The following is a 54,588-nucleotide window of genomic DNA, read 5'->3' as shown; positions in this document are numbered from 1 at the left end:
GTTCGAGTCCCTCAGCCCCTGCCAGGCCTTTCGCGCAGTACCGGTTCTTTTCGCAGCGGTTGCATCACCTGCTGCACGCGGCCATATAGGCGGGCAACGACCCGGAGCACGGCGCTATGCAGAACTACCTCGAATTCGAAAAACCGCTGGCAGAGATCGAAGGCAAGGCGGAGGAACTCCGCGCGCTCGCCAACACCTCCGAAAAGATGGATATCGACAAAGAGGTCACGGCGCTTGACGAGAAAGCGGCCAAGCTGCTCGTCGATCTCTACGAGGATCTGACGCCATGGCAGAAATGCCAGGTCGCACGGCATCCGGACCGGCCCCATTGCAAAGACTACATTGACGAGCTGTTCACCGAGTATACGCCGCTGGCAGGCGATCGAAACTTTGCCGATGACCATGCGGTGATGGGGGGTCTGGCCCGGTTCGACGACACACCGGTGGTCGTGATCGGCCACGAAAAGGGCAATGACACCAAGTCGCGCATCGAACGCAACTTCGGCATGGCCCGCCCCGAGGGGTATCGCAAGGCGATCCGCCTTATGGATATTGCCGATCGCTTCGGTTTGCCTGTCATCACGCTGGTAGATACGCCCGGCGCATATCCCGGCAAGGGCGCCGAAGAACGCGGACAATCGGAGGCCATCGCGCGGTCCACGGAAAAGTGCCTGCAACTGCGCGTTCCGCTCATCTCTGTGATCATCGGCGAGGGCGGCTCCGGCGGGGCCGTCGCGTTTGCCACCGCAAACCGGCTCGCCATGTTGGAGCACTCGATCTATTCGGTCATTTCGCCCGAGGGTTGCGCCTCCATCCTGTGGAAGGATGCCGAGAAAATGAAGGAAGCCGCCGAAGCGCTGCGCCTGACGGCGCAGGACCTGATGACGCTTGGCGTCATCGACCGGATCATCTCGGAACCCGTCGGCGGCGCGCAACGCCACAAGGACGAGGCCATCGCCAATGTCGGGCGCGCGGTTTCTGGTATGCTTGCTGATCTGGTCGGGCGTGACCCGGCACAGCTTGTTCGGGATCGGCGCACGAAATTCCTCTCGATGGGCTCCAAGGGCCTTGCCGCCTGACGGCCGTGACGCACCAACCCGGAGGACGCCTTGACACTCCTGCCGCGCACCCTGATCGCAGCCTGTCTAGCCGGCCTTGGGCTTGCCGCACCCATGCAGGCTGACGAGCGGAACCTCAGCGTGACCGTGACTTACCTGGAACGGATCGCCCTGCCACCGGATGCGGAACTCAGCGTTTCACTTCTGGATACCTCCCTGATGGATGTCGCCGCCGTCCAGCTGAGCCAGCAACGGTTCCGGATGGACAAGGTGCCATTCGAAGTCAGCCTGTCCTATGATCCGGACCTGATCGATGATCGCCACACCTACACGGTGGCGGCGCAGATTACCTCCCGGCGAGAGGTTATCTTTCGGACCACAACCGCCTATCCGGTCCTGACCCGCGACGCCCCGTCAGAGATCGAGATTGTTCTGCAAAAGATGTCGCATGGCGCTGATGCTGCCACCCCCGGTGACGGTGTGGTCGGACTGGCGTGGCAGGTGGTCGAGATTGGCGGTCAGGTCAAGGACGTGGATGATCCTCCGACCATGACCATCGACGCAGAAGGCGGGCTTGGCCTTTACGGGGGCTGTAACCGGTTTCGGGGCAAAGTGACCGTGGCCAACGGGGCGTTCAGCTTGTCCGGGCCGCTTGCAGGGACACGCATGGCCTGCCCTCCGGACCGTATGAAGCTGGATGACGACATGATCCGTGCGCTTGAAGCCAGCACAGGATACGCGCGCACCGGTGAGTTCCTTGTTCTGACCGATGACGCTGGAGACGCGACGCTGCGGTTCCGAGAGCAACGCGGCTGAGAGGCCCGGTCCGGGCACCGGGTTGCGCCCGTGCTCCGACTTGGGGCATCTGAACGTCGTGCACACTCTCACATAGGACACATCACCCATGACTCTTCTCAGAATACTCGCCTGTCTGCTCTGGCTGCTGCCATCCCTTGCCGCGGCCCAGACCGCCGAACGCAATCTCACCGTTGAAATTGATGCAACGGTCGCTGCAATCGACGCGGATACACGCGAAATCACCCTGCGTGACCCGGAAAACGGCGCGACCCAGGTCATCGTCGCTGGCCCCGAAGTCAGGAATTTCGACCAGATCGCCGTCGGAGATACCGTCCGCGCGGTCTACAGCCTCGGCCTCGTCGCGCGGATGGCGCAGCCAGGCGAGAACGACTCCGTTGCCGCACTCGAGGGATCGGCAGTCGAGGGCGAGAAACCCGGGGCGGTTGATGTCGTTGCGGTCACGCGTGTTCTGGAACTCGTGTCCTACGATGCCGAGACCTTCGTTGCGACACTGCGCGACTCCGACGGACATTTGCGCTCGGCTGTCGTCGAAACAGAAGACGGGCGCGCCTTTGCGGCAAACCTCTCTCCGGGCGACAAGGTGGCCCTGACGTTCTCCGAAAGCATGGCCATCGGCATCGTTCGTCAATAACAACCAGGCCCGGTTTTTTTCGGCTTGCCGTGCAATGGCGCCCCCGCGGGCGCCATTATGCGTTGTGTTCAGGTGGCCGCGCCCGGGTGTGCGGGCCCATAGACGGCAGCTTCTGCGCCGGTGATCCGCGCCCACATCTGGTCACCATAGCTGAAATGCCACCACTCTGTCGGGTTGTTCACCAACCCCTCGGCGCTCATAAGATGAAACAGCAACCGCCGGTTCGCACGCGCCTCCAGATCGGAAAAACTCGCATCCTTCGGCGCGGTCTCGAAATGCGCGGTGTTGGAAACCGCTGTCACATCGTCGAAAATCGCACCCATGTGCAGCGGGGCTCCGAACCGATCGCGCAGGGTCAGATCGACCGCACCCCCGGTTGCGTGTGGCGGTGGAGACAGCGGATCAATCACCCCGTCCTGTGCGCCGCGCGCCCAGTATCGCCCAACCTCGGCCCACAGGGCTTCGCCTTCCAGCCCGCGCGTACGCCGCAGGTAGTCCGGCATCCACCGGTCATGGAAAGTGTTCTGAACCGCCACCGGTCGCCACGCGTCATAGACCCATAAAGACAGGCCCAACCCGGCTATCCGCGCCTGCACGCGCGCCAGGCGCTCGGCAACACCCGCGCGCAGCCAAAGTCCCTCAACGCTGCCCGCGATTTGCGCGTAGTAGGGCGGATTGTCTGCGCGGTAATAGTGGTTGGCCCCTGCGATCCCCAGGCCGGTGACTTCAACCAGCGGCTCCGCCTGTGCGGGGCCGTTCAGATCCACGGGGTGCGCCCGGTAGTCGCCCTTGCGCGCGTCGGCCTGTGCGACCGCCACCGCAATTGGCGTTTCCCGCATATGTACCACTGCGTCCCAGGAAAGTGCTCCGTCCATCCCACCACCCTGCGGCGCGTCCCCGCGAGATGCAACATGGCGCTTGACCCGATCGCTCGTGCGCCGCCATATCGCCCCAACCAGATCGGAGGACCGCCCCATGAGCCGCATCGTTTACGTCAACGGAGAGTATGTGCCCGAAGAGGAGGCGAAGATCTCCGTGTTCGACCGGGGCTTCCTGTTTGCCGATGGCGTCTACGAGGTCACGTCCGTCCTCGAAGGCAAGCTGATCGACTTCGAAGGCCATGCCAAGCGGCTGGAACGGTCCTTGTCGGAACTGGAAATGCCCGCGCCCGTGACCATGGACGAGTTGCTGGAGATCCATCGCGAACTCGTGGCCCGTAACGAGGTGACCGAAGGCATGGTATACCTACAGGTCACGCGCGGCGCGGCAGATCGCGATTTCGCCTATCCGGCGGAGGTCAAACCCTCCCTCGTGCTGTTCACCCAGTCGAAATCCATCGCCGACACGCCCGTGGTCCAGACTGGCATCCGCGTGATTTCCATCCCCGATGCGCGCTGGGGCCGCCGCGATATCAAGACGGTCCAGTTGCTCTACCCTTCTATGGGCAAGATGATGGCCAAGGCCGCTGGCGTCGAGGACGCGTGGATGGTCGAAGATGGGGCCGTTACCGAAGGCACCTCCAACAACGCTTATATCGTGACGAGGGACGGTACCATCGTGACCCGTCATCTCGGCACGGAAATCCTGCACGGGATCACGCGGGCCGCCGTCCTGCGGTTCGCGCGCGAAGCCCAGATGAAGGTCGAGGAACGCCCCTTCACGATAGAAGAAGCCCAGAACGCGCAGGAGGCTTTCATCACGTCCGCCTCGACCTTTGTCATGCCGGTGGTCGAGGTGGATGGTGCCCAGGTGGGCGATGGAAAACCCGGTCCCGTCGCCACCCGTCTACGCGAGATCTACCTCGACGAAAGCCGCGCCAAGGCGGTCTGAGCGGGTTCGACCTGACCGGCACGCCTGCGAAGCCGTGACTGCCTTCGGGCTACTTCTTGGGTTTGTCCGCCCCATTGCTGCTCTTGCCAGCGTTGGAGGACGTCCCCCGCAGGCCAATCGCCTTTGAGATTGAGGCCAGGGTCTCGCGCCGGACGACATCGTCGTCAATCTCCGCCGCGATGACATTCGCCAAAAAGATATCATGGCTGCGCACCAGCCGGTCGTGGAAGGCATTCACGTTGGACGAGATCGTCGCCTGAATTCGCAGCACAATGGCCGCGACCACGTTGATCATGATGGCATTCGCAGCCCCGACCGCCGCAACCATGAGTTTGGAGCCTTCTTCGGTCACGTTCGTCCCGATAATTGCCTGGATGGTCCAGACCGTGATCCCGATCCCGGCGACCACGCACAGGATCGCCACGGCTATCGTCACGCGGCTGTTGAAGCGGTTGATGGCGTAATAGCTGCTCAGGTTGCGCTGGTTGGTCAGCAGGAGTTTCCGCGCGCGCGAGATATCCGCCTTTGCCTCCACCGGGATGACATCGTGTTCAAGCTCCAGCCTGTCATGTTCCCGTCGCGCACTGCGCGCCGACCGGAACCGGGTGATGGCCCAACCGAACAGGACCAAACCAACGAGCCCGATGGAGACGACCTCGGCCTCGTAGGCTTCAATGTAGTCCTCGCTGTGGTCGGTATCGCCATGGTAGATGCTCAGGAAGTCTTCGAGCGAAAAGCCGAACCAGACCAGGAAAGTCACGGCAATGGACCCGATCAGGATGCCCGTCACTTCTGAATACCTGGCCCGGTTGCGCACCATCCGCATTCGCTTGAGGGACACGATCTCGCGGCTCAGGTGGCGCAGTCTTTCATTCTGTTCGTCGACCTCTTCATCCTGCTGGCCCAGAAGCCCGTAGAGTTCCGGCCTGTCAAATTCCAGACGTTCCGCCGCCAGGTCCTGGGCCTCGTCCCGTTTTCGCATGAAGAAAAAGATGGTCCCTGCGCCAAGGATAAAGGCCAGGCTAACCACGATATCGTTCAAGCCGGTCGCACCCCCGATAGCCGCGATCAGGATCAAACCCGTTCCGCCGATCAAGGCGCGCCGCCACCATGTCCCTGCCTCTGCCTCCTGGGCTTTCAGATCGTCGGCATGGGTGGTGATAAGCTGGCTCGGTGACTGCATGTCTTAACCTGTGAAACGAATGACATAGATAAGTTCCCGCGTGCGGGGCGCTCCAAGTAGTCTGCGCCCGGCCCGAGAAATCAAGTGTTGTCTTTTCCGCTCAGAGATCTGGCGGCGGCAGCACATGATGCCTCATCGGGTCAGGCATCATTTACCAACAGGCGTCGGGTGCACCTCTAACGGGCGGATCACGCAACGACCGTAGACTTGAGATTCTGTGGTCCTTGTTGTTCACTAAACCGTATTGCTTCAGGATTTTGGATACACTCATGCGTGCTGTTAAGGCATTCGCGGTTGGTTTGATCCTTCTCGTCGTCGCCGTTGCCCTTGGTGCGGTGTTGATCCCGTCTGGACGCCAGCTTGCCGAGAGCCGCTTCGACGACCTGAACTCCGAACTCAGCGGTCTGAATGACGGCAGGATCGGCGCAACCGGTGGGTCGGTCGCGCCAGTGAACCCGAATTTGGGCCAAACGGCGCAATACGCCGGCGGCGGAACGGCCGCGCAAGGCAAGCTGTTCATGGCGCACGTTCCGATTGATCTGGCAGGGCAACTCCGTCCGGGCGACACCATCGACGTCTTCGCCCTTGTGGCCCCGGCCATGGGCGCTCAAGGGTTTCAGGTCATTGCGCACAAGGTCACGCTTGGCGCGTTCGAAGTTTCGGGCGCCGGGCCCAGTCTGTTCAACGGTCTGGTGCGCGTGCCGATCACGTTGCAACCGACCGCGGAACAGGCAGCGCAAATCGGGGTCTACGAATCCCTTGTCGAACTGGGCGTCGCGGTCACCGGAATTCCGGTGCCGCCAGAGCCCACGCCAGAGGCGGGCGGTCTCACCTCGGAGCTTTCGGACATCGCAAACACCCGCTCGGTGACGCTTGGCGGTTGCAAGGAGACCTACACGATTGGCGGCGTCGAGATGGAGATGTTCGTGACCTGCCCCCCGCCGCGGGCGGAGGACACGCCCGAAGGCGCAACGCTGATCTCGCAGCTGAAAGATGCCGACCTGGCCTTCAACCGGCCCGATACAATGACCTTCGGGCAGGAGGTTCTGGTGGAACTGGTGCTGGCCCCGGACGAGGTCGGAAACCTCGGCGCCTTGCCGGACACGGCGGGCCCGCAAGAGCAGGCGGAGGCGATTGGTCTTTCACCCGAACTCGCGGGGCGCACGCGGGTTGTTGAGGATGTGCAGTTTTCCACGCGCATGCAGGCGGAGTTGAGCGGTCTGGACTTCGACATCTCACCTTCGGGGCCGCAGTTGCGCACGGTGTTGCCTGACCGGTCGGTCAAATGGGTGTGGACCGTCAAGCCGACCGCCTTTGGCGAAACCCGGGTGCTGACGCTGGATGTGCAGGCGCTGATTTCGAAAGGGACCGACGACCTGCCCCCGGTGCAGATTCATGTCTTCAGGGAGGAGATTCCGGTCGAAATCTCGCTCTGGAGCCGCCTTGTGATGGTTTCGGAGGACGTGTCCGCCGTTCACGCCATGATCGTTGCCCTGGGGGGCACGATCATGGGGGTCGCCGCGTGGCTCTGGAAAAAGCGTCGCAAGCAGAAGGTCACGGAGGACGAGGAGGATGACGACCCGCTGGAGGTCATCATCACCCACAAGATCGAGGACTGACGCGCCCCATTCAACCTTTGTCGGTCACGTTTTCCTTGAAGGCGGTCTCGAACGCGGCCTGTTTTTCGGGGCTCGCATCGGTCTGGTACTTCGCCTTCCACTCCGACATCGGCATGCCGTAGAACGTCTCGCGCGCTTCGGTCTGGGACATCTCGATGCCTTTCTCGGCGGCGGCCTCCTGGTACCAGCGGCTCAGGCAGTTTCGGCAGAACCCGGCAAGGTTCATCATGTCGATGTTCTGCACGTCCGTGCGCTCTTCCATCAGATGCGCGCGCAACGCGCGGAAGGCAGCGGCTTCCAGTTCGATCCGTGTCTGGTCGTCCATAGTCTCTCTCTCCCTAGTCTGCGGCCATGAGTGCGGCGGCCTGCGTCAGTATACCGGCCAGGCGTAACCCCCAGGCCTCTTGCTGTTCTGGCGTTGAAATGAGGTCGTTTCGCACCTCGATCAAGACATGCGGGCGCCCGGTCTTGACCCCGTGACGGTCCATCGTGTCGCCTGGCAGATGCCCGGAATACGGCTTGTTGTCCCCGACGCACAAGTCATCCTGCGCTTCGAGCACATGCAAAAGCGGCTCTGCCAGACGGGTGTCCTCGGCGTACAGGACGCCGACATGCCAGGGCCGTGGCGGGCGCCCCCTGAGTTGCGGCGTGAACGAATGGATGGAAACCAGCATCGCGTCCGGGTGCTGGTTCAGGACCCGCCACACCGCCCCGTGGTAGGGCCGGTGAAACAGCTCCAGCCGTCTTTCGCGTTCGGTCGGGTCAGCATGGCGGTTGGCGGGAATGATCGTCCCGTCATAAAGCCGCATCAGAAGCGTCGGGTCATCTTCACCCCGGTTCGGATCGATCACTAGCCGCGAAAAGGTCGACAGGATCGCGGGAGCCCGCAGCGCCGTCGCCAGCGCGCGCGTCACCCCTTCGGACCCCGGATCAAAGGCAATATGACGTGCCATGTCGTCGGCAGGCAGGCCCAGGTCGCCCCCTGCCACCTCCGGCGGGACGCGGTTGCGGGCATGGTCGCAGATGATCACCCATCGCGCGTCTTCGGGGCCCGCGACCTCCACGAACGGCGGCACCCGCATGTCTGCTGTCATCTCGATGTCACGTCCGGTATCCATCCCTTGCGCATAGCGGGGTCCGTCGCCGGATGCCAGTGTTCCGCGGGCGTGACCGCCGGGGAACACTGCTGCATGGCAGCATTTTCAGGCTGGAGGCAGCACGGCGCACATGATACCGCTAACATAAGCTGGCTATGGAGCACGTATGAGACGTCATCGCAACCTCAAGATCGTCGCCACGCTGGGGCCATCCTCCAGCGACTATGAAACCATCCGGGCGCTGTTTGACGCCGGCGCGGATGTGTTCCGGCTGAACATGAGCCATGGCAGCCACGACGATGTGCGCGCCCGCCACGAGATCATCCGGCAGGTCGAAAAGGATACCGGTCGTCCGATCTGCATCCTGGCCGATTTGCAGGGACCCAAATTGCGCGTGGGCGAGTTTGCCGAAGGTGGCGAGATGCTGGAGCCCGGCCAGGGCTTCCGCCTCGATCTCAAGGACGAGATGGGCGACGCCACCCGGGTGACGCTCCCGCACAAGGAGATTTTCGATGCGCTCGAACCCGGCGCGCGCCTGTTGGTCAACGATGGCAAGATCGTCCTGAAGGTGACAGCGTGCGGGTCCGACTATGCGGATACCGAGGTCGTGGTCGGGGGGCTGATTTCCAACCGCAAGGGCGTGAACGTCCCCGATGTGGTGCTCCCGCTGGCCGCGCTCAGCGACAAGGATCGGGCTGATCTTGAGTTTGTCTGCACCATCGGGGTCGAATGGCTGGCGCTCAGCTTCGTGCAGCGGCCCGAAGACGTTCAGGAGGCGCGGGAACTGGCCGGTGGCCGGGCTGCGATTCTGTCCAAGATCGAAAAACCGGCAGCCGTGGCTGCCTATGACGCGATCCTCGAGGTGTCCGACGGCATCATGGTGGCGCGCGGGGATCTGGGTGTCGAACTGCCGGTGCAGAAAGTGCCCCCGATCCAGAAGCGTCTTGTACGCGGGGCGCGCGCGCAGGCCAAGCCGGTCATCGTCGCCACGCAGATGCTGGAATCGATGATCACCTCGCCGATGCCCACTCGGGCCGAGGTGTCCGACGTGGCCGCCGCGATCTACGAGGGTGCGGATGCGGTGATGCTCAGTGCGGAGTCCGCCGCAGGTGACTATCCGGTGGACGCCGTGCGCACCATGAACGATGTCGCGGTAGAGGTCGAAACCGATCCGACCTATCGCATGATCATCGAGGCATCCCGCCCCGAGACGCAGTCGACCGTGGCAGACGGCATTGTCTCCGCGGCCCGCCAGATCGCCGAGAAAACCAGCGGTATCACCGCCATCTGCTGTTTTTCCGAATCCGGCACCACTGCGCTCAAGGTCAGCCGCGAGAAACCGCGCGTGCCCATTATCGCGCTGACCTCGCGTCTTGGCACGGCGCGGCGCCTGTGCCTGAGCTGGGGCGCGCATTGTGTCATCACGGCAGAAGTGGACCGGTTCAAGATGGCCGTCGTTGCCGCCGCCCGCGCCGCGCGCACCGAAGGCTTTGCCGAAGAGAGCGACCAGATTATCGTTGTCGCCGGTGTGCCGTTCAACCAGCCCGGCTCCACCAACATCCTGCGGGTTGCCCCGTGCGAGGAACGCCTGATCTTCGCGACCGAGCCCGGCTGAACCGCACCGGCGGCCAGCTTCGGCCGCAAGGGGGCTTGCGAAGATGGGGCGAGTGGCGTACACGCACGCTCTCAAACACCCGTGCCGGCCACAGTGGCATGCCGAGTCGGGTGAACAAGCGTAGACGACAGGAGACGCAAATGCCCAAGATGAAGACGAAGTCGAGCGCCAAGAAGCGCTTCAAAGTGACGGCCAAGGGCCGCGTGAAGGCCGGTCAGGCCGGCAAGCGCCACGGCATGATCAAACGCACCAACAAGTTCCTCCGCAACGCACGTGGCACGACCACGCTGACCGGGCCGGATGAAAAGCTGGTGAAATCTTACATGCCGTATTCGCGTTAAGGAGGTCTGAGAGATGTCCCGCACCAAAGGTGGAACCGTCACCCACGCCCGTCACAAGAAGGTCATCAAAGCCGCCAAGGGCTACTATGGCCGCCGCAAGAACGCCTTCCGCACCGCCACGCAGGCCGTCGACAAGGCGAACCAGTATGCAACCCGCGACCGCAAGCAGCGCAAGCGGCAGTTCCGCGCGCTGTGGATCCAGCGGATCAACGCGGCTGTCCGCAGCCATGATGAGGCGCTGACGTATTCCAAGTTCATCAACGGCCTCGGCTTGGCTGGCATCGAAGTGGACCGCAAGGTGCTCGCCGATCTGGCTGTGCATGAGCCCGAAGCATTCGGCGCGATCGTCGAGAAGGCGAAAGCCGCGCTGGCCTGAGCCAGACACACGCTCGGATCTGACCAAAGGCCGCGCCTCCAGCGCGGTCTTTTCGCGTTGTCCGGGTGGACTACCCACAGGTTGTCCACAGTCGCGCTTAACGTGTGAGGCGCGACTCGGTCGATATTTTGTTGGGAAAGTGGCGGAGCGCCCGTTTGCACCCCCCGATTGTCCACAGATCAACCACAACACGGCGCATGCGCGCGCCGGGTTGCTGAATCCGCATCCAATCGCAGCGCCAAAGCCATGCCGATCTCGGCGCGCTGCGGCCCGGACTGATACCCTTGAAAGGTGTATTTTAACGGGTGGCCGGCATGGCGCGTATCAGTGAACTTCACTACTCCAACATCTATGCCTTTTTCAGCGGTGTCCCTGAATTCGTCGAGGTCGCGCTGCCCAAAGGCACCGATCCTTCGGACTTCACCGTCAGTTTCTACAGCCAGAGCGGAGACCTCATCCTGGAGGTGGCCCTGACCGAACCGGGCGTGCAGGTCTTCTGTGACAGGGATGCGACAGAGGACGTCTATGTCATCCAGTCCTGCGACTTCCCGTTCCAGATCAGCGACCCGGACATCCCGTTTTTCGAGGATTACAACGCCGAAGGCATCGCCCTGACCAACACCGCGAACGGCGAGGTGATCAACTTCTACGATATTGGCTGCGGATCTTCCCCGATCGAAGCGCGCACCGGCGCCGCCGAAGGCGCGCAATCGACGAACCTGCCGACGCCGACGAAACCGATCTTTGCCAACTACTCGCTTCAGTTCAACCAGCCCAACCCGGATCAACTGGTCTACGGCCCATTGACCCTGGGGAATTCCGGCGTGATCTGCTTCACCACCGGGACACTCATCGACACGCCCCACGGGCCTCGCCCCGTCGAAGACCTCGTTGCGGGGGACCTGGTCACAACGCTTGATAACGGGTCGCAACCGCTGGCCTGGGTGGGCGCGCGCACCGTGGTTGCCCAAGGCGACCTTGCCCCGGTTGTCGTCACGAGGGGCGTGCTGGGGGCCTTGCGGGACACCGCCGTCTCGCCCCAGCATCGCATGCTGGTGCGTGTCTGGCAGGCTGAGATGCTCTTCGGCGAGGCGGAGGTGCTTGTGCCGGCCATCGGTCTGGTCAACGGCGAGACGGTCTATCGCAGAACCGGGGGCGAAGTCCGTTATCACCACCTCCTGTTCGACACGCACCAGATCGTACGTGCGGACGGGGCCTGGTCCGAAAGTTTCCACCCCGGTCCGGTCGGGGTCTCTACATTGGCCCGCGCCACCCGCGAAGAGGTCCTGCGCCTGTTCCCGGAACTGCGCTGCAACCCAGACGCATACGGCCCTGCGGCCCGTCCCGGCCTGCGTGTGCGCGAGGCAGCGGTGCTGGCTGAGAACGTAGCGAAACTTCGCGCGGTACCGATTTAGGCGCATCCGCGGGCTTCACCCAAACCGCTTCGGGAGCTATGATTTCCTGATAATCAGAGTGAGGCGCCAGAGCAGTCATGGCCCGAATTAGCGAGTTACACTATTCCAATGCCTATGCAGCCAACTCGGGCGTTGCCGAGTTTGCCGAAGTAGCCTTGGCCCCGTCCGAGGATCCTGCGGACTTTGTGATCGGCTTTTACAATGCTGACGGATCGCTGATCCTTGAAGTCGCGCTCGACGATCCGGGCGTGCAGGTCACCTTTGATGCGGCGGCCAACGAGAACGTCTACACCATCTCGTCCAGCAATTTCGGATTTGTCCTGACCGATCCCGATGGTGGCAGCGCTGGAAACGCCGAAGCCACCGCGTTGACCAATATCGATACCGGCACGGTCGTGAATTTCTATGACATCGGTGGCGGCACGCAGAACATCACCGCGACGCAAGGGGCCGCAGCCGGGGCTGTCTCCACGAACCTTGCCGTGCCCACCGGGCCACAAGCGGCGACTTACTCGCTCCAGTTTAACCAGCCCAACCCGACAACCCTTGTCGCCGTCCCGATCACGCAGGGCAATTCGGGCGTGATCTGTTTCGTGGCCGGCACGCTGATCGAAACGCCGACGGGCCTCAGGCCAGTTGAAGACCTCCGACCAGGGCAGGGTGTCTGCACGCGCGACAGCGGTCCGCAACCGGTCCGCTGGGTTGGCAGACGCCGCGTCCGGGCAGATGCCGCGTTCGCCCCGATCGTGATCGCACAGGGCCAGTTCGGGGCGGATCGCGACACGGCCGTCTCGCCACAGCACCGCGTGCTTGTCACCGGCTGGCAGGCAGAGATGCTGTTTGGCAGCGCAGAGGTGCTGGTGCCCGCTGCCGCCCTGGTCAATGGCGATACGGTGTACCGACGTCCCGGTGGCTGGGTGACCTACTGCCACGTCCTCTTTGACACCCACCAGATCATTCGCGCAGACGGAACTTGGTCCGAAAGCTTCCATCCCGGCCCCTGCGGGCTCGACACGCTGGCCCCGGAAATCCGGGCCGAACTTCTGGCCCTCTTTCCCGAGGCAGAAGTCCCGTCCGCACTGGCCAGGCCGGCCCTGCGTCTGACCGAAGGGGCCGTCCTGGCGAAAGCCTTGCGCACCTGAAGGGCGCGGCCCCGCACCAGCGCTTGCAAAACCCGGTCTGCTTGGCTACCCCTCGCCTCCGACAAGGCCGGAGGGCAGGATGGACGATCTGAAATCGAAATACCTTGGCGCGATCGCCGAGGCGGGCGATCAGGACGCGCTCGAAACCCTGCGCCTCGCGGCTGTCGGCAAGAAGGGCGAAGTCAGCCTGAAGATGCGCGAACTGGGCAAGATGACGCCCGAGGAACGGCAGGTCGCCGGTCCTGCGCTCAATGCGCTCAAGGATGAGATCAACGCAGCCCTTTCGGCCAAGAAGGCCGCGCTGGATGATGCCGCGCTGGATGAACGCCTGCGCAGCGAATGGCTCGATGTGACCCTGCCCGGGCGTGCGCGCCCGCGCGGCACACTGCACCCGGTCTCTCAGGTGTCCGAGGAGGTGTCGACGATCTTCGCGGACATGGGCTTCGCCGTCGCCGAAGGCCCCCGCATCGAATCCGACTGGTACAATTTCGATGCGCTGAACATGCCCGGTCACCACCCCGCACGTGCGGAGATGGACACATTCTACATGAAACAGCCCGAGGGGTCCGAAGACCGCCCGCCGGTGCTGCGCACCCACACCTCACCGGTGCAGATCCGGTCCATGCAGGCGCACGGCGCGCCCTTGCGGGTCATCTGTCCGGGCGGCGTCTATCGCTCCGATTACGACCAGACCCACACGCCGATGTTCCATCAGGTCGAAGGCCTTGCCATCGACAAGGACATTTCCATGGCAAACCTGAAATGGGTACTGGAGGAATTCGTCAGCGCGTTCTTCGAGGTCGATCATGTAGAACTGCGCTTCCGCGCGTCGCATTTCCCGTTCACGGAGCCCTCGGCAGAGGTCGACATCCGCTGCTCGTGGGAGGGTGGACAACTCAAGGTGGGCGAGGGGGACGACTGGCTCGAAATCCTCGGCTCCGGCATGGTGCATCCCAAGGTCTTGCAGGCCGGTGGGATCGATCCTGACCAGTGGCAGGGGTTTGCGTTCGGTGTGGGGATCGACAGGATCGCGATGCTGAAATACGGCATTCCCGATCTGCGCGCGTTCTTCGAGTCCGACTTGCGGTGGCTGCGCCATTACGGGTTCGTCCCGCTGGATGTACCAACGCTGGCCGGTGGTCTCAGCCGCTAGGTGGGAAAGTTGCAGGGCAGGCGGTCACGCCTGCGCCATTATTGCAGTTTCTGGCTGCTCAGGTATTGCGTCCCCGACAGGTCCTGCAACGCCTGTGCCTGCTGCGTGTTCTGACCTGAATACTGCGACATTACCGCGATGGCGGTCAGGCCCATCACTGCTGCGAAAACCATGGAACTGCGAGCCGCGCCCGACTCCGAGAGATAGAACCGTTTGATCATGAGGGTGTCCCCTGTCCCTTGAGCATCGGTGGTGCTCGGCGTTGGCTTTCGCCCGTGGCAGCGCCGTTAACCACAATTTAAGCCGTAAGGCGTGAGTCGGGTTGAAATGTGGCGAAACGGCGGCGAAATGTGGCAGCACTCACGACCTTCTGTCATTCGGCAACCATTCATGGGGCAAACCGGGCATTGTTCCGGCAAGCGTGACAGTGTAGCCCTGCGAAAAAGTTCAGTCTAATTCACTGAAAATAAACTATAAAAGAACGATCCTTGCCTCATGCGCGTGCGCTGAAGGGATAAACTGTGACCCAGGCGCCACATGCGGGGGTCAAGACGACTGTGACAACGCTATGGCGGCTCAGTCGATGGAGATCAGGCGCGGAGGGGCAGGCTCGGTCAACAGAGTGCCGCTTGGCGTGGTCTGGTGGCGAAGGACAAAATCCACGACAAGGATCAACAAAAGGCCAAAGACGATCGCGGCGATCAGCAGCTCGGTGACGATGCCACCAGAGCCGCGCCGCAACAGCGCTGCATGTTTCATTGTACGCCCGTTCCCGACCTGCTCCACGCAGATTCACCGTTAACCATTTATTAACTGATTGTTTCCTGATCGGAAACTTAGGCAAAAATGTGGCAGAAAAAAGGACGCAACAAGGCGCCCGGAACAGGTCGTGTCGACGGGGGCGATCGTGCCTATTTCGGCGGTTTTGCAAATACGATGTTGCCGCGCTTCTTCATGCCGACGCCAGACGTCTTGCACGCCAGCTTGCGCGCGGATGCGAGCCCGGAGCCGCGATTGCACTTGCTCGCCTTCGCGCCCACCAACTGCACACGTGTGACGCCGGGCCGTGTATCCCGGCTGGCCCAGGCAATCGGGTCGGCGCGCAGTATCATCTTGTCCAGCGACGGGGTATCGCTGACCACCCACGCAGCGCCCGCCACCCCGATCAGGGACAGGCCGCCAAAGGCGAGGGGAAGAATTATGCTGCGCAGACTGAACATCAGGTCAGGGGGTCCAAGCGGTTGATTTTACGGGCGACACAGGCATAGCGGCCCAATTCGACGAAAATTTGAGGCAAAAGGGGTCATTCAGGGCCGCCTGCGCCCGGATCATGACAAGCGGCAAGCCCCTTTAACCACCCGACGCCATCCGGTAAGACGCCAGAAAACTCCATCCGCACTGGACCCGACCCGATGAAATTCACCCTGTCCTGGCTCAAGTCGCACCTCGAAACCGACGCCTCTCTCGATGACATCCTCTATGCGCTGACCGACCTCGGTCTTGAGGTCGAAGGCGTTGAAAATCCGGCTGAAAGCCTTGCGGATTTCGTGATCGGCAAAGTGCTGAGCGCCGAGAAACACCCCGAGGCCGACCGGCTGAAAGTGTGTCAGGTCGATTTCGGTGAAGGGCCGAGCCAGATCATCTGCGGTGCTCCCAATGCACGCGAGGGCATCACCGTGGTCGTGGCCCGGCCCGGCGTCTACGTGCCCGGCATCGACACGACGATCGGCGTCGGCAAGATCCGCGGGATCGAAAGCCATGGCATGATGGCCTCCGAACGCGAATTGCAGTTGTCGGATGAACACACAGGCATCATTGAACTTCCCGAAGGCGAGATGGGCCAGACCTTCCCCGACTGGCTGGCCGAGCATGACCCCGCCAAGGTCGACCCGGTGATCGAGATCGCGATCACGCCGAACCGCCCCGATGCGCTTGGTGTGCGCGGGATTGCCCGCGATCTGGCCGCCCGCGGGCTGGGCTCGATGATCGCGCGCGACTGTGACCCGGTGCCGGGCACCTTCCCGTGTCCCGTCTCAGTCACCATCGATGCCGACACGCTGGACGATGCACCGGTTTTCTATGGCCGCATGATCCGCGGTGTAAAGAACGGACCGTCCCCGCAATGGCTGCAGGACCTGCTGCGCGCCATCGGCCTGCGCCCGATCAGCTTCCTCGTCGATGTGACAAACTTCTTCACCTACGACCGCAACCGGCCTTTGCACGTTTTCGATGCCGACAAGATTGCCGGAAACGCCCTGCGGCTGTACCGGGCCAAGGGCGGGGAAACGCTCATGGGCCTCGATGAGAAGGAATACACCTTCCAGCCCGGCATGGTCATCATCGGCGATGACAATGGCCCTGAGAGCATCGCAGGGATCATGGGCGGGTTGGAAACCGGCGTGACCGAAGACACGGTGAATGTCTTTGTCGAGGCGGCCTATTTCGACCCGGTGCGCACCGCCTATACCGGGCGCGGGCTGCGCATCAATTCCGATGCGCGCTACCGGTTCGAACGCGGGATCGACCCGGACTGGACCCCGCAGGGGTTGGAGCATGCCACGAGGATGATCCTTGATCACGCGGGCGGCGAGGCCTCCGAGGTGGTTGTGGCCGGGGCGCTTCCGGATGTGGCGCGGGCCTACCGGCTCGATACCGACCGGGTCCAAAGCCTTGTGGGCATGGACATTCCGGCAGAGGAACAGCGCGCAACGCTGCAGGCGTTGGGCTTCACGCTCGAAGGCGATCAGGCGCATGTTCCAAGCTGGCGTCCCGATGTGCTGGGTGAGGCCGATCTGGTGGAGGAGGTCGCGCGCGTCGCCTCCCTGACCAAGCTCGTGGGCAAGCCCTTGCCGCGCCCCTCCACCGGGGTGCCCAAGCCTGTTCAAACCCTTGGCCAGCGCCGTCAGGCCATGGCGCGCCGCACGGCGGCAGCCTTGGGATACAACGAGTGCCTGACCTATTCCTTCATCGATCAGGAGGCCGCTGCCCTGTTCGGTGGCGGCACCGATGCCACCGCGCTGGAAAACCCGATCAGCTCGGAAATGAGCCATATGCGCCCTGCGCTTCTGCCCGGGCTCATGCGGGCCGCGGCGCGCAACCAGGCGCGTGGGTTCCTCGATCTGGCACTGTTCGAGGTCGGCCCCGTGTTTCATGGCACGGCGCCCGAGGATCAGGACACGCTCATTTCCGGCCTGCTGGTCGGGCGTACCGGACCCAAGGACGTGCATGGCGCGGCGCGGCCCGTGGATGTGTATGATGTGAAGGCGGATGCCGAGGCGATCCTGTCCGCCATCGGTGCACCGGCCAAGGTCCAGATTCTGCGCGCGGCGGATGCCTGGTGGCATCCGGGTCGCCATGGCCGGATCTGCCTCGGCCCCAAAAAGGTGCTCGGCGTCTTCGGCGAGGTGCATCCGAAGGTTGTTGCCGCGATGGACCTCAAGGGGCCCGTCATGGCCTTTACCTTGTGGCCAGGTGAAATTCCCGCGCCGCGCAAGTCAAACGCAACCCGCCCGGCGCTCACCCTGCGTGACCTGCAACCGGTTGAACGGGATTTTGCCTTCGTCGTCGATGCGCAGGTCGAGGCGCTCGCGCTGACCAACGCCGCCGCCGGGGCGGACAAGACCCTGATTACGGATGTCCGGGTGTTTGATGAATTCATCGGCGGCTCGCTGGGGGAGGGCAAGAAATCCCTCGCGATCACCGTGCGGATGGAGCCGACCGAGCAGACCCTGACCGAGAAAGAGATCGAGGCGGTCGCCGCAAAGATCGTCGCCAAGGTCGAAAAGGCCACCGGCGGGGTGCTGCGCGGCTGATCCGCTGCGCCGTATTAGCGGACCGGCAGGCGGGCGGCAAAGTTGCTTTTACCGCCTGCGGGGATATTTTCAGAACTGAAGGGGGCAGCCACGCCCCATCCATGCGGAGGGAGAGGGACATGGCTTTGAACATCTATCTGTCGGGCGAAATTCACACCGACTGGCGTGAGCAGATCATCGAAGGCGCGAAAGGGCTGGACGTGACGTTCTCAGCCCCTGTCACCGACCATGGTGCGTCTGATGATTGCGGTGTCGCGATCCTCGGCGCAGAGCCCAACAAGTACTGGCATGACCACAAGGGTGCGATGGTCAACGCGATCCGCACCCGCAAGGGCATCGCGGATGCCGACATCGTGGTCGTGCGGTTCGGCGAGAAATACAAACAGTGGAACGCGGCGTTCGACGCGGGCTATGCCGCCGCGCTTGGCAAGTCGATCATCGTGCTGAACCCGCCGGAGCATCAGCACGCGCTCAAGGAAGTGCACGCCGCCGCCCTCGCCGTGGCCGAGCAGCCCGCGCAGGTGGTTGAGGTGTTGCGCTATGTCCTGACCGGCACCTTGCCCGAAGGCCACGCGGCGGCTGCCGAGTAATCAGATCACAATGGCATCCGTGCGGTTCCGGATCGCGCGGATCAGGCTCAGCGCCGTGGTCGCGGACGTGCCCGGGTTCGATGGGTCGGGCAGGGCGGTGACCTCGAACCGCACCTCCGCGCCGTCGGCCTCCACCGTATAGGCATGGCGGTTGCCGCGGGCGCTCGGGTCGGCGACCAACCGCGCCTCGGTGTCGTCAAACCCGGCCCCCGCCAAGGCCAGCGTCGCGGCCACGTTGGCGTTCTTGGGAAAGCGCAACGCCGCCTCCCGCGCTGACCCTTCGAACAGAACCACAGGCTCCGACAGACGCGAGAGATCCCGCCCCTCCGCGGCCGGGCTCCCGGCCCAGGCTGCGGGCGGTTTGGACCCGGTGTAGCGCACCGCGCGCAGCTTGGATTTGTCGAGCGCTGCGACCAGATCGATACCGCCAATCGCGCCTGCGGGGATCAGAAGGTGTGCCCCATCCCTCGGGGCCGCGCGCATCGCGGCCTCCGTCTGCGGATCGGCCATTGCACCAACAGACGCCATTAGGACATCGCGCCCGTGGCGAAGCACCTCCGGCACCAGGACGCGCGCTGCGTCCTGCCCGGCCGCTTCAACCACCAGATCGGGGTTAAATCCGAGCAACGCGCCAAGGTCCGGCAAGGCCACCGCCCCGCCCGGTAATGGGCGCGGCGTACGGGTCAAAATGCCAAGCTGCGCCTCGGGCAGGGCTGCGGCCACCGCCTGCCCGATCGCGCCATAGCCGATCAGTGCGAGATTCATCCCTCGCGCGGGGGTATGTTCAGGCCGACCTCAACCGCGGGCCTCGCGAGGAACCGCTCCAGATACGCAACCGTGTTGGGGTGATCGTCCCAGCCCACAAGCTCCCGCGCGCCGTAGAAATCAAGCCCGCGCAGCCAGGGCGCAATGGCGATATCCGCAATGGAGAAATCGCCCGCAATCCAGTCCTGCCCGTCAAGCTGGCCTTCAACCACGTTCAGCAGGCGCTTGGCCTCGTTCACATAGCGCTCACGCGGGCGCGGGTCTTCGATCTCGGCCCCCGCAAACTTCACGAAGAACCCCATCTGACCAAACATCGGACCCAGCCCGCCCATCTGGAACATCAGCCATTGCGTGACCTGCGCCTTGTCCGCAGCGGTCTTGCCAATGAGCTTGCCGGTCTTCTCCGCCAGATAGAGCAGGATCGCCCCACTTTCGAAAAGCCCGATCGGGGCCCCATCCGGACCATCGGGATCGATGATTGCCGGGATCTTGTTGTTGGGGTTCAGCGACAGGAATTCGGGGCTTTTCACATCCGCATCCGCCAGCGTGACGCGGTGCGCCTCATAGGGCAGGCCCATTTCCTCCAGAGCGATCGACACCTTCACCCCGTTCGGCGTGGGGAAGGAATAGAGTTGCAACACACTGGGGTCCTTTGCGGGCCAGCGTTTTGTGATCGGAAAGGCATCAAGCGCTGTCATTTCTGGGCTCCTGTTCGGCGACTCCTTGCCAGATATGCGGAAAACCGTTGCAAACCAATGCTTTCATGGGTGCACATATGCGGAGGGGGTGTGCACCCCCACGCGACGACTAACAGGGAAACAAGAAATGATTAAAGAATTCAAAGACTTCATTGCGCGCGGCAACGTCATGGACATGGCCGTCGGGATCATCATGGGCGCGGCCTTTACCGCCATCGTAACGTCGATGGTCGACGATCTTGTAAATCCGCTGATCGGCCTCTTTGTGGGCGGCATCGACTTTTCCAGCATGAGCGTCGGCGTCGGAGACGCGCAGTTCATGTATGGCAACTTCATCAACGCCGTGATCAAGTTCATCATCGTCGCCTGGGTCGTCTTCCTGCTGGTCAAGGGCGTGAACCGGATGAAGGAAATGGCCGAGGGCGAGGCCGAGGAGGCCCCTGCCGAAGACGAGGGTCCATCTGAAAAGGACCTGCTGGTCGAAATTCGGGATGCACTCCAGAAAAGCTGACGGTATATCCGCGCCGAACACTCAACGTAAGGCGTGGATATGGACAGTTTGTGGGCGGGCATTGCCCAGATGAATGAAGCACTTGAGGGGTATCTGCCCCTCATCTGGAACGCAGCGAAAGCGCTGATCGTTCTGATCGTCGGCTGGATCGTGGCTGGGCGCGTGGGCGCGGTGGTGCGCAAGCGCATCAACAACACCCCCCAGATCGACCAGACGATCGGCAATTTCGCGGCCAGCATGGTCAAGTGGGTCATCCTCTTGATGGTGCTGGTCGCGGTCCTCGGCATCTTCGGCATTCAGGCGACAAGCCTCGTGGCGGTCTTCGGGGCCGCGACACTGGCCATCGGTCTGGCGCTGCAGGGCACGCTGGCCGACATTGCGGCCGGGTTCATGCTGATCCTGTTCCGCCCCTACAAGCTTGGCGATTTCGTCGAGGTGGGCGGCACGTCCGGCACCGTCAAGGACCTGAACCTGTTCGTGACCGAGCTTGCGACCCCCGACAATGTGCAGATCATCGTGCCGAACGGGCAGGCGTGGGGAACCATCATCACCAACTATTCCGGCCATCAGACCCGGCGCGTCGATCTGGTGTTCGGCATCGATTACGAAGACGACATGGAAAAGGCCAAGGGCATCATCCTGCGCCTCGCGACGGAGGACCCCCGCACGTTGGCCGATCCCGAGCCTTGGGTGCGGGTGACAAATCTGGGCGACAGCTCGGTCGATATCACCGCGCGTCTCTGGTGCGACGCGGCTGACTATTGGGAGCTGAAGTTTGCCATGACCCAGAAGGTCAAAGAGGCATTCGATGCCGAGGCGATCTCGATCCCCTATCCGCACTCGGTGGAAATCCAGAAAGCCGGTTAGCAGACCCTGTAAATGCGAAAACGGCGCTCCGGGTCGGGGCGCCGTTCTCATGTCTGGATCAGGCTGCCAGCAGGTCCGTGTCCGTGACCGGCAGGCCGAGCGCTTCGCCCACCGCGCGGTAGGTCAGCTTGCCCGCATGCACGTTCAGACCCGCGCGCAGATGCGGGTCGTCGGCAACCGCATCGCGCCAGCCCTTGTCCGCCAGCGTCAGCATATAGGGCAGCGTCGCGTTCGACAGCGCCAGCGTGGAGGTACGCGCAACCGCGCCCGGCATATTGGCCACGCAATAATGCATGATCCCGTCGACCTCGTAGATCGGGTCCTGGTGCGTCGTCGCGCGGGAGGTTTCGAAACACCCACCCTGATCGATCGCCACATCGACAATCGCGGCCCCCGGTTTCATGTCTGACAGCTGCGCGCGGCTCACCAGTTTCGGCGCAGCCGCCCCCGGGACCAGAACCGCCCCGATCACCATATCAGCGCGCGCGACCTCTTCGGCGGTGGCCGCCCGGCTTGCGTAGCGCGTGGTGAACGTCGCACCGAATACCTCATCAAGATGCCGGATACGGGGCAAGGACCGGTCCAGAACCGTCACCCGCGCGCCCATGCCAGCCGCGATGCGCGCGGCATGCGTGCCGACCACGCCACCACCGATCACGACGACTTCCGCCGGGCCAACGCCGGGCACGCCGCCCATCAGGACGCCGCGCCCGCCATTGGCCTTTTGCAGGGTCCAGGCCCCCATTTGCGGGGCAAGGCGCCCGGCCACCTCGGACATCGGCGCAAGCAGCGGCAACGACCCATCCGGTGCGGTCACGGTTTCATAGGCAATTGCTGTAACGCCCGAGGCCAGAAGGTCGCGCGTTTGCTCTGGATCAGGGGCCAGATGCAGGTAAGTGAACAGAAGCTGCCCCTCGCGCAGCATCGCGCGTTCGACGGCCTGCGGCTCCTTGACCTTCACTATCATGTCGGCACGCGCGAACACTTCGGCTGCGGTATCGACGATCCCGGCACCTGCGGCGATGTAGGCGGCGTCGTCAAACCCGGCCCCGACACCAGCCCCGGCCTGCACGATCACACTGTGCCCATGGGCAACAGCCTCGGCAGCGGCATTGGGTGTCAGGCCGACGCGGAATTCCTGTGGTTTGATCTCGGTCGGGCATCCGATCAGCATGTGAACCTCCCATGGTGGCAGCGGATTGTTTCAACTGACGCCAAGTGTGACAGGTCCCTGTGGAATTGCTTTGAAATTTCATGCGCGCAGCGTATGCAGGGCGCAACAATTTTGTGCTATTATCAAAAATACGGGAGAATTTTGCGCGATGATCAATCTCGACGATACAGATCTCCGTCTGCTGAACGCATTGCAGCGTGAGGGGCGTCTGTCGAATGCTGAGTTGTCCGAGCGCGCGCATCTCTCGCCCTCGGCCTGTCACCGCCGCGTCGCACGGATGGAACAGGCCGGTGTCATCCGGGATTACGTTGCACTGGTCGACCCGCGCGCGGTCGATCGCAAGACCACCGTGTTTGTCGAGATCACGCTGAACGGGCAGGCCGACGAGGTGCTGGCCGAGTTCGAGGCCGCGGTCGCGCGCATTCCTGACGTGCTGGAATGTCATCTGATGGCAGGCTCGGCGGATTACCTCCTGAAGGTCGTCGCCCGTGATACCGAGGATTTTGCCGCCATCCACCGTCGCCATCTGGCGAAACTGCCGGGTGTGGCACAGATCCAGTCGTCTTTTGCGCTGCGCACCGTGTTCAAGACCACCGCCCTGCCGGTCTAGGTGGCACCGCGCAGGGTGAACGCCACCATCAACACCGCAACCGCCGCCACCCAGGACGCGAGCGCGCGCCAGAAAATCAGGACCCACGGCGCCTCAGTCAGCGTTCTGCTGGCCTGTACGACCCCGGCAGGCAGGCCAACTGCCGCCAACGCCCCCCCGGCCATCCCCAGTAGAAACGGCAGGGGAAGGTCGCCCATCGGGTGATCCTCCATCAGGTACCGCGCGCTCAGGAGCATCGCCCCCCCGGCCATGGCCAGAACCCCGGGGCCGGGCAGGCGTGGGGCCAGAATGCCCAATCCCCCAACCGCCAGCGCAAAGGCCGCGAGGGCCACAACGCCGACAGGCGGCACCAGTGGCCCCAGCCCGAACCCGATCGCGGCACAGACTGCCAGAACCGGCCAGCCCGCGAGCATGCCTTCCTCGCGCCAGATCGCCAGCAACAGTCCGGTACCGACCAGAACGAGCGCCGTGGGCAGTGCCAGCCAGGGCTGCGCCACCCCCTGCACGAACAAGTCGTATCCTTCCTGCCCGGCCTGAAACGCATGTGCCTCGGCCCGCAGCGGTGTGCACAACAGCGCCGCTGCGGCGACAGTGCGGCGGATCATGCCATCCCGGTCAGGAACGCTGCCCCTGCCAGCGCGATCAGTCCGCCCGCCCCGCGAATGGCCAGATTGCCCTTGGGCAGTTTGGTCAGCGCCCCAAGCGCGATCCCGACCATGTGCAGCGCGCCTGTGGCGATGACGAAGCCGATCGCATAGGCAAACGGGTTGGCGGCGTTCGGCAACTCCGTCCCATGCGCGTGCCCGTGGAAAATCGCGAAGACCCCCACCAGCACGGCAGCCACCCAGAGCGGTGCGCGCACCCACAAGGCCACCATCAGGCCCAGCACAAGACCGGATGCGGCAATACCGAATTCGACCGCCGGAATGGGGATGCCCAAAACGCCAAGCGCGCCGCCAAAGGCCATGACCAGCGGGAACACCAACGGCAACACCCAGATCGCGGGGCTGCCCAGAATCGCCCCCCACAACCCGACTGCCACCATTGCGACCACGTGGTCCGGGCCCAGAACCGGGTGCTTCAGCCCCGACAGGAACCCACCGGCCAGCCCGGTTCCCTCATGCGCAAGGGCCGGTGCGGCCCATGCCAGCACCACCAGTCCCGCAAGGTTCAGATATTTCGACATCGTGCCACCCTCTCGAAAAAAACTGCCCGCAAGGTACCAGCCATCCGCAAACCGGCAAGACTCATCTCGGACGAATGGCGGATTTTCCAACAGGTGCCACGCGCCTAGACTGTGCCCATGTCGCGACTCTTCTTCTCCTTCGGGCTGTTGGGCCTGCTGTGCCTTCCCGGTGCCCCCCGCGCCAACCCGGTCGATGCCGCGCAGGCCCTCATCGCGCCGATGACGCAGGCGCTGGTCTCGGTCACGCCGGAAACCGAAGGCCTCGTGCGCCTGCGACTCGGGGGGGACCCGGCCATTCTGTCCGGCGCGATCTGGGCAGAGGACGGAACGGTGCGTTATCCTCCGCAAGACGGCATCGGGCATGTGTCGGATCAGGCGGTACTCGACAATCTGCCCGCCTTGCATGCGATCATGGTCAAGGCCGGAGCGGGGGTTTGGGTCGCCTCCGCGCTTGACCAGACCCGGCTGTTCTACTGTCAGGCCGGCGATCGCGTCTGCCTTGTTGCCGACGCTTCGGCCCTCGCGGCTCCGCTTGGTCTCGCGGACGCGGATGCCGTGCGCAGCGCGCTCGTCTCGGATCCGACGCATCCGGCCATGCCCCGTACTGTTTGGATCTTGCTTGCCATGGGGTTGGCGGCAGGGCTGTGGTACCTGCGCCGACCCGCCAAGGCCGCTGCACCCAGTGTGCCAGTCGATCCGGATGCCTTCAAGCTGGCGGATGTGCTTGTCTCGCCCGGCCGTCTCAGCGCGTTTCGCAACGGGCGCGAGATTGCCCTGACCGCGCGGGATGTGAAGCTGCTCAGGCATCTTGCGCACCACCGTGGGCAGGTCATCTCCAAGGACGCGCTCTATGATGCGGGCTGGGGGCGGGACTTCATGCCGAACTCCCGCGCGCTGGATCAGCATATCGCCACGCTGCGTCGCAAGCTCGACCCCGACCGCGCCGCGCCCGCGGTGATTGAAACCGTGCACGGGCAGGGCTATCGCGCGCCTGCCTGAGTGTTTCTTGCAAAAATCTTGCAAGGCGCTTGCGGGCATCTGACATCTTTCGCGACCTTGTGTGACCTGATGGGACTGTCAAAACCCAGGAGGACCCCATGCGCCCATTCAAATCCGCCCGTCCATGCACCCTTGTTCCCAATGCGCTCGCGCTCGCGCTCGCGTTTCTCGGCTCCGCCGCGCTCGCCGACAGCCCCGGGCCGCATGAAATGGTGATGGAGGATCACGGCACGCATAATCCCGAGGAACTGTCGCTCAAGGGCGCATTGGCTCGGTTGAAGATCGGCACACCCACCCCGATGGACAGTGCGCTGGGGTATGGCGCGGCCAAGGCCGGCATGCACGAGGAAGCGCGCGAGATTTTCACCGACAGCGCAAATCGTGGAAATGTTCAGGGCATGACCTGGCTCAGCTGGATGGAGGATAACGGCCTCGCCGGGCCGGAAGACCCCGAAGCCGCCGCGGAATGGGACCGTCGCGCTGCTGAACTTGGGTCCGAAGTGGCGATGTTCAATTACGGGCTGGACCTGTTGCGCGGGCGCGGTGTGCCCCGCGATGTCGAACTCGGTCGACAGGTCATTCGCAAGGCCGCCGACCTCGGCGAGCCCTCCGCACAGGCCCTGATCGCAGAGGACTGGGATCTCGACGCCGTCACGCCGGATGCCGACGCGTGGAAGTACGATCCCTTGCTCTATTAAGCAATCGCTCCCGTTGTGATTGCATTTTGCCTAAAAAACCGTTCATTTGCCTGTTGAACGGAGCCTAAGCTGTATGCAGCGACCATGCGCGCGATACATGAGGCTCAGATGGTACCGCAACACCGTGAGGCCGGATCGTGGCGATCTACTCCTATATTGGCTACGCTCCGAGCGCGCTCACCAACAGTGGCGGGACCTTCCGGGTCTCGACCGGTTATGACCCGAGCACTGACCGGGTCAACATCACGGTTGATGACGCTGCCGGGGGCCAGACCCTCGGCAATGGCGGAACGCCCCCGCGTGACGATCTGGGGTTTCTTTTCGACGGCGATCGCTTCGACAACGAAGATGGTGACGACCTGACGCAAACCGGGGTCGTCACCGAGCTTGACGGGACGCCGATCAACAGCGGCCGGATCTATCTGGAGCAGGGCTGGACCCTGACAGCGTCCGGACAGCCGACAATCACGGTCTACCGGGTCGAGATCGAAGGCGCTTTCGTCGGGTACATCCCGTCTCAGCCACTGGCAGAGGGCGTGATCTACAACGCGTCCCAGTTCAACGTCACCCCAGCCAACGCCCCCGACACGCGGGACCCGAGCGTTCTGACGGACGTTCCCTGTTTCGTTGCCGGAACCCTGATCCAGACACCCGACGGAGACGTACCCGTCGAGGCACTGCGGCCCGGCGCGCTGGTGTCATGTGCGGATGGGGCCGTGGCCAGAGTTGCCTGGGCCGGTTCGCGTGCAGTGCTGCCGGCATTTCTGGCCGATCACGGACTCTGGCCGATCCGCATCTCCAAAGGCGCGCTTGGCCACGACTTGCCGCGGCGCGATCTTTGGGTGTCGCCGAACCATCGCCTCGCGCTGTCGGGCGCGCTGTGCGAACTGCTCTGCGGTGTGACGGAGGTTCTGGTCCCGGCAAAGTTCCTCTTGCCGCTCGACGGTGTGGAGACCTGCCGCCCGGATGGACCGGTTGTGTATTGCCACCTCCTGTTTGACGCCCACCGCATCGTTCTGGCCGAAGGCGCGCCTAGCGAAAGCCTCCATCCCGGGGATATCGCGCTTGGCGCTTTCCATGCCGAAGCGCGGGAGGAGGTTCTGACCCTCTTTCCCGAACTTGAGTCAACCGGTCTCGACAGCTACGGCCCAACGGCCGCCAAGGTTCTGCGCCGTCCCGAGGCCCGCGTGCTGGTGGAGGCGCTGCGCAGCCCCTGAAAAATTTTGCTACAAAATGTAAAACGGCCCGTTTTCGCATGCTGCAAAACGTACAAAACGCGCCGCGTCTTTCCGAAAGGTAAAGAAAAACCCCCGGGCGTCGGCCACGGGGGTTCTATTCGAAAGGGCCGCCAAAGCCGCCCTTCAGCGTCGTGTCACGGACCTCAGAGCATACCTTCGCGCTGTGCCTTTTTACGGGCAAGCTTGCGGGCACGGCGGATGGCCTCGGCCTTCTCGCGTGCTTTCTTCTCCGAGGGTTTTTCGTAATGTTGCTTGAGCTTCATTTCCCGAAACACACCCTCGCGCTGCAGCTTCTTCTTCAAAGCGCGCAGTGCTTGATCGACATTGTTGTCGCGAACGCTGACCTGCATGTGGTTGTCACCACCTTCCTAAGTTAAAGTTGCCTGAAAAGCAGGAGGTGGCCGTATAGCAGCGGCCCTCTACCTTGTCCAGTGCCGGAACCTACGGCCTTGTGAAAACGGAGAATTCTGGATGACTGACGCGCAACAGCCCCCCGCAGACCTGAAAGAAGCCCTTCTGGATGCGGCCCTGATCCACGTGGCGTTCGATGGCTGGTCCGAAACCGCGTTCGCGGCGGCCTGCACCGATGCCGGGATCGACCGGTCGGTTGCGCGCGGTCTTTTCCCGCGCGGCGCTTTGGATCTGGCCGTCGCGTTTCACCGGCGCGGCGATCAGGCCATGGTCGCCAAGCTCCGCGCGGCTGATCTGGGGGCGATGCGGTTCCGTGACCGGGTTGCAACGGCAGTACGCTACCGCCTTGAAAGTATTGACGATAAAGAGGCTGTGCGCCGTGGTGCGACACTTTTTGCGCTGCCCATGCACGCCGCCGAGGGCGCGAAGCTGGTCTGGGAAACCGCAGACCACATCTGGTCGACCCTTGGCGACACATCGACGGATGTGAACTGGTACACCAAGCGCGCGACGCTGTCCGGCGTCTATTCCTCGACCGTTCTTTACTGGCTGGGCGACAGCTCGGACGGGCATCAGGCGACGTGGGATTTTTTGGACCGGCGCATTGACGACGTGATGAAAATCGAAGACCTCAAGGCATCGGTGAACAAGAACCCGGTGCTCAAGGGCCTGTTCGCCGGACCGAACTGGGTGCTGAGCCAGATCAAAGCCCCCTCCAAACTCTCGCGTACGGACCTTCCCGGCTCCTACACGCCGAAATAGGAAGACCCGATGCCCCTGCCTCAGACCATGCGCGCTGTCGAGATTTCGGAACCCGGCGGACCCGAAGTCCTGCGCTCGTGCACCCGCCCGCTGCCCGTGCCGGATGCGGACCAGATCCTGATCAAGGTGGCCTACGCCGGGGTCAACCGGCCCGATGCCCTGCAACGCGCAGGTAACTACGCGCCACCGCCCGGCGCCAGCGACCTTCCGGGATTGGAAGTCTCGGGTGAAGTTGTCGGTGTCGGCCAGAATGTGTCCCGCTGGCGAGTCGAAGATCAGGTCTGCGCGCTCACACCCGGCGGCGGCTACGCGGAATATGTGGTTTGCCATGCGGATCATGCACTTGGCGTTCCGGCAAACCTGTCGCTCGACCAAGCGGCTTGTCTGCCGGAGAACCATTTCACTGTCTGGTCCAACGTTGTTACGCGCGGCGGGCTAACCGGTGGAGAGCAGTTTCTGGTCCATGGCGGATCGTCCGGCATCGGGACAGTCGCGATCCAGCTCGCAGCAGCGCTCGGCGCACGGGTCTTTGCAACCGCCGGGTCAGCGGAGAAATGCGCGGCCTGTGAGCAGCTGGGGGCGGAACGAGCGATCAACTACCGAGAGGAGGACTTCGTGGAGCTCCTGCGTGCCGAAGGTGGAGCCGACCTGATCCTCGACATGGTTGGTGGCGATTACCTGCCGCGAAATGTGAAGGCCCTCGCCGATGACGGTCGGCTTGTTCAGATCGCGTTCTTGCAAGGCCCCAAGGTGGCCCTGAATTTTGCGCAGTTGATGATGCGCCGGCTGACCATCACAGGCTCCACGCTGCGCCCGCAATCGGACCTCGCCAAAGCCCGTATCGCGCAAGACCTGCGCGACCACGTGTGGCCACTGATCGAGGCGGGCAGGATCGGCGTTGTGATGGATAGCGAGTTCGCTCTGGAGGAGGCTGCCGCTGCCCACGCCCGCATGGAAAGCTCGGCCCATATCGGAAAAATCGTCCTTAAGGTCTGATGCCTATTCGGCCGCGATCTTGAGATCAGGGGGCGTCTGCGGCGCTGCGTACCGGGGGGACGCCACGTCTTTCTGCTGGGGACGGACCAACGCGAACATCGCGGGGGTGAAGTAGAAACTGACAACGGCGGACAACAGAACTCCTCCGGCGATGGCCATTGCGAACGGTGGCCAGAAACCGCCCCCATCGAGGATCAGCGGCAGGAAGCCCCCAAAGGTCGTGAGAGTTGTCGACACGATGTGCCGCGATCCGTCCATCACCACGTCGGCCATGGCCTCGCTGTCCCCAGCTGCCGCCTGTGGAGATTGTTGTAATGCCGTCAGGATGATGATCGCCGCGTTGATCGACACACCAATAGATCCGATCACGCCGATCACGGCCGTGATCCCGAACGGGTATTGGAAGACCGCAAGCGACAGCACGCTCAACCCCGCCGACAGGATTGCCACGACGAAGGTGACGGCGGCCAGCCGGAACGAACCAAAGGTCATGACAACCGTGGCGAGCGACAGGGTGACGATCAGGCCAAGGGGGGTCATCAGGTTGTTGATGGTATCGTTGCGGGCATCTGAATCTCCGCCGACTTCCAGCGCATAGCCGTCTGGCAAGGTGAACCCCGCAGCGGCAATCGCGTCTTGTGCGGCACCCAAAGCCGCCTCAGGCAAAACGCCCGCGACGAGGAAAGCCTGGACGGTGTTCACGCGGGCCCCGTCACGCCGGGCAATCGGGCTATCGGAGGGCACAAGCGCGATATCGGCCAACGCGGATAGGGGGAGTGCGGGCAGGGTCTGGCTGTTTGCAGCTCCAGACCCCGGTGGTGGCACGATGAGAAGCTGCGATATGCGCTCTGCATCGCCCCGCACTCCGCCGCCAAGCTCGACCCGAATGGGTAGCTGCTCGGAGGCTTCGATCAAGGTCGCGCCGGTGACGCCGTCCAGGCCTGCCTGTAGTTGGCGCGCGATATCGGTGAGGCTCAGACCCGCCAGCCGCGCGGCCGCCTCGTCGATGTTGATTTCAAGTTTCGGCGCGCCGCCTTCGAGGTTGGACCGTACGGTCGTGATCTCGGGAACCGTTTGCAGTATGCCTTTCAGGGCGTCGCCTTGCTCGCGCAACGTACGCAAGTCGGGTCCGACAACGCGCAACTCGATGGGGGCGTCAACCGGTGGCCCCTGGATCAGCCCGCGGACCAGGATCCGGGCTTCGGGGTGGGCACGGGTCAGGTCGTCCTGAAGGGGGGCCAACAGCGCCGCTGTGGTTTCCGGCGACGCAGTGGTGACCAACGCCTGCGCAAACGAGGGTTCAGAACTGCGCGAGCCGACGAGGTTGTAGTAGAAGGCCGGGGCACTTTCGCCCAACGTCCATGCGACTTGGGTAACGCCTGCGGTCGCCCTCAGTTCGGCGTCGATGTCTTCGACCAGTCGGTGGGTTTCGGTGATGGCCGTTCCACGGGCCATCTCAAGCTCGATATGGAACTGGTTCCGGTCAACGGCGGGAAAAAACTGCGCAACCAGCGTGGGAAAGCTCACAAAGCCCATCACCGGCAGCACGAGTGCGAGTGCGATAGATCGAACCGGATTTGCAGTGGACCAGCGCAAGGACGTTCGAAACAGACGTCCCATCAAGCCAGAACGAATGCCCGCCCCACGCCCACCGTCGGGCAGGAACCAGCCTGCCAGAGCGGGTGTAATCGTCAGGGCAATGACAAGCGACCAGACCAGCATCAACACCACCGCAATCGCGATGGACCCTACGAAGTCCCCAGCAGGTCCCGGCAGCAGGATCATCGGCACAAAGCTGAGTGCGGTCGTCACGGTGGAGGCCAAAAGCGGCGCTGCCAACCGGCCGACAGCCTTCTCGGCGGCTTCCAGGCGGGTTGCGCCCTTGGCGAGCCTTTGGCGGATTTCGTCGCTCATGACGATCGCAGCATCAACCAGCAGGCCCAGGGCCACGATCAGCCCTGTCACACTCATCTGATGCAGCGGGAGCCCGATGAAATTCATTGACGCGAGCGTGGCAAGGCTGACCAGCGGGAGGACCGTCGCAACGATCAATGCGGCCCGGAACCCGAGCGTGATCAGCAGAACCGCGACCACCAGCCCGACGCCGAGCGCCATGTTCAGCGCAACTTGTTCCAAACGTTCGGCAGTGTAGATTGACTGGTCGAAAATTTGCTCGACATGCAATTCTGCGGGCAAGGATGGCTCGAATGCTGCGACCGCCGTCTTGACCCGATCCATCCACACATCGATTTGCAGGCCATCTCCGGCCTCAACCCCCAGAAGGACTGCGTCCTTGCCATCGATCAGTGCGATGCTGGAGGCCGGTATGCGCGGCACGCGCGCAATATCGGCAATGTCGTCGAGCCGGGTGATCTGGCCCTCGGTCCCGCGCACCAATACGATTCTGCGCATGCGCTCCAGGGCTTCGATATCACCGGACACGTCGAGTAGGATATCTGTTTGGCCGTTCAGCAAACGCCCGGACTGCACTTTGGCATCGGCGGCTCGAATTGCCGCCGCAATCGCATCGGGTGTCAGACCGAGCGCAGCCGTGCGCGTGGGATCCAGCTGCACGCGAATTTCTTCCTCCGGTGTCCCGAAGGTTTCTACGCTTGCAGTGCCCGGCACATTGCGCAGGTGCTCTGCGAGTTCTTCGGCATAACGTGCAAGAACCGGGGGTGTGACCGTGCCCGCAGTGGGGCTGACCGCGAAGATGGCACCAACCGCCGCAATCCCGTCGCTGTCGAATTCTGGTGGGCGGACGCCATCGGGAAAAGTGCGTGCAACATCGGACACGCCATCCCGTGCTTCGGACCAGATCTGTTCGATGATCCCGGGGTCGGTCGTTTCGTCCAACTCCAGCCGCACGACAGACACACCACTTGCCGAGGTAGACGCGATTACACTGATCTCCGGTCGCTCCCGCATTTCCTCTTCCAGAGGTTGCGTGACCAAAGCCTCGACGCGTGATGGTTCTGCGCCGGGATAGAGGGTCGTGATCGTCGCGTTGAGGTTCGTGATGGTCGGATCTTCCTGCCGACCCAGCGCCAGAAAGGCCGACGCGCCTGCGGAAATGATGACCAACAGCGCCAGAATGACGAGCCTAGGATTCTTGAAAGTCAGGGCGCGCATGGCTTCAACTCTCGCCAGCGCCGGACACATGTTGCCCCGGGCTCAGACGGTGTGTGCCCACGGTCACGACCTGCGCATTACCAGGAAGTGCACCGGCAACATACACGCGGTCGCCGGCGATGTGTTCCAGCGTCACGGCAGCACGCTGGATCACGTCTGTGCCGTCGGGGAGGACAAAGATCGTCCACAAGCCGTCGATGCCCTCGCTGAGGGCGCTCATCGGGACCCAGGCGCCGTCGTTCTGGACCGTGCGGGTCAGCGTCAGGGCAGCTAGTGTCCCAGTGACCGGTGCCACATCCTCAGGCAACGCGATAAGGACAGAGCGGGTGCGCGTTGCAGGGTCCAGATCTGGTCGTACCCGCGCGACCCTTCCGGTCACCGTACCGCTGGACAGGGCGACGTCCACCTGATTTCCGGGACGTAACCGGTCCGACAGGTCCTCCGGCAATCCGACCCTCAGGACCGAAACGCGGTCCTGCAAACCCAGAATGGCCTGACTTGGCGCCAGCCGTGCGCCTTGATCCACATGGCGATCCGTGATGACCCCTGCATATGGCGCGGTGAGTTCCGATTTGGCGATGGAGATATCGATCGCCTCAAGCGCTGCAACGGCTCGGGCAATGTCGGCCTCGGTCACGGCAAGTTGGAAGCGTGCTTCGTCCGCGCGTTGCGAGGATGCAAAATCCCGTGCGGCCAGTTCGCCTTGCCGATCTGCCGTCAGTTTCGCGATGTCGCGCCGTGCGACGGCGGCTTTTAGCGTGGCCTCCTGTGACGCGCGCTCCGCCTGCAACGCCCGGATATCAAGCCGCGCGAGGGTTTGCCCTTCGTCCACACTATCACCCTCGTCGACGAGAATGTCGGCAAGCGTGCCGCCGGGCTCGAATCCCAGTTCGGTACTGCGAGCGGGTTCAATCGGGCCGGTAAACCGCGCTTCGATCTGATAGCTGGAAGTCAGTTCCAGAGGCGCAAGCGCAACGGCGGCTGGCGCTTGCTCCGACATGACACTCGTATCGGCGGCCCGAGCCGCGATAAGGCCGGAGCCGACCACAACGAGCCCGACCGCCAGGGCCAATGTCATGCCTGTGCCTGTCAAGATCAGACTGCGTCGCAAGGCGCTGCGCAGCACGCTGTGGCGGGGCATCTCTTGTTCGGTCATCTCAGCGTCCTCATATGCGGATCAGAGGCTGTCGCCTGTTGCGCCGGAAGTTAGAGAGTCTTACATTGAGGTACATAGGCCTGTGGTGTTAGAAAGTCTAACATTTATTTTTGCGTGACTGCGCAGAGACATGTGAGGTTTCGCACAGGACGATAACAAGGGCTTCGAGCGATGACAGATTCAGCAAAGGTGCGTACAAAACGCGCATATCACCATGGTGATTTGCGTCAGCAACTGCTCAACGCCACGCGCCAACTGGTCGAAGAAAAAGGCCCTGATGCCTTTTCGGTTTCAGAAGCGTGCCGGCGTGCCGGTGTCTCTACCGCCGCACCTTACCGGCATTTCGCCGACAAGACGGATATGCTGGCCGCGCTGATTGTGGATTGCATGGCGGAAATGACCACGCGTCTTATCGAGGCAGGGGCAGCGCATCCTTTCGGAACGCTCGAAGCGATTGCGGCGGGAGGCGTCGAATACGTCGAGTTCGCGGAGGCGAACCCGGGCGTTTTTCGAATGATGTTTGCCGAGAACTACCAGCGTCCCGAGATCGAAGAAGCAGGCCACGCTTGCTACAACAGCCTGCTTTTGCAAGTTGCCGCATATCTGGGAAAGGACACGGTCGATGAAGACGTGTTGCGCGAGTCCTTTCCGCTTTGGACGTTCGTGCACGGGGCGTCATTTCTCAGGATCGACGGCAAGGCTGACTTTGCAAAGACCCAGCAGAGCGCCGCCGAGCTTGTTGTTGAAGCCACGCGGCGCTTGCTGCCGCCGCGTCCCACATATCGCAGCTGAAAATGCGCCTGAGTTTCGCGGCTCGTCCAGTCAGATAGCCTGGCAGCGGGCGGTCAGCGTCAGATGCGCAGGAACGGTTGCGCGATCTTTGGCAAGATTTTGCGGAATTTGAGCGGTGCGTCTGTTGCGGCAAGGCAGATGCACGCATCGCCTTCCTCTGCCACGGGCGTGTGCTCTACATTTGGATCGGCGACTTCGATGTCACCTGGCCCGAAGCGGTCAAACTCGTCACGAAACGCGCCTTGCAGCACCAGCGTGAGTTCCGTTCCATGATGGCCATGGTCCGGCACTTCAGCTCCGGCGGGGATATATAGCAGGCGAACCGACGCGTCCTTGGATGTTGGCAGGATCGCTTGGCGTACACCCAGCCCGACCGGACGCCAATTCACGGCGTCGATCCCTCCGTCAACGTAGTCCAGCAATGGCTGTGGCAGGACCGGATCCGCCTTGCCTGCCTCCGGTCGCTGGAACGATATCGGTCCCTTGGGCGGCAGGCTTTCAATCGCCGCCATGCAGCTTGCAAGCGCGTCCGGTGCCATCGCGACGACGCCTGAGTCCTCCAAAACGACACCGCCTAGAGCATCCTGAGCCTCAACAGCCGCACGGCAAGCATCGCACATCGACAAGTGCGTTGCGACAACCAGACTGAACGCCTCCGGCAGGGCACCCGCCGAGTATGCCATGATCAGTTCGTCTGTCAGATGATGCTTGATGTTCGCCATGTCAGTCTGTCGTCGTATCCATTTCTCGCCTAAGCCTCTCCAGTGCCAACCTAATTCGCGACTTGATCGTGCCAAGGGGTAACCCGGTCTCAGCAGCGATTTCGTTATGGGACAGGTCCCCGAAATAACAGCGTTCAATGAGTATACGTTGCTTCTCGGGCAACTGGATCAGTGCATCGCGCAATTTTTTGCTGTCCTGCTCAAGCGCGATGATATCGTCAGCATTCGGCTCGGGCTCGGGGCCCCAAGGCAAATCTTCGGGTTCAGGCCGTTTTTCCCGCCGGATAATGTCGATCTTGCGGTTCCGCGCAATTGTGAAGACCCACGTCGCAACGGTTGCTCTGGCCGGATCAAACAGATGCGCCTTGCGCCAGACGGTCGTCATCACGTCTTGCGCGCAATCCTCAGCCATCGTTTCGTTCGCACCGGATTTCATCAGGAACGCCTTCACGCGCGGCGCGAAGTACTGAAACAGCTGCGCGAACGCTTGCGTGTCCTGGTGATCACGAATGGCGATCATCAGGGCTGCCCAATCCGCGTCAAGCGGCCGGTGGGCACGCGGTTTGGTGGCAATCGACACCGGGGGCTGTCTCCGTTCGCGCAACAATAAGCCCAATGACCATAAGCGCTTCGGCGCCATGCATGCACGTCAATTTTGCGTGCTGTTAGTGAATAATCCCGGAAACGCCAGAAAACAGGCAGAATTATTGATCCAGTTGGCCTAACAGTCCGTATGTCAGATAAACAAGACACTCAGGGATCTAGACTTCATGCCATTTGAAACGATGAGGGGCGCGCCGCGACGGATTGCGGTGATTGGTGGCGGTATATCCGGAATGGGTGCTGCATACTTTCTGTCGCGCGGAAACCAGGTGGTGCTGTTCGAGGGGGAAGGCCGGTTTGGCGGACACGCCCGGACGGTTATTGCAGGCAAGTTCGGCGACCAGCCAGTCGATACCGGTTTCATCGTGTTCAACTACGTGAATTACCCGCACCTTGTCCGGCTCTTTGACGATCTCGACGTCCCGATCGCGGACTCGGATATGAGCTTTGCCGCGTCCATTGACGGAGGGCGCATCGAATACGGACTTCGGACGATCCGCACTGTCTTCGCGCAGAAGCGCAACCTCGGGCGTCCCGCGTTCCTGCGCATGATCAGGGACATCGTGACCTTCAACCGGCGCGCGCTGGAGGTGGCGGACGACCCGAATGTGACGATCGGGCAGTTTCTCGACCGCCTCGGCACCGGGTCGTGGTTTCGCGACTATTACATTCTGCCGCTGTCGGGGGCGATCTGGTCAACGCCGTCGCAGCGCATTCTGGACTTCCCGGCGCAGGCTCTCGTGAAGTTCTTTCAGAACCACGCACTCTTGTCAGCCACAGGTCAGCACAAGTGGTACACCGTCGATGGCGGGTCCATTCAATACGTGACGCGCCTGTTGGCCCGGCTTTCCGAGTCCGGCGTCGAGACGCGGGCTGGTGCCAGCGTTGTCGGCGTGCAGCGTGTTGCCGGCGGCGCGCTCGTGCGCACGGAAGGGGGCGAATGGGAGACATTTGACGACGTTGTTTTCGCTACACATTCGGACACGACGCTGTCGTTGCTCGCGGATAGCTCCGAGGCAGAGCGCACGGCGCTCGGCGGGATCAAGTATCAACCGAACGAGGCGGTGTTGCATGCGGACGCAAGCCTGATGCCGAACCGCAAGGCCTGCTGGTCGTCATGGAATTACTGCGAGCAGAAGGGCGGATCGACGGACAAGATCGATCTGACTTACTGGATGAACTCGCTCCAGCCGATCCCCAAAGACGATCCCATGTTTGTCACGCTGAATTCGACCCGCCCGATCCGGGAGGAGTTGATTTACGACACGGTCTCCTTCAGCCATCCGGTCTACGATCTGGCAGCGCAAAACGGGCGTGAGGCGATCCGATCGATGCAGGGGATGCGAAACACGTGGTTTTGCGGAGCGTGGATGAAGAACGGGTTCCATGAAGACGGACTGGCTAGCGCCTTTGACGTGGCCGAAGCCATCAAGGCCCGTGCCATCGACGCCAAGGTTGCGGCGTCGTGAGCGTTCTCGACCATATTCAGGGCCAGACTTTCCACGGTCGCCGCGGCGGTGTAGAGAACGCGTTCAAGTATTCGATCGATTACGTCATGATCGACGCGGAAGCTGCCCTGAAGACACCGCGCCTGTTTTCGCGCAACGCACGCAATCTGGCCTCTCTGCGCGATACCGACCACGGGGGCGCGCCCGGAAACGGGACCGGCGCCAGGTGGGTACGGGATGTTCTCAGGCAACGCGCTCTGGAGGTGGCCGACGGGCGTATCTTGCTGCTCGCGCAGCCGCGCATACTGGGCCATGTCTTCAACCCGGTGTCGTTTTGGCTTTGCCATGATCGGGCGGGTGACCTGCGCGTTGTCATCGCTGAGGTCAGCAACACCTTCGGCGATCGCCATTCCTACCTGTGCCACAAGGACGACCTGAGCCCGATTGAGCGTACTGACCAGCTGGCGGCAACGAAGATTTTTCACGTGTCTCCGTTCCAGCCGGTTAAGGGAGACTACAGGTTCCGGTTCGATATCCGACCGGACCGTGTGGGTATCTGGATTGACTACAGCACGGGGAACGAGGGGCTGTATGCCACTCTGACCGGCGCGCGTGCGCCGCTGACATCCTGGACGGTCTTGCGCGCTGTTGTGCGCAGGCCCTTTGGGTCGCGGCGCGTTCTGGGGCTGATCCACTGGCAGGCCCTGAAGCTTTGGGCCAAGGGCGCGGTGTATCGCAACCGCCCCTCCCCGCCATCCGAGGAAATCACGAGGTGACGGATTTCGCCGCGCCATCGGCGCCTGCGTCAAAGGTGCGCCTGACGGGGTTTGCCGTTTTTGCAGCCATGATCTCGGCTGCGGGACTGCCGATCTATATCCACGCGCCAAAGTTCTACGTCGATGAATTCGGGGTCAGCCTCGCGGCGCTCGGCTCAGTCCTCTTTGTACTGCGGATGCTGGATTTCGTCCAAGATCCTGCCTTGGGGTGGCTGGCTGAAAAAACGCGCCACAATCGGGCCGCCATGGTGGCAGGGGCTGTGACACTCTTGGGGGCGGCGATGGTCGGTCTCTTTGCCGTGGAGCCGCCTATTGCGCCGCTTTGGTGGTTCGCGCTTATGCTGACGGCGCTGTTTTCCGCGTTCAGTTTCCTGACGATCAGCTTTTACGCTCAAGGCGTTGCGACCGCGGGGCGTCTCGGGAACAAGGGGCATCTGCGGTTGGCCGGGTGGCGCGAAACAGGGGCTCTTCTGGGTGTCTGCACGGCGGCCGTGGCCCCAACGCTTCTGTTGGGCACGGGCGCGCCGTTTGTCGGTTTCTCCCTCGGGTTCTGTCTCCTGTGCGTTGCGGCGCTCGTCGCGATGCGGGGGCAATGGGGGGCCGCGGTTGCTCCGGACGGGGCTGGGTTCGGCGTTGTGTTGGGCGACCCGCAGGCGCGTCGGTTGTTGATCCTTGCTTTGGTCAATGCGACCCCGGTGGCCGTAAGCTCCACCTTGTTCCTGTTCTTCGTTGAAAGCCGGTTGCAGGCCCCCGGCATGGAAGGCCCGCTTCTGTTGCTGTTTTTCCTGTCGGCCGCGGCGGCGGCACCCGCGTGGGGGCGTGTTGCGCGCCGGACCGGAGCCAAACGCGCGCTGCTGGCCGGCATGGTTCTGTCCATTGTGGCCTTTGCGGGCGCGGCCACGTTGGGCGCGGGCGACACATTCTGGTTTGCACTGGTGTGCATCGGGTCGGGAGCGGCCATGGGCGCAGACCTGACACTGTTGCCTGCGATGTTCGCACGCCGAATGGCGCGCGTTGCTCCGACGGCGGGCCAGGCCTTTGGTCTGTGGTCGCTTGTCACGAAATTCACGCTGGCTTTTGCCGCAGTCGCGCTACTTCCCCTGCTGGAGGCGCGTGGTTTTGAGACCGGCACAACCAACCCGCCCGAGGCGCTGGCACTGCTCACGGTGCTGTACGCACTCGTTCCCTGTGCCCTGAAGCTCGTTGCGATCACTCTGTTGGCCGCGACCCGAATTGAGGAAGAAGAATGATGGACGCTGTTCTGCTTGTTTTTGTCGGCCTCCTGATGGGCCTTGCCTTGTTTGTGATCTGGCAGCGCAACTGGAGTTTTCTGGCGCAGCAACCCGAAGACTACGAAGGCACGGGCCAGGATTTCGACATCCGAACCCATCTCAACGGCCCCATAGAATGCGAGGGCGTGATTTACGGTCCCACGGGTCGTGTGACCTCGCGGTTTGTTGCGGATTTCGATGTCACATGGGACGGAAATGTCGGCACGATGACAGAGCATTTTCGCTATGACAGCGGCGCGACACAGGCCCGGGAGTGGCAGCTGACCATTGGAAATGATGGCAAGATCCGCGCCGAGGCTGCCGATTTGGTCGGCACCGGCGAAGGCTGGCAGCGCGGCTCGGGTGTGAAACTGAACTATCGCATCAAACTGCCCGAAGACTCGGGTGGCCACGTCCTGGACACAACGGACTGGATGTATCTTGTCGGCAATGGCGCGATCGTCAATCGCAGCCAGTTCCGCAAATTCGGTATCAAGGTGGCTGAGCTCGTCGCAACCATGCGGCCCAAGCAGGTCAGCCCGACACAGTAAGGTTTGGAAGGACGAGACGTGCGCGATTTGAACGGAAAACGGTACTGGCTTGTCGGCGCGTCTGAAGGTCTGGGTCGGGCAGTTGCGCTGCACCTGAGCCGCATGGGTGTGGAAGTCATCGTCTCCGCGCGCAACGCGGACCGATTGGCTGAACTCGTCGCGGACCTGCCGGGCAAAGGGTCCTATGTTACCGTGGATATTTCCGACAGCGCTTCGGTTCGGGACGCAGCAGACCAGATCGGTGACATTGACGGTATGGTGTTTCTCGCAGGGGTCTACTGGCCGCTTGCCGCGCAGGACTGGGACGCTGAGAAAGTCGAGGCGATGTGCGATATCAACTTTACCGGCGCCGCGCGCTGTGTCGGGGCAGTCTTGCCCGCGATGGTCGCGAAGGATGCGGGTCACATCGTGTTGACCGGATCGCTTTCAGGGTTCCGCGGTTTGCCCGGGGCCACCGGCTACGGAGCATCCAAAGCAGGTGTGATGTATTTGGCCGAGGGAATGCAGGCAGATTTGCGCAACTCCGGCGTTGACATCCAAGTGGTCAATCCCGGCTTCATCAAGACGCGACTGACCGACAAGAACGACTTCAAGATGCCCTTCATCATGGAGCCCGAGGATGCTGCACGTGAGGTGGTCGAGCACATGATGTCCGACAACTTCAAACGCAGCTTCCCGACATTGTTCGGGTCTATGTTCCGCATGTCTCAGTTTCTGCCGGATTGGCTCTACTACCGCATTTTTGCCTGAGCCGCGTCGAACCGCCCCTTGTCAGATTATGCCGCTTTGTTGAAGCTGTGTTCACACGGCTCGAGGGAGGCAAACATGCTCGACATCAGCAATGCGAAAATCGCGCAAGTGATCCTGCTCGCCCGCGAGGGCAAGATGGCAGAGGCAGCCCTTGAAGGGTTTATCGCGGATCTCAACGAGGATGAGCAGGCCAGTCTGGTGGCGGTATTGTGGGTCGGACGCGATGATTTCGATGCCGAGGAAATCGCTGACGCCAAACGCATCGCGATGGAAGAGGCGACTGTTCCGACGGAGAAATACCTGATGAAAGAGCCGCTGCTTGCCGACTATCTGGAAAGCGGTCTGGACGCGTTGGGCGTCGATGTCACGGATGTTGAAGACGACATCATCTGATGTGCTGACAAGTATTATCTGAACGCTTGTTCAAAAAAAATAATTGACGTCTCGCATCCTTGAGGCACAGTATGATTCAACCTGCGGTCAACGTGGGTGTGCCGGCGCAGGAGCCGGTCAGGGAGGATCATGTCAATGGGAAGCGCAGCGGCCGAAGGCCGGCTGGATACGTTTCCGCGCCTGCTCGCCAGGAACGCGGCCACATTCGGGACCAAGCCGGCGTATCGCGAAAAAGAGTTCGGGATCTGGCAGAGCTGGACCTGGGAAGACGCGCGTGAAGAGATCGAGGCGCTGGCCTACGGCTTGCTGGATATGGGACTGAATGAGGGGGACCATGTAGCCCTCATCGGACGCAACCGCCCGCACATGTACTGGTCTATGGTGGCCGCCCAAATGTGTGGCGCGGTCCCTGTTCCTCTCTATCAGGACGCCGTCGGCGAAGAAATTGCTTACGTGTTGGACCACTGCGGTGCCCGGTTTGTCATCGCGCAGGATCAAGAGCAAGTCGACAAGGTCATCGAGGTCAAGGACCGGTTACCTATGCTGGAGGAGGTGATCTACCTCGACAAACGGGGCATGCGGAAATACGACCACACCCACCTGCGGCTGTTCGAGTTCGTACAGGCCGAAGGCAGAGCCACGCGCGATAAGGGCGAGCGGGAGATGGCCGTGCGGCTCGACCGGCAGAACGGTGCGACTACCTGCGTCATGCTATACACCTCTGGCACCACTGGGCGCCCCAAGGGTGTGGTTTTGTCAAACGACAACATCATCCTGACGTCGAAGAACTCCGCCGAGTTTGACCGGTTGCAACCCGGGGATGACATTCTCGCCTACCTGCCGATGGCGTGGGTTGGCGATTTCATCTTCTCGGTTGGACAGGCGTACTGGACAGGGTTCTGCGTGAACTGCCCGGAATCCCCTGACACGATGATGACGGATCTGCGCGAGATCGGACCCAGCTACTATTTCGCCCCGCCGCGCATTTTCGAAACGCAGTTGACCACCGTCATGATCCGGATGGAAGATGCCGGGAAGCTCAAGAAATGGCTGTTTGATACGTTCATGGCGCATGCTCGGAAAGTCGGGCCGAAACTGCTCGATGGCGAGCCGGTTGGTGCCATGGACAAGCTGAAATACGCCCTTGGCAACCTGCTGGTTTACGGACCGCTCAAGAATACGCTGGGGCTCAGCCGCATCCGCGTGGGCTACACGGCAGGGGAGGCAATCGGACCGGAAATCTTTGATTTCTATCGCTCTTTGGGGATCAACCTGAAGCAGCTCTACGGGCAGACGGAAGCCTCCGTATTCATCACGCAGCAAAAAGACAACGAAGTACGCGCGGATACTGTCGGCACACCCACACCGGGTGTCGAGTTGCGCATCGACGACAGTGGCGAGGTGTTCTACCGCTCCCCCGGTGTCTTCGTGAAGTATTACAAGAACGACGAAAGCACCGCATCGACCAAGGATGCCGAAGGCTGGGTGGCCACGGGCGATGCCGGGTTCATCGAGCCGGACACGGGTCATTTGCGCATCATCGACCGGGCCAAGGACGTGGGCAAGATGGCGTCCGGGGCGCTCTTTGCGCCGAAATACGTGGAAAACAAGCTGAAGTTCTATCCCAATATCCTTGAGGCGGTGGTCTTCGGCGCGGGGCGCGAGACCTGCACGGCCTTCATCAATATCGACCTGACCGCCGTGGGCAACTGGGCCGAGCGCAATAACATCGCCTACGCCTCGTATCAGGAACTCGCAGGCCACCCTCAGGTGCTGGACATGATCCAGAGCCATATCGCCGAGACGAATGAAAGCGTCGCGCAGGACGAGATGCTGTCGGGCTGCCAGATTCACCGTTTCCTTGTCTTGCACAAGGAGCTTGATGCCGACGACGGGGAGCTGACCCGCACCCGCAAAGTGCGCCGTCGGATCATCGAAGAGAAATATAATGACCTGATTACAGCGCTTTATGACGGGTCGCCTTCAGTCTCGACCGAAACGGAAGTCACCTATGAAGACGGTCGCAAAGGCTCCATCAAGGCAACACTGGAAATCCGCGATGTGAGGACGGTTGAAGCGCGGGCGCCAGAGGCTGTGGCTGCGGAATAGGGGGCGCAAATGCTGGATCAATCGCCTGAAGGCTACACCACCGCGGACGGTCGCAAGATCGGGGGCGTGGTGATGGAGATGAAGAACATCACCCTGCGGTTCGGGGGGGTGACGGCGATCAAGGATATCTCCTTCGACATCCGCGAAGGGGAGATCCGGGCGATCATCGGGCCCAATGGCGCGGGCAAGTCCTCCATGCTGAATGTCATCTCGGGCTTCTATGTTCCGCAGGAGGGTGAGGTCTGGTTTCAAGGCGCGCGGCGGGCGCAGATGAAACCCTACCAGGTGGCCCGCCAGGGGATCGCGCGGACCTTCCAGAACATCGCGCTTTTCGAAGGCATGAGCGTTCTCGATAACATCATGACCGGGCGTCTGACACATATGAAATCGAGCATGCTGGATCAGGCGCTCTGGTGGGGCAAGGCGCAGCGGGAAGAGACTGAAAACCGCGAAAAAGTTGAGAAAATCATCGATTTTCTGGAGATCCAGAATATCCGCAAGACGCCCGTCGGGCGGCTGCCCTACGGCCTGAAAAAACGGGTCGAGCTGGCACGCGCGCTGGCCGCAGAACCCATGCTGCTGCTGCTCGACGAGCCCATGGCGGGCATGAACGTTGAGGAAAAGGAAGACATGTCGCGCTTCATCCTCGATGTGAACGATGAGTTTGGCACGACCATCGCCCTGATCGAGCACGATATGGGGGTCGTGATGGACCTGTCAGATCGGGTGGTCGTGATGGATTACGGCAAGAAGATCGGGGACGGCACGCCGGACGAGGTGCGGTCGAACCAGGCAGTGATCGATGCCTATCTGGGAGTGGCGCATGACTGACGGATCGACGGTTTTGTACGTTTTGTATCATTCCCAAAACCCCAGTTTCACAAATTGTAGCACTCCGCAGACCACCGGGGAGGACACCTGATGCCCGATCAATTGCTGTTTGCGATGGAGGTCACGCTCAACGGTCTGATGGCCGGGGTGATGTACGCGCTGGTCGCGCTGGGTTTCGTGCTGATCTTCAAGGCGTCCGGCATCTTCAACTATGCGCAGGGCGTCATGGCGCTGTTCGCGGCGATGACGCTGGTGGGCATACAGAACGGGCAGGTGCCGTTCGCGCATCTGATCAACGCGATCTTCGGAACCAACATCCACTATTTCGGCTGGCAGTTGCCGGCGCTTCTGGCGATCCTGCTGACAGTCGTGGTGATGATCGGGTTCGCGTGGCTGGTGAACAAACTGGTTCTGCGCCATCTGGTCAACCAGGAGCCGATCATTCTGTTCATGGCCACGATCGGTCTGGCCTTTTTCCTAGAGGGCGTCGCCGACCTGATGTGGGGAGCAGAGATCAAGAAACTGGATGTCGGGCTACCACAGGGCCTGAACGAGACTATCGACGAGGTCACGTTCAACCTGTTCGGTTACGGGTTCTTTATCGACAACCTGGACATTGCCGCCACCCTGATCGCCGCCGTGCTCGTGACCGGGCTGGTGATTTTCTCGCAATACACCAAGCAGGGCCGTGCGCTGCGGGCGGTGGCAGATGACCACCAGGCGGCTTTGTCGGTCGGGATCAGCCTGAACTTCATCTGGGTCCTGGTCTGGGCCATCGCCGGGTTCGTGGCGCTGGTAGCGGGCATCATGTGGGGCGCGAAGTCCGGTGTGCAGTTCAGCCTGTCGCTGATCGCGCTGAAGGCATTGCCGGTTCTGATGCTGGGCGGCTTCACGTCGATTCCCGGCGCCATTGTCGGCGGCCTGATCATCGGGATGGGGGAGCAGCTTTTCGAGTTCCTGATCGGTCAGCCCTATCTGGGCGGAGCCACGCAGAACTGGTTTGCCTATGTCTTGGCGCTCGTGTTCCTCGTCTTCCGCCCACAGGGGCTGTTCGGCGAGAAGATCATCGAGAGGGTGTAGCGATGACGGCCCGGCGTCAGAACAGGTCCGTGAACCAGTCCCACAGCCAGATGAACGGCAAGCAGAGCGCCAGGACGATCATGATGGGCATTGCCAGCGTGAGCGGAATGAAAACGTATACCATGGCCGCGAGGGTCGCGAGAACCACGATCGTCATCAGCAGGTTGGACATGGCCCCGGCGAAGATCACGTGGCGCAACGTGCCCCGGTGCGCGGTGTCGCGATCGCCAAGGGTGTCGCGAGCCGCCGTTCCACTGGCACCGCGCAGGAGCGCTTCCTTCGCGCGGCTAGCATCCTCATCCGAAAGTGTACCGGCCTTTCGCCGGGCTTCCAGGTCTTCGAGTTCGCGGGCAAGGGTCATCACTACCTCCGTAAATACGAGCTACAGGCTGCGCGGGCGCTGCGGCGAAACAAGCCCCATCGGAAGGCCATTTCTGGGCAAGGCGATGCTGCGACGCGGCGTCGAAATGCTGCTAACGCATTGCTGCGCTGCATATATTCCGGCTCCGAGATACATATTGACGTGGCCAGGATTTCTACCACTTATGTCGCAGACGGCGGGCGCTGAAGCGTCGGCCACAGCCTATTCGGAGACGATCAACCATGAAAAAATTCTGGGCCATCGCCTGCGTTATCGCCTTCACGGCGTTCTGGACCTTCGGACTGCTGGCCTTGGCGGGCCTGTTCGGGGACCGGCCGTTCGACTGGGTGAGCGCCGTGATCGCGGTATTGGGACTGGGTGCGGGCGTTTTTGCACGCATTCAGGTGAACGCCGCGACACGCGACATCAAATCCGGCCTGCACGTGCGGGTCGACGAGACAAAGAATGCGACCTGGGAGGACGTGCGGGCCTAAACCTGCGCGGTGGTCGCCACAATCAGTGTGTACTGATTGCGCAAAGGCGCATGGGAACGCCCCGTGCGCCTTTCGCATGTCTGGCGGCGTGAGGGGAGAAAGCCATGTTCTATCGTGAAGCGGGTGATTTCAAGACGAGCTACGTCGCTGACAGCCAGACCTTTCCGATCAAGTTCGACAGGGTGCGCTACTGGATCGTGCTGGCGTTTGCCGCGTGTCTGGTGCCTTTCATCATTACCGATTACTGGGCCAATGCGGTCATGGTGCCGTTCCTGGTATGGGCGATTGCGGCAATCGGGCTGAATATCCTGACCGGGTATTGCGGACAGGTGAGCCTCGGCACGGGCGGGTTCATGGCCGTAGGCGCCTATGCCTGTTACAAGATCATGACCGCGTTTCCGGACCTGAACATCGCATTCTGCGTGTTGTTCGGCGGGGTCGTCACGGCGCTGGTCGGCGTGCTTTTCGGCCTGCCGAGCCTGCGGATCAAGGGCTTCTATCTGGCTGTGGCCACGCTGGCGGCGCAGTTCTTTCTGGTGTGGCTCTTCAACAAGGTGCCGTGGTTCTACAACTACTCGGCCTCGGGCCAGATCAACGCGCCCGAACGCTCGCTGTTCGGTTTCGCGATCACCGGTCCCAATGCCGAGGCCGCGCCGAAATACCTGTTCTGTCTGGCGTTCCTGCTGGTGCTGGGCTGGATTGCCCGCAACCTGACGCGCGGCACGATCGGACGGACGTGGATGGCGATCCGCGACATGGACATCGCCGCCGAAATCATCGGGGTGAACCCGCTGAAGGCGAAACTCAGCGCTTTTGCCGTCAGCTCGTTCTTTGTCGGCGTGGCGGGGGCCCTGTTCTTTGCCGTCTATCTTGGCGCGGTCGAGGTGACGGAGGCCTTCGGCATCAACCAATCCTTCCTTGTCCTGTTCATGATCATCATCGGCGGGCTTGGATCGATCTTCGGCTCCATCGTCGGGGCGGCGTTCATCGTGCTTTTGCCGGTCTTGCTGAAAAACATCATGGTGGGCGGTCTTGGCTGGGACACCGCCATTGCCGCGCATTTCGAGTTCGTCATCCTGGGCGGGCTCATCATCTTTTTCCTGATCGTCGAGCCGCACGGGCTCGCCCGCTTGTGGGATCTGGCGAAGGAGAAGCTACGGCTCTGGCCGTTCCCGCACTAGCGGGTCGAAATTGACGGAGCGGGGGAGCTCTGCATCTAACTGCGTACCAATTTGGGAGGACACGCAATGAAGAAGAAACTGACCAGCATGGCGGTGGCCGCGACGATGATCGCGGCTCCGGTCATGGCCGATCTTGTCTATCCGTCCCTGTCCTATCGGACCGGGCCCTATGCGGCGGGTGGCATTCCGTTCGCGGACGGCTATGCCGATTACTTCACCCTGCTGAACGAACGGGATGGCGGTATCGGCGGTGTCATGACCCGCGTTCTGGAATGCGAGACCGGCTACAACACGCAAAAGGGCGTGGAGTGTTACGAGGCGACAAAAGGCGAGGGCAGCCTTGTCTATCAACCGCTGTCGACCGGCATCACGTACCAGCTGATCCCGAAAGCCACGGCGGATGGGATCCCGCTTCACACGATGGGCTACGGGCGGACCTCGGCAGCGAATGGCGCCGTCTTCAGCCACGTGTTCAACTATCCGGCCAACTACTGGGACGGCGCGTCAGTCATCGTGAACTACCTGCTGAACGAGGATGACGGGCTGGACGGCAAGAAGGTCGCGCTGGTCTATCACAACTCCGCCTATGGCAAGGAACCGATCCGCACGCTCGAAGAGCTCAGCGCGAAGCACAATTTCGAGCTGACCACCATCGCCGTGGACCACCCGGGCCAGGAACAAAAGGCCCAGTGGCTGCAGATCCGCCGTGAGCGTCCCGACTATGTCGTGATGTGGGGCTGGGGCGTGATGAACCAGGTCGCCGTTCAGGAAGCTGCCAACATCCGCTTCCCGATGGAGAACTTCATCGGCAACTGGTGGGCCGGATCCGAAAACGACGTTCTGCCCGCAGGGGAGGCCGCCGATGGCTACAAGTCGCTGGCCATGCACAATGTGGGCGACGATTTCCCGATCTATGCGGACCTGAAGACCCATGTTTATGACACCGGCAAAGCCGCCGGCGCGGGCGATCAGATCGGTACCGTGCTCTATAACCGCGGTCTTTACGCAGCGATGCTTGCGGCAGAAGCGACCCGCAAGGCGCAGGAAATCCACGGCGAGATGGACATCACGCCCGCGATGATGCGCGACGGGATGGAAGCGCTGGAGATCACCGAGGCACGCATGTCGGAGCTTGGAATGCCGAACTTCGGCCCGGCCTTCTCTGTCACCTGCGAAGACCATGGCGGCTCCGGTTCGGCCAAGATCCAGCAGTGGGATGCAGCTGCGCAGACCTGGAATGTCGTGACCGACTGGATCGACTCGGATGCCGAGGTCATCGACGCGCTGGTTGTCGAGGACTCCGACGCGTTCGCGGCGGAAAACAACATCGCCACGCGCTGCAACTAAACCAACTGGACCGGCGGTGCTCCCCGTGCCGCCGGTCTGCGACCTTCACTCCCACGGGGCGGCTCCGCTGTGCCAACAGACGTCAACCTTTCAGAACCGCCTGCCATGACGCGCGCCCGCACCTCCGGAGCGTTGGTCGCGGCGGTGGTCTCGACGGCACTCGCTGTAACGGTACTGGCCGGTGTTCTGTGGTTCAACGGGGTGCAGGAGCGGGACTTGATCCGCACGATGCAGGCACAAGACGAGCGCGGCGCCCTCATTCACGCCACGCTGGAGACGCAGGACACGGCCGCGTTCGCGCTGCGCCTGAACGCGTTACAAGAGGCCGGATTTCTGGAGGCCGACGACCTCGCCGCAGCGCTTGCGGTCTTGCCTCCGCCAGGCAAACCGACCACGTCCCCGGGAAGTACCGTTCCGCTCGACACGTCCCGGTCGCCCACGCCAAGCGGTGCATTGGGCAGCGCCGTTCCGACCGCTCTCCCGCAGTCCGGTATCGCCGCAACGGCGCAGGACGTCTTGCTGGAGCGGATCGCGACTGCTGACCCGGATGTCGCGACGCCGCACATCGAATTTCTTCTTCTGACCGGCCTGCTGGCCAAGGGCGAGTTGCTGGACCGGCCTACCTACGCTGACATCCCCGGTCTGCCGGAACTGGACGCAGCCGCCCGTGCCGAAAGCGCGCGGGCCACCCTCGGCGCGCTTGAACGCGACGTCTTTGCGCGGGTCGAGCGCAGCATGGCGCTTTTCTGCGGAACTGACCGGGGGCTTTCCGACGGCGTGGTCTCATCCCTCGACTCGAAGTGTTTCGTGGAAACGTTGGCGGAGGATCCCGTTTGCCTCCTGCGGGCGATTGCCGCGCAGGCGCCCGCGGCGCTGCGCCCGCTTAGGGATGCAGGGCTTGCGCCCGTGATCCTTCTGGCACCCTGGGCTGTGCCATGCCCTGACGATATCGCTTTGGCCGAACAGTTGGCCGGGCGCGAACTCCAATGATCCGAAAGGACACATGACCGATGCTGGATGGTGCAGAGACCAAGGCGACACTGCTTGAGGTGAACAACATCGAGGTGATCTACAATCACGTGATCCTCGTGCTCAAGGGCGTCAGCCTGACCGTGCCCAAGGGGGGCATCACCGCGCTTCTGGGGGGCAACGGTGCGGGCAAGACCACCACGCTCAAGGCAATCTCCAACCTGCTGCATTCCGAGCGGGGCGAGGTCACCAAGGGCGCGATCACCTACCGTGGCGAGCGCGTGCAGGACCTCAGCCCGTCGGATCTGGTCAAGCGTGGCGTCATTCAGGTGATGGAAGGCCGCCACTGCTTCGAACACCTCACGGTCGAGGAAAACCTGATGACCGGCGCGTATACCCGCGGCGATGGCCGCGCCGCCGTGCAGGATGATCTGGACCTGGTGTACCAGTACTTTCCGCGCCTCAAGGAACGTCGCAAATCGCAGGCCGGGTACACCTCTGGCGGCGAGCAACAGATGTGCGCCATCGGACGAGCACTGATGTCTCGTCCCGAAACCATCCTACTGGACGAGCCATCCATGGGCCTCGCACCACAACTCGTCGAAGAGATTTTCGGGATCGTGAAGAACCTCAACGAGAACGAGGGCGTCTCCTTCCTGCTGGCGGAACAGAACACCAATGTCGCGCTGCGCTTCGCCCACCATGGCTACATCCTTGAATCGGGCCGCGTCGTCATGGAAGGACCGGCCGCGGAACTGCGCGAGAACCCGGATGTGAAGGAGTTCTATCTCGGCATGTCCGAGGAGGGGCGCAAGTCCTTCCGCGATGTGCGCTCCTACCGACGTCGCAAGCGCTGGCTCAGCTAGGCGATCAGGGCTTCTTTTGTGTGCAAGTACCTCGGGGGAGGCCCGCAGGGCCGGGGGCAGCGCCCCTGATCGCACGCAGTGCCAGACCCGATGCGCCGCAGGCGCGCAATTTGACAGGACACGGGACAGGTTGCTGTGCAAGGCGGCTCTCCGGAACATCCCCAGATAACCACCTGCAGAAGGGACCAGCCATGAGCTACGATACGCTTGAAACCCGCACCGAAGCGGAGCGCGCGGCAGATATCGCCCGGGAACTGCCCTTGCAACTGGACCGGGCCAGGGCTTTGCCGGGCTATGCGGACACCCTGGCGGATTGCGCCCCGGCGCAGATCACCGATCTCGCGTCCCTCGCCACCCTGCCGGTTCTGCGCAAGTCTGCCCTCGTTGAGGCTCAAACACCCGCTGCCCCGCTCGGTGGGTACACCGTCAAACCGCCCACCGGCTTTTCACATGTCTTTCAGTCGCCCGGGCCCATCTACGAACCCGGCGGTATCGGTGGGGACTGGTTCCGGCTGGGGCGGTTTCTGCACGCCGCCGGGATCGGGCAGGGCGATCTGGTGCAGAACTGTTTTGGCTATCACCTGACGCCCGCGGGCATGATGTTCGAAAGCGGTGCGCGCGCGGTCGGGGCGACGGTCCTGCCAGCGGGAACGGGGCAAACCGAGTTGCAGGTGCGTGCCGCGCATGATCTGGGCTGCACTGCCTATGCGGGCACACCGGACTACCTGAAGGTCATTCTGGAAAAAGCCGATGAGATGGGCGTAACGCTCGGCATTACCAAGGCGGCAGTCTCGGGGGGCGCGCTGTTTCCGACCCTGCGCGCGTTCTACAGCGACCGGGGCATCACCTGCCTGCAAGCCTATGCGACTGCCGATCTTGGCAACATCGCCTACGAATCCCCCGCGATGGAGGGATTGATCGTCGACGAGGGCGTTCTGCTGGAAATTGTCCGCCCCGGCACCGGCGATCCGGTGCCCGAGGGCGAGGTGGGCGAGGTCGTCGTGACCACGCTGAACCCGGAGTATCCGCTGATCCGGTTCGCGACCGGGGACCTCTCCGCAATCCTTCCCGGGGCCTCACCCTGCGGGCGCACCAACCTGCGGATCAAGGGCTGGATGGGCCGTGCGGACCAGACCACCAAGATCAAGGGGATGTTCGTGCGCCCCGAACAGGTCGCCGACCTCGTCGCGGCCCACCCCGAGATTTCGCGCGCCCGGGTGATCGCCGATCGCGCCGACGAGATGGACAGCCTGCACGTGCAGATCGAAAGCGAGGGTGGCGACATATCCGCCTTTGAGGCGTCTGTGGCCGCTATTCTGAAACTCAAGGGGACGGTGGAGCTGCTCGCACCCGGCAGCCTGCCCAATGATGGCCTCGTGATCGAGGATCGGCGCAGCTACGACTGACGCTCAGACATGGCCCATCGCGGCTTGGGACTGATACAGGTAGCGGTGCAGCATCGCCTTTTGTGGTTCCGGCACCGTGTCGGCGGACAGAAACGCCGACACGCCGAGGATTACGGGGCCGTTTTCAGACCGCTCGGGCGAAAACATGTCCCATTCGGCCTGGGTGATCCAGGCCGCGAAAAACCACTGCCCGGCTTCCGACCCGTCCTCGCCGACGATGGGCCAGTTTAGGCGCGTCACCGGCAGATCCAGCGAGATCGTTTCCTTCAGAAGCCGCAAGGCACAGTCCGCCGGACTTTCCCCCGTGGCGCGCACGGCCTGCGGCAGCCCCCATATCACCCCATCCCCGGCGCCGCGTCGGCAGGACACAGCCACCTTGTCTCCGAAAAGGATCGCAAGGGTCACCCCGTTAAAGGTCGGGTTCTGCAACTGTTGCACGACACAAAATCCGTATAGACTGACCAGAGTATGCCGCAGCCGCAGGGTATGCGTCCAGTTCTTGCAGAATACCACCGCGCACGAGGCCCGCACCGATGTCCCTTCTTTGCCGAGATTGCCTGCACATGCACGCGGACGAGGCAGCGCGTTGCGGGGCCTGTGGCAGCCCGCGTGTCGTCGCCCATGATGAGCTGACGGACTTGTCCATCGCCCACATGGATTGCGATGCCTTCTTCGCAAGCGTCGAGAAACGCGACAACCCGGAGTTGGCCGACAAGCCGGTGATCATCGGCGGCGGGCGGCGCGGGGTCGTCTCCACGGCGTGCTATGTGGCCCGTATTCGCGGTGTCCGCTCGGCGATGCCGATGTTCAAGGCCCTTGCACTCTGCCCCGAGGCCGTGGTGATCCGGCCCAGGTTCGACGCCTATGTCGAGGCCAGTCGTGCAATCCGCGCGCTGATGGAAGAGTTGACACCGGCCATCGAACCGCTGTCGCTCGACGAGGCCTTTCTGGATCTGACAGGCACCGAGCGGGTCCACGGCGCGCCCCCCGCCGTGATGCTCGCGCGGCTGGTCCAACGGATGGAGACCGAGTTGGGCCTGACCGGGTCGATCGGGCTGTCCCACAACAAGTTTCTGGCAAAGGTCGCCTCCGATCTGGACAAGCCGCGGGGATTTGCCGTGATTGGCAAGGCCGAAACCGGCGCGTTCCTGTCTGACAAGCCGGTGCGGATGATCTGGGGCGTGGGCGCGGCGGGGCAGGCGGCGCTTGAGGCGGCGGGCATCAGGACGTTCTCGGACCTCAGACGCTGGGATCAGACCGATCTTGTGGCGCGCTTCGGGTCGATGGGCCTGCGACTGTGGCATCTGGCGCGCGGCGAGGATGCACGGCGGGTCAATGCGCACGCTCCGGTCAAATCCATCTCCAACGAAACAACGTTCTCGGAAGACACGCGCGACCCCGATCTGTTGCTGGGCCATATCTGGCGGATGACCGAAAAGGTTTCCTCCCGGGCCAAGGCCAAGGGTCTCGCCGGACGGGTGGTCGTTCTGAAGCTGAAAACCTCGGACCACCGCCTGATCACCCGGCGCCACGCGCTGCGCGACAGCACGCAGATGGCGGATCGCATCTATCGCGAAGCCAAGATGCTGTTTGACGCGGTGCCGCCCGGCCAGGCCTATCGCCTGCTTGGCGTCGGGTTGAGCGATCCTGTTCCGGAGGCCGAGGCAGACCGTGTGGGCGATCTGCTTGACCCCGACGCAGGGCGCCGCGCGGATGCCGAACGGGCGACCGACAGCATTCGGGCGCGGTTTGGATCGGACGCGATTGTGAAGGGCCGCGCGTTGCGCTGAGTTACTCTGCGGCCAACGGCATTTGCGAGGCCCGGCCGAATGCGGCGATGTCGGCAATCACGGTGGACATCAGGGCCTCGAACGCGTCGAAATCGGCGCTGCGCTCGACCCGCGCCTCGTTCATGTAGAGCGCGCGGTCAATTTCCACCTGCACGACATGCTGGTTGCGGGACGGACGACCATAGGTCTGCGCGATATAGGCTCCGGCAAACGGGGCATTGCGCGCAACCCGCAACCCGGCGTTCTTGAAGGCCGCTTCCACGTGATCGACGATGTGGGCCGCCGCCGCCGCACCGAACCGGTCGCCCAGGATGATGTCCGGGCGCAGGGAAGGGGCGTGGTTCAACCCTTCGATTGCCTCGTGCGGCATGGAATGCATGTCGATCAGGATCGCCTGACCGAAGTCGCGGCGCGTGTCGTCCAGCATGGTGCGCAACTGCGCATGGTAAGGATGCCAATACTGGTCGAGCCGGGTCCGGGCCTCTGCCAGAGACATCTTGCCCCTGTAGATCGCCCGGCCGTTGGCCACGACGCGCGGGATCACGCCAAGGCCCGAACTGATGCGCGGGTTGTGGGTCACGCGGCGTAATCCGTTTACCACCGCAGGATCCAGTTCCTCGGCGCCGCGGTTCAGGTCGACAAAGGCGCGCGGTGCTGTGGCCGAGATGCTTTGCGCTCCGTGCAGCGGCGCGCTGGAGATCAGGTCATCGACGAACGCGTCTTCGGACGATCGGATGGTCTGACGATCCAGCATGCTGGCACGCAAGAACTCGGCCGAATAGGCGCGCCCCGAATGCGGGGACGCAAACACAGCGCATGTGGTGCGGGCGGAGGGGAGTCCAAGGGTGTAGGCCGTGAGCGTCATTCTGGTGAACATAGACCGGAAACCTGCCATTCCAAAAGCCCTTGAACCCTATTCCGACTCCTTTTATAGAGCGCGAACAAATTCGGCGGTGGTCGGGGT

Annotated in this window: 58 protein-coding genes and 1 tRNA gene (1 of these 59 only partly in view); 39 read left to right on the top strand and 20 right to left on the bottom strand. The window is 62.6% G+C overall.

The features are described 5' to 3' along the window. The 4 genes from ACP15N_RS19390 to ACP15N_RS19375 all read left to right on the top strand — a co-directional run. Nucleotides 1-24, top strand: a tRNA-Trp gene (locus ACP15N_RS19390) (it extends 52 nt beyond the left edge of the window). 92 nt (nt 25-116) lie between these two features. Next, the gene (locus ACP15N_RS19385) at nt 117-1,079 is read left to right on the top strand and encodes an acetyl-CoA carboxylase carboxyltransferase subunit alpha (protein WP_425093964.1); all 963 of its coding nucleotides are present in this window, start codon (nt 117-119) and stop codon (nt 1,077-1,079) included. A gap of 30 nt (nt 1,080-1,109) precedes the next feature. Further along, a complete protein-coding gene (locus ACP15N_RS19380; protein ID WP_425093963.1) occupies nt 1,110-1,874 on the top strand; it encodes a YbaY family lipoprotein in 765 nt (254 codons plus the stop codon). A gap of 88 nt (nt 1,875-1,962) precedes the next feature. Further along, on the top strand, nt 1,963-2,508 hold the full coding sequence (locus ACP15N_RS19375; RefSeq protein WP_425093962.1) for a hypothetical protein: 546 nt from the start codon (nt 1,963-1,965) through the stop codon (nt 2,506-2,508). Between the two features lie 68 nt (nt 2,509-2,576). Here the strand turns inward: ACP15N_RS19375 and ACP15N_RS19370 are convergent, their stop codons facing one another. After that, complete coding sequence (locus ACP15N_RS19370) at nt 2,577-3,383, bottom strand: M15 family metallopeptidase (protein ID WP_425093961.1); 807 nt, start codon at nt 3,381-3,383, stop codon at nt 2,577-2,579. Between the two features lie 100 nt (nt 3,384-3,483). Here ACP15N_RS19370 and ACP15N_RS19365 point away from each other — a divergent pair, with 100 nt between their 5' ends. Then, nucleotides 3,484-4,338, top strand: a complete 855-nt coding sequence (locus ACP15N_RS19365) for a D-amino-acid transaminase (RefSeq protein ID WP_425093960.1) — start codon at nt 3,484-3,486, stop codon at nt 4,336-4,338. A gap of 49 nt (nt 4,339-4,387) precedes the next feature. Here the strand turns inward: ACP15N_RS19365 and ACP15N_RS19360 are convergent, their stop codons facing one another. After that, nucleotides 4,388-5,521 (bottom strand): hypothetical protein, encoded by a 1,134-nt coding sequence (locus ACP15N_RS19360; protein WP_425093959.1) that lies wholly within the window; start codon nt 5,519-5,521, stop codon nt 4,388-4,390. A 269-nt stretch (nt 5,522-5,790) separates the two neighbouring features. Here ACP15N_RS19360 and ACP15N_RS19355 point away from each other — a divergent pair, with 269 nt between their 5' ends. Then, nucleotides 5,791-7,140, top strand: a complete 1,350-nt coding sequence (locus ACP15N_RS19355; protein ID WP_425093958.1) for a hypothetical protein — start codon at nt 5,791-5,793, stop codon at nt 7,138-7,140. A gap of 10 nt (nt 7,141-7,150) precedes the next feature. Here ACP15N_RS19355 and ACP15N_RS19350 read toward each other — a convergent pair whose 3' ends face one another. Together ACP15N_RS19350 and ACP15N_RS19345 are read right to left on the bottom strand one after the other, a co-directional pair. Further along, complete coding sequence (locus ACP15N_RS19350; RefSeq protein WP_425093957.1) at nt 7,151-7,465, bottom strand: DUF1244 domain-containing protein; 315 nt, start codon at nt 7,463-7,465, stop codon at nt 7,151-7,153. 13 nt (nt 7,466-7,478) lie between these two features. Further along, a complete protein-coding gene (locus tag ACP15N_RS19345; protein WP_425093970.1) occupies nt 7,479-8,222 on the bottom strand; it encodes an N-formylglutamate amidohydrolase in 744 nt (247 codons plus the stop codon). Nucleotides 8,223-8,403: 181 nt separating this feature from the next. On the opposite strand from ACP15N_RS19345, the gene pyk reads away from it, so the two are divergent. The 6 genes from pyk to pheS all read left to right on the top strand — a co-directional run bounded on the left by pyk (nt 8,404) and on the right by pheS (nt 14,279). Beyond that, nucleotides 8,404-9,852: a pyruvate kinase gene (gene pyk, locus ACP15N_RS19340; protein WP_425093956.1), complete on the top strand. Its 1,449-nt coding sequence runs from the start codon at nt 8,404-8,406 to the stop codon at nt 9,850-9,852. Between the two features lie 140 nt (nt 9,853-9,992). After that, nucleotides 9,993-10,193, top strand: coding sequence for a 50S ribosomal protein L35 (rpmI, locus tag ACP15N_RS19335; RefSeq protein ID WP_425093955.1), 201 nt, complete (start codon nt 9,993-9,995; stop codon nt 10,191-10,193). Between the two features lie 13 nt (nt 10,194-10,206). Beyond that, the gene (rplT, locus tag ACP15N_RS19330; RefSeq protein WP_425093954.1) at nt 10,207-10,569 is read left to right on the top strand and encodes a 50S ribosomal protein L20; all 363 of its coding nucleotides are present in this window, start codon (nt 10,207-10,209) and stop codon (nt 10,567-10,569) included. A gap of 314 nt (nt 10,570-10,883) precedes the next feature. Continuing rightward, nucleotides 10,884-11,984, top strand: coding sequence for a Hint domain-containing protein (locus tag ACP15N_RS19325; RefSeq protein WP_425093953.1), 1,101 nt, complete (start codon nt 10,884-10,886; stop codon nt 11,982-11,984). A 77-nt stretch (nt 11,985-12,061) separates the two neighbouring features. Continuing rightward, nucleotides 12,062-13,126 carry a Hint domain-containing protein gene (locus ACP15N_RS19320; protein WP_425093952.1) on the top strand — a complete coding sequence of 355 codons (1,065 nt, stop codon included), beginning with the start codon at nt 12,062-12,064 and terminating at the stop codon, nt 13,124-13,126. A 79-nt stretch (nt 13,127-13,205) separates the two neighbouring features. Beyond that, the gene (pheS, locus tag ACP15N_RS19315) at nt 13,206-14,279 is read left to right on the top strand and encodes a phenylalanine--tRNA ligase subunit alpha (RefSeq protein WP_425093951.1); all 1,074 of its coding nucleotides are present in this window, start codon (nt 13,206-13,208) and stop codon (nt 14,277-14,279) included. A gap of 38 nt (nt 14,280-14,317) precedes the next feature. On the opposite strand, the gene ACP15N_RS19310 is transcribed toward pheS, so the two are convergent. The 3 genes from ACP15N_RS19310 to ACP15N_RS19300 all read right to left on the bottom strand — a co-directional run bounded on the left by ACP15N_RS19310 (nt 14,318) and on the right by ACP15N_RS19300 (nt 15,499). Next, nucleotides 14,318-14,500, bottom strand: a complete 183-nt coding sequence (locus tag ACP15N_RS19310) for a hypothetical protein (protein WP_425093950.1) — start codon at nt 14,498-14,500, stop codon at nt 14,318-14,320. Between the two features lie 355 nt (nt 14,501-14,855). Then, nucleotides 14,856-15,038: a hypothetical protein gene (locus ACP15N_RS19305; protein ID WP_425093949.1), complete on the bottom strand. Its 183-nt coding sequence runs from the start codon at nt 15,036-15,038 to the stop codon at nt 14,856-14,858. A gap of 152 nt (nt 15,039-15,190) precedes the next feature. Next, nucleotides 15,191-15,499 carry a hypothetical protein gene (locus ACP15N_RS19300; RefSeq protein ID WP_425093948.1) on the bottom strand — a complete coding sequence of 103 codons (309 nt, stop codon included), beginning with the start codon at nt 15,497-15,499 and terminating at the stop codon, nt 15,191-15,193. 192 nt (nt 15,500-15,691) lie between these two features. On the opposite strand from ACP15N_RS19300, the gene pheT reads away from it, so the two are divergent. Both pheT and ACP15N_RS19290 read left to right on the top strand, forming a co-directional pair. Further along, nucleotides 15,692-18,091 (top strand): phenylalanine--tRNA ligase subunit beta, encoded by a 2,400-nt coding sequence (pheT, locus tag ACP15N_RS19295; RefSeq protein WP_425093947.1) that lies wholly within the window; start codon nt 15,692-15,694, stop codon nt 18,089-18,091. 119 nt (nt 18,092-18,210) lie between these two features. Next, a complete protein-coding gene (locus ACP15N_RS19290; protein ID WP_425093946.1) occupies nt 18,211-18,681 on the top strand; it encodes a YtoQ family protein in 471 nt (156 codons plus the stop codon). Here the strand turns inward: ACP15N_RS19290 and ACP15N_RS19285 are convergent, their stop codons facing one another. Continuing rightward, nucleotides 18,682-19,446 carry an aspartate dehydrogenase gene (locus ACP15N_RS19285; protein ID WP_425093945.1) on the bottom strand — a complete coding sequence of 255 codons (765 nt, stop codon included), beginning with the start codon at nt 19,444-19,446 and terminating at the stop codon, nt 18,682-18,684. Further along, nucleotides 19,443-20,144: a glutathione S-transferase family protein gene (locus ACP15N_RS19280; protein ID WP_425093944.1), complete on the bottom strand. Its 702-nt coding sequence runs from the start codon at nt 20,142-20,144 to the stop codon at nt 19,443-19,445. The genes ACP15N_RS19285 and ACP15N_RS19280 overlap by 4 nt, the downstream gene beginning before the upstream one ends. Before the next feature lie 127 nt (nt 20,145-20,271). On the opposite strand from ACP15N_RS19280, the gene mscL reads away from it, so the two are divergent. Further along, nucleotides 20,272-20,655, top strand: a complete 384-nt coding sequence (gene mscL, locus ACP15N_RS19275; RefSeq protein ID WP_425093943.1) for a large conductance mechanosensitive channel protein MscL — start codon at nt 20,272-20,274, stop codon at nt 20,653-20,655. Between the two features lie 69 nt (nt 20,656-20,724). Continuing rightward, nucleotides 20,725-21,522 carry a mechanosensitive ion channel family protein gene (locus ACP15N_RS19270; protein ID WP_425093942.1) on the top strand — a complete coding sequence of 266 codons (798 nt, stop codon included), beginning with the start codon at nt 20,725-20,727 and terminating at the stop codon, nt 21,520-21,522. 58 nt (nt 21,523-21,580) lie between these two features. Here the strand turns inward: ACP15N_RS19270 and ald are convergent, their stop codons facing one another. Beyond that, nucleotides 21,581-22,696: an alanine dehydrogenase gene (gene ald, locus ACP15N_RS19265; RefSeq protein ID WP_425093941.1), complete on the bottom strand. Its 1,116-nt coding sequence runs from the start codon at nt 22,694-22,696 to the stop codon at nt 21,581-21,583. 151 nt (nt 22,697-22,847) lie between these two features. Here ald and ACP15N_RS19260 point away from each other — a divergent pair, with 151 nt between their 5' ends. Beyond that, entirely contained in the window at nt 22,848-23,306 is a 459-nt protein-coding gene (locus ACP15N_RS19260) for an Lrp/AsnC family transcriptional regulator (protein ID WP_425093969.1), read from the top strand. Here ACP15N_RS19260 and ACP15N_RS19255 read toward each other — a convergent pair. Both ACP15N_RS19255 and ACP15N_RS19250 read right to left on the bottom strand, forming a co-directional pair. Next, entirely contained in the window at nt 23,303-23,911 is a 609-nt protein-coding gene (locus tag ACP15N_RS19255) for a hypothetical protein (protein ID WP_425093940.1), read from the bottom strand. The genes ACP15N_RS19260 and ACP15N_RS19255 overlap by 4 nt on opposite strands. Then, nucleotides 23,908-24,492 (bottom strand): HupE/UreJ family protein, encoded by a 585-nt coding sequence (locus ACP15N_RS19250; protein ID WP_425093939.1) that lies wholly within the window; start codon nt 24,490-24,492, stop codon nt 23,908-23,910. The genes ACP15N_RS19255 and ACP15N_RS19250 overlap by 4 nt, the downstream gene beginning before the upstream one ends. Before the next feature lie 117 nt (nt 24,493-24,609). Here ACP15N_RS19250 and ACP15N_RS19245 point away from each other — a divergent pair, with 117 nt between their 5' ends. From ACP15N_RS19245 to ACP15N_RS19235, 3 genes are all read left to right on the top strand, one after another. Continuing rightward, nucleotides 24,610-25,491 carry a winged helix-turn-helix domain-containing protein gene (locus tag ACP15N_RS19245; protein WP_425093938.1) on the top strand — a complete coding sequence of 294 codons (882 nt, stop codon included), beginning with the start codon at nt 24,610-24,612 and terminating at the stop codon, nt 25,489-25,491. A gap of 98 nt (nt 25,492-25,589) precedes the next feature. Further along, nucleotides 25,590-26,189, top strand: a complete 600-nt coding sequence (locus ACP15N_RS19240) for a tetratricopeptide repeat protein (protein ID WP_425093937.1) — start codon at nt 25,590-25,592, stop codon at nt 26,187-26,189. A gap of 137 nt (nt 26,190-26,326) precedes the next feature. Then, complete coding sequence (locus tag ACP15N_RS19235; RefSeq protein ID WP_425093936.1) at nt 26,327-27,406, top strand: Hint domain-containing protein; 1,080 nt, start codon at nt 26,327-26,329, stop codon at nt 27,404-27,406. Nucleotides 27,407-27,570: 164 nt separating this feature from the next. Here ACP15N_RS19235 and rpsU read toward each other — a convergent pair whose 3' ends face one another. Beyond that, complete coding sequence (rpsU, locus tag ACP15N_RS19230) at nt 27,571-27,777, bottom strand: 30S ribosomal protein S21 (protein ID WP_071673777.1); 207 nt, start codon at nt 27,775-27,777, stop codon at nt 27,571-27,573. A 121-nt stretch (nt 27,778-27,898) separates the two neighbouring features. Here rpsU and ACP15N_RS19225 point away from each other — a divergent pair, with 121 nt between their 5' ends. Both ACP15N_RS19225 and ACP15N_RS19220 read left to right on the top strand, forming a co-directional pair. Further along, complete coding sequence (locus ACP15N_RS19225) at nt 27,899-28,600, top strand: COQ9 family protein (protein ID WP_425093935.1); 702 nt, start codon at nt 27,899-27,901, stop codon at nt 28,598-28,600. Nucleotides 28,601-28,609: 9 nt separating this feature from the next. Then, nucleotides 28,610-29,596 carry an NAD(P)H-quinone oxidoreductase gene (locus ACP15N_RS19220; protein WP_425093934.1) on the top strand — a complete coding sequence of 329 codons (987 nt, stop codon included), beginning with the start codon at nt 28,610-28,612 and terminating at the stop codon, nt 29,594-29,596. A 3-nt stretch (nt 29,597-29,599) separates the two neighbouring features. Here ACP15N_RS19220 and ACP15N_RS19215 read toward each other — a convergent pair whose 3' ends face one another. Both ACP15N_RS19215 and ACP15N_RS19210 read right to left on the bottom strand, forming a co-directional pair. Next, nucleotides 29,600-32,728: an efflux RND transporter permease subunit gene (locus tag ACP15N_RS19215; protein ID WP_425093933.1), complete on the bottom strand. Its 3,129-nt coding sequence runs from the start codon at nt 32,726-32,728 to the stop codon at nt 29,600-29,602. A gap of 4 nt (nt 32,729-32,732) precedes the next feature. Continuing rightward, entirely contained in the window at nt 32,733-33,884 is a 1,152-nt protein-coding gene (locus ACP15N_RS19210; protein WP_425093932.1) for an efflux RND transporter periplasmic adaptor subunit, read from the bottom strand. A gap of 171 nt (nt 33,885-34,055) precedes the next feature. Here ACP15N_RS19210 and ACP15N_RS19205 point away from each other — a divergent pair, with 171 nt between their 5' ends. Then, nucleotides 34,056-34,676 (top strand): TetR/AcrR family transcriptional regulator, encoded by a 621-nt coding sequence (locus ACP15N_RS19205; protein ID WP_425093931.1) that lies wholly within the window; start codon nt 34,056-34,058, stop codon nt 34,674-34,676. Nucleotides 34,677-34,735: 59 nt separating this feature from the next. Here ACP15N_RS19205 and ACP15N_RS19200 read toward each other — a convergent pair whose 3' ends face one another. Both ACP15N_RS19200 and ACP15N_RS19195 read right to left on the bottom strand, forming a co-directional pair. Next, on the bottom strand, nt 34,736-35,398 hold the full coding sequence (locus ACP15N_RS19200) for a ChrR family anti-sigma-E factor (protein WP_425093930.1): 663 nt from the start codon (nt 35,396-35,398) through the stop codon (nt 34,736-34,738). Between the two features lies 1 nt (nt 35,399). After that, entirely contained in the window at nt 35,400-35,918 is a 519-nt protein-coding gene (locus ACP15N_RS19195; protein ID WP_425093968.1) for a sigma-70 family RNA polymerase sigma factor, read from the bottom strand. Nucleotides 35,919-36,168: 250 nt separating this feature from the next. Here ACP15N_RS19195 and ACP15N_RS19190 point away from each other — a divergent pair, with 250 nt between their 5' ends. From ACP15N_RS19190 to ACP15N_RS19150, 9 genes are all read left to right on the top strand, one after another. After that, a complete protein-coding gene (locus ACP15N_RS19190) occupies nt 36,169-37,470 on the top strand; it encodes an NAD(P)/FAD-dependent oxidoreductase (RefSeq protein WP_425093929.1) in 1,302 nt (433 codons plus the stop codon). Next, complete coding sequence (locus ACP15N_RS19185) at nt 37,467-38,225, top strand: DUF1365 domain-containing protein (protein ID WP_425093928.1); 759 nt, start codon at nt 37,467-37,469, stop codon at nt 38,223-38,225. Before ACP15N_RS19190 ends, ACP15N_RS19185 begins: the two co-directional genes overlap by 4 nt. Beyond that, complete coding sequence (locus tag ACP15N_RS19180; protein ID WP_425093927.1) at nt 38,222-39,475, top strand: MFS transporter; 1,254 nt, start codon at nt 38,222-38,224, stop codon at nt 39,473-39,475. The genes ACP15N_RS19185 and ACP15N_RS19180 overlap by 4 nt, the downstream gene beginning before the upstream one ends. Next, entirely contained in the window at nt 39,475-40,047 is a 573-nt protein-coding gene (locus ACP15N_RS19175; protein ID WP_425093926.1) for a DUF3833 family protein, read from the top strand. Before ACP15N_RS19180 ends, ACP15N_RS19175 begins: the two co-directional genes overlap by 1 nt. A gap of 18 nt (nt 40,048-40,065) precedes the next feature. Next, nucleotides 40,066-40,797 carry an SDR family NAD(P)-dependent oxidoreductase gene (locus ACP15N_RS19170; RefSeq protein WP_425093925.1) on the top strand — a complete coding sequence of 244 codons (732 nt, stop codon included), beginning with the start codon at nt 40,066-40,068 and terminating at the stop codon, nt 40,795-40,797. 75 nt (nt 40,798-40,872) lie between these two features. Continuing rightward, nucleotides 40,873-41,190 carry a DUF3775 domain-containing protein gene (locus ACP15N_RS19165; RefSeq protein WP_425093924.1) on the top strand — a complete coding sequence of 106 codons (318 nt, stop codon included), beginning with the start codon at nt 40,873-40,875 and terminating at the stop codon, nt 41,188-41,190. 129 nt (nt 41,191-41,319) lie between these two features. Further along, nucleotides 41,320-43,299, top strand: a complete 1,980-nt coding sequence (locus tag ACP15N_RS19160) for an AMP-binding protein (RefSeq protein ID WP_425093923.1) — start codon at nt 41,320-41,322, stop codon at nt 43,297-43,299. Nucleotides 43,300-43,308: 9 nt separating this feature from the next. Further along, a complete protein-coding gene (locus tag ACP15N_RS19155) occupies nt 43,309-44,130 on the top strand; it encodes an ABC transporter ATP-binding protein (protein WP_425093922.1) in 822 nt (273 codons plus the stop codon). Between the two features lie 90 nt (nt 44,131-44,220). Beyond that, nucleotides 44,221-45,210 (top strand): branched-chain amino acid ABC transporter permease, encoded by a 990-nt coding sequence (locus ACP15N_RS19150; protein ID WP_425093921.1) that lies wholly within the window; start codon nt 44,221-44,223, stop codon nt 45,208-45,210. 16 nt (nt 45,211-45,226) lie between these two features. On the opposite strand, the gene ACP15N_RS19145 is transcribed toward ACP15N_RS19150, so the two are convergent. Next, the gene (locus ACP15N_RS19145; protein ID WP_425093920.1) at nt 45,227-45,571 is read right to left on the bottom strand and encodes a hypothetical protein; all 345 of its coding nucleotides are present in this window, start codon (nt 45,569-45,571) and stop codon (nt 45,227-45,229) included. A 242-nt stretch (nt 45,572-45,813) separates the two neighbouring features. Here ACP15N_RS19145 and ACP15N_RS19140 point away from each other — a divergent pair, with 242 nt between their 5' ends. From ACP15N_RS19140 to ACP15N_RS19115, 6 genes are all read left to right on the top strand, one after another. Beyond that, on the top strand, nt 45,814-46,065 hold the full coding sequence (locus tag ACP15N_RS19140) for a hypothetical protein (protein ID WP_425093919.1): 252 nt from the start codon (nt 45,814-45,816) through the stop codon (nt 46,063-46,065). A gap of 104 nt (nt 46,066-46,169) precedes the next feature. Beyond that, nucleotides 46,170-47,246, top strand: a complete 1,077-nt coding sequence (locus ACP15N_RS19135; protein ID WP_425093918.1) for a branched-chain amino acid ABC transporter permease — start codon at nt 46,170-46,172, stop codon at nt 47,244-47,246. 66 nt (nt 47,247-47,312) lie between these two features. After that, entirely contained in the window at nt 47,313-48,593 is a 1,281-nt protein-coding gene (locus ACP15N_RS19130; RefSeq protein WP_425093917.1) for an ABC transporter substrate-binding protein, read from the top strand. Between the two features lie 105 nt (nt 48,594-48,698). After that, nucleotides 48,699-49,583: a hypothetical protein gene (locus tag ACP15N_RS19125; protein WP_425093916.1), complete on the top strand. Its 885-nt coding sequence runs from the start codon at nt 48,699-48,701 to the stop codon at nt 49,581-49,583. 20 nt (nt 49,584-49,603) lie between these two features. Continuing rightward, complete coding sequence (locus ACP15N_RS19120) at nt 49,604-50,428, top strand: ABC transporter ATP-binding protein (RefSeq protein ID WP_425093915.1); 825 nt, start codon at nt 49,604-49,606, stop codon at nt 50,426-50,428. A gap of 191 nt (nt 50,429-50,619) precedes the next feature. Beyond that, a complete protein-coding gene (locus tag ACP15N_RS19115; protein ID WP_425093914.1) occupies nt 50,620-51,834 on the top strand; it encodes a phenylacetate--CoA ligase family protein in 1,215 nt (404 codons plus the stop codon). 3 nt (nt 51,835-51,837) lie between these two features. On the opposite strand, the gene ACP15N_RS19110 is transcribed toward ACP15N_RS19115, so the two are convergent. Then, complete coding sequence (locus ACP15N_RS19110; RefSeq protein ID WP_425093913.1) at nt 51,838-52,272, bottom strand: hypothetical protein; 435 nt, start codon at nt 52,270-52,272, stop codon at nt 51,838-51,840. 95 nt (nt 52,273-52,367) lie between these two features. Here ACP15N_RS19110 and ACP15N_RS19105 point away from each other — a divergent pair, with 95 nt between their 5' ends. Then, a complete protein-coding gene (locus ACP15N_RS19105; RefSeq protein ID WP_425093912.1) occupies nt 52,368-53,624 on the top strand; it encodes a DNA polymerase IV in 1,257 nt (418 codons plus the stop codon). A gap of 1 nt (nt 53,625) precedes the next feature. Here the strand turns inward: ACP15N_RS19105 and ACP15N_RS19100 are convergent, their stop codons facing one another. Next, nucleotides 53,626-54,489, bottom strand: a complete 864-nt coding sequence (locus tag ACP15N_RS19100) for an N-formylglutamate amidohydrolase (RefSeq protein ID WP_425093911.1) — start codon at nt 54,487-54,489, stop codon at nt 53,626-53,628. Nucleotides 54,490-54,588 lie beyond the last annotated feature (99 nt).

Source organism: Tropicimonas sp. S265A (genome assembly GCF_049800835.1).
Taxonomy (GTDB): Bacteria; Pseudomonadota; Alphaproteobacteria; order Rhodobacterales; family Rhodobacteraceae; genus Dinoroseobacter.
Note: the sequence above shows the minus strand (reverse complement) of the source record. Positions and strands in the feature narration are given on the sequence as shown.

What these genes read in the sequence shown, in the direction of transcription:
- ACP15N_RS19100 (WP_425093911.1), bottom strand. Translation starts at nt 54,489, where the DNA reads ATGACGCTCACGGCCTACACCCTTGGACTCCCCTCCGCCCGCACCACA.
- ACP15N_RS19300 (WP_425093948.1), bottom strand. Translation starts at nt 15,499, where the DNA reads ATGTTCAGTCTGCGCAGCATAATTCTTCCCCTCGCCTTTGGCGGCCTG.
- ACP15N_RS19310 (WP_425093950.1), bottom strand. Translation starts at nt 14,500, where the DNA reads ATGATCAAACGGTTCTATCTCTCGGAGTCGGGCGCGGCTCGCAGTTCC.
- ACP15N_RS19155 (WP_425093922.1), top strand. Translation starts at nt 43,309, where the DNA reads ATGCTGGATCAATCGCCTGAAGGCTACACCACCGCGGACGGTCGCAAG.
- ACP15N_RS19270 (WP_425093942.1), top strand. Translation starts at nt 20,725, where the DNA reads ATGAATGAAGCACTTGAGGGGTATCTGCCCCTCATCTGGAACGCAGCG.
- ACP15N_RS19175 (WP_425093926.1), top strand. Translation starts at nt 39,475, where the DNA reads ATGGACGCTGTTCTGCTTGTTTTTGTCGGCCTCCTGATGGGCCTTGCC.
- ACP15N_RS19285 (WP_425093945.1), bottom strand. Translation starts at nt 19,446, where the DNA reads ATGAATCTCGCACTGATCGGCTATGGCGCGATCGGGCAGGCGGTGGCC.
- ACP15N_RS19190 (WP_425093929.1), top strand. Translation starts at nt 36,169, where the DNA reads ATGCCATTTGAAACGATGAGGGGCGCGCCGCGACGGATTGCGGTGATT.
- ACP15N_RS19305 (WP_425093949.1), bottom strand. Translation starts at nt 15,038, where the DNA reads ATGAAACATGCAGCGCTGTTGCGGCGCGGCTCTGGTGGCATCGTCACC.
- ACP15N_RS19255 (WP_425093940.1), bottom strand. Translation starts at nt 23,911, where the DNA reads ATGATCCGCCGCACTGTCGCCGCAGCGGCGCTGTTGTGCACACCGCTG.
- ACP15N_RS19150 (WP_425093921.1), top strand. Translation starts at nt 44,221, where the DNA reads ATGCCCGATCAATTGCTGTTTGCGATGGAGGTCACGCTCAACGGTCTG.
- ACP15N_RS19210 (WP_425093932.1), bottom strand. Translation starts at nt 33,884, where the DNA reads ATGACCGAACAAGAGATGCCCCGCCACAGCGTGCTGCGCAGCGCCTTG.
- ACP15N_RS19245 (WP_425093938.1), top strand. Translation starts at nt 24,610, where the DNA reads ATGTCGCGACTCTTCTTCTCCTTCGGGCTGTTGGGCCTGCTGTGCCTT.
- ACP15N_RS19370 (WP_425093961.1), bottom strand. Translation starts at nt 3,383, where the DNA reads ATGGACGGAGCACTTTCCTGGGACGCAGTGGTACATATGCGGGAAACG.
- ACP15N_RS19195 (WP_425093968.1), bottom strand. Translation starts at nt 35,918, where the DNA reads ATGATCGCCATTCGTGATCACCAGGACACGCAAGCGTTCGCGCAGCTG.
- ACP15N_RS19240 (WP_425093937.1), top strand. Translation starts at nt 25,590, where the DNA reads ATGCGCCCATTCAAATCCGCCCGTCCATGCACCCTTGTTCCCAATGCG.
- ACP15N_RS19160 (WP_425093923.1), top strand. Translation starts at nt 41,320, where the DNA reads ATGTCAATGGGAAGCGCAGCGGCCGAAGGCCGGCTGGATACGTTTCCG.
- ACP15N_RS19325 (WP_425093953.1), top strand. Translation starts at nt 10,884, where the DNA reads ATGGCGCGTATCAGTGAACTTCACTACTCCAACATCTATGCCTTTTTC.
- ACP15N_RS19350 (WP_425093957.1), bottom strand. Translation starts at nt 7,465, where the DNA reads ATGGACGACCAGACACGGATCGAACTGGAAGCCGCTGCCTTCCGCGCG.
- pheS (WP_425093951.1), top strand. Translation starts at nt 13,206, where the DNA reads ATGGACGATCTGAAATCGAAATACCTTGGCGCGATCGCCGAGGCGGGC.
- ACP15N_RS19385 (WP_425093964.1), top strand. Translation starts at nt 117, where the DNA reads ATGCAGAACTACCTCGAATTCGAAAAACCGCTGGCAGAGATCGAAGGC.
- ACP15N_RS19215 (WP_425093933.1), bottom strand. Translation starts at nt 32,728, where the DNA reads ATGCGCGCCCTGACTTTCAAGAATCCTAGGCTCGTCATTCTGGCGCTG.
- mscL (WP_425093943.1), top strand. Translation starts at nt 20,272, where the DNA reads ATGATTAAAGAATTCAAAGACTTCATTGCGCGCGGCAACGTCATGGAC.
- ACP15N_RS19200 (WP_425093930.1), bottom strand. Translation starts at nt 35,398, where the DNA reads ATGGCGAACATCAAGCATCATCTGACAGACGAACTGATCATGGCATAC.
- ACP15N_RS19220 (WP_425093934.1), top strand. Translation starts at nt 28,610, where the DNA reads ATGCCCCTGCCTCAGACCATGCGCGCTGTCGAGATTTCGGAACCCGGC.
- pheT (WP_425093947.1), top strand. Translation starts at nt 15,692, where the DNA reads ATGAAATTCACCCTGTCCTGGCTCAAGTCGCACCTCGAAACCGACGCC.
- ACP15N_RS19365 (WP_425093960.1), top strand. Translation starts at nt 3,484, where the DNA reads ATGAGCCGCATCGTTTACGTCAACGGAGAGTATGTGCCCGAAGAGGAG.
- ACP15N_RS19130 (WP_425093917.1), top strand. Translation starts at nt 47,313, where the DNA reads ATGAAGAAGAAACTGACCAGCATGGCGGTGGCCGCGACGATGATCGCG.
- ACP15N_RS19355 (WP_425093958.1), top strand. Translation starts at nt 5,791, where the DNA reads ATGCGTGCTGTTAAGGCATTCGCGGTTGGTTTGATCCTTCTCGTCGTC.
- ACP15N_RS19135 (WP_425093918.1), top strand. Translation starts at nt 46,170, where the DNA reads ATGTTCTATCGTGAAGCGGGTGATTTCAAGACGAGCTACGTCGCTGAC.
- ACP15N_RS19345 (WP_425093970.1), bottom strand. Translation starts at nt 8,222, where the DNA reads ATGCGGGTGCCGCCGTTCGTGGAGGTCGCGGGCCCCGAAGACGCGCGA.
- ACP15N_RS19125 (WP_425093916.1), top strand. Translation starts at nt 48,699, where the DNA reads ATGACGCGCGCCCGCACCTCCGGAGCGTTGGTCGCGGCGGTGGTCTCG.
- ACP15N_RS19375 (WP_425093962.1), top strand. Translation starts at nt 1,963, where the DNA reads ATGACTCTTCTCAGAATACTCGCCTGTCTGCTCTGGCTGCTGCCATCC.
- ACP15N_RS19105 (WP_425093912.1), top strand. Translation starts at nt 52,368, where the DNA reads ATGTCCCTTCTTTGCCGAGATTGCCTGCACATGCACGCGGACGAGGCA.
- rpsU (WP_071673777.1), bottom strand. Translation starts at nt 27,777, where the DNA reads ATGCAGGTCAGCGTTCGCGACAACAATGTCGATCAAGCACTGCGCGCT.
- ACP15N_RS19225 (WP_425093935.1), top strand. Translation starts at nt 27,899, where the DNA reads ATGACTGACGCGCAACAGCCCCCCGCAGACCTGAAAGAAGCCCTTCTG.
- rpmI (WP_425093955.1), top strand. Translation starts at nt 9,993, where the DNA reads ATGCCCAAGATGAAGACGAAGTCGAGCGCCAAGAAGCGCTTCAAAGTG.
- ACP15N_RS19165 (WP_425093924.1), top strand. Translation starts at nt 40,873, where the DNA reads ATGCTCGACATCAGCAATGCGAAAATCGCGCAAGTGATCCTGCTCGCC.
- ACP15N_RS19290 (WP_425093946.1), top strand. Translation starts at nt 18,211, where the DNA reads ATGGCTTTGAACATCTATCTGTCGGGCGAAATTCACACCGACTGGCGT.
- ACP15N_RS19250 (WP_425093939.1), bottom strand. Translation starts at nt 24,492, where the DNA reads ATGTCGAAATATCTGAACCTTGCGGGACTGGTGGTGCTGGCATGGGCC.
- ald (WP_425093941.1), bottom strand. Translation starts at nt 22,696, where the DNA reads ATGCTGATCGGATGCCCGACCGAGATCAAACCACAGGAATTCCGCGTC.
- rplT (WP_425093954.1), top strand. Translation starts at nt 10,207, where the DNA reads ATGTCCCGCACCAAAGGTGGAACCGTCACCCACGCCCGTCACAAGAAG.
- ACP15N_RS19280 (WP_425093944.1), bottom strand. Translation starts at nt 20,144, where the DNA reads ATGACAGCGCTTGATGCCTTTCCGATCACAAAACGCTGGCCCGCAAAG.
- ACP15N_RS19360 (WP_425093959.1), bottom strand. Translation starts at nt 5,521, where the DNA reads ATGCAGTCACCGAGCCAGCTTATCACCACCCATGCCGACGATCTGAAA.
- ACP15N_RS19205 (WP_425093931.1), top strand. Translation starts at nt 34,056, where the DNA reads ATGACAGATTCAGCAAAGGTGCGTACAAAACGCGCATATCACCATGGT.
- pyk (WP_425093956.1), top strand. Translation starts at nt 8,404, where the DNA reads ATGAGACGTCATCGCAACCTCAAGATCGTCGCCACGCTGGGGCCATCC.
- ACP15N_RS19120 (WP_425093915.1), top strand. Translation starts at nt 49,604, where the DNA reads ATGCTGGATGGTGCAGAGACCAAGGCGACACTGCTTGAGGTGAACAAC.
- ACP15N_RS19115 (WP_425093914.1), top strand. Translation starts at nt 50,620, where the DNA reads ATGAGCTACGATACGCTTGAAACCCGCACCGAAGCGGAGCGCGCGGCA.
- ACP15N_RS19145 (WP_425093920.1), bottom strand. Translation starts at nt 45,571, where the DNA reads ATGACCCTTGCCCGCGAACTCGAAGACCTGGAAGCCCGGCGAAAGGCC.
- ACP15N_RS19320 (WP_425093952.1), top strand. Translation starts at nt 12,062, where the DNA reads ATGGCCCGAATTAGCGAGTTACACTATTCCAATGCCTATGCAGCCAAC.
- ACP15N_RS19140 (WP_425093919.1), top strand. Translation starts at nt 45,814, where the DNA reads ATGAAAAAATTCTGGGCCATCGCCTGCGTTATCGCCTTCACGGCGTTC.